This window comes from Pseudomonas cavernicola, assembly GCF_003596405.1.
Taxonomy (GTDB): Bacteria; Pseudomonadota; Gammaproteobacteria; order Pseudomonadales; family Pseudomonadaceae; genus Aquipseudomonas; species Aquipseudomonas cavernicola.
The window spans coordinates 171,685-227,609 of record NZ_QYUR01000008.1 but is presented as its reverse complement, the minus strand read 5'-3'; the positions used below and the strand labels follow the sequence as shown (position 1 = coordinate 227,609).

Annotated in this window: 53 protein-coding genes and 6 pseudogenes (2 of these 59 only partly in view); 32 read left to right on the top strand and 27 right to left on the bottom strand. The window is 60.0% G+C overall.

Going from position 1 to position 55,925, the window contains the following annotated elements:
- The 3 genes from clpX to tig all read right to left on the bottom strand — a co-directional run.
- Positions 1 to 986, bottom strand: the 5' portion of a protein-coding gene (gene clpX, locus D3879_RS23000) for an ATP-dependent Clp protease ATP-binding subunit ClpX (RefSeq protein ID WP_119956546.1). It extends 295 nt beyond the left edge of the window; the window shows 986 of its 1,281 coding nt (coding positions 1-986); its start codon is at positions 984 to 986; its stop codon lies off the left edge, out of view.
- Positions 987 to 1,093: 107 nt separating this feature from the next.
- Complete coding sequence (gene clpP, locus D3879_RS22995; protein WP_119956545.1) at positions 1,094 to 1,735, bottom strand: ATP-dependent Clp endopeptidase proteolytic subunit ClpP; 642 nt, start codon at positions 1,733 to 1,735, stop codon at positions 1,094 to 1,096.
- A gap of 91 nt (positions 1,736 to 1,826) precedes the next feature.
- A complete protein-coding gene (tig, locus tag D3879_RS22990) occupies positions 1,827 to 3,137 on the bottom strand; it encodes a trigger factor (protein WP_119956544.1) in 1,311 nt (436 codons plus the stop codon).
- Positions 3,138 to 4,434: 1,297 nt separating this feature from the next.
- On the opposite strand from tig, the gene D3879_RS22985 reads away from it, so the two are divergent.
- The 4 genes from D3879_RS22985 (at position 4,435) to D3879_RS22970 (ending at position 7,733) form a co-directional block, all read left to right on the top strand.
- On the top strand, positions 4,435 to 4,632 hold the full coding sequence (locus D3879_RS22985) for a hypothetical protein (protein ID WP_119956543.1): 198 nt from the start codon (positions 4,435 to 4,437) through the stop codon (positions 4,630 to 4,632).
- A 44-nt stretch (positions 4,633 to 4,676) separates the two neighbouring features.
- Positions 4,677 to 5,102 (top strand): YybH family protein, encoded by a 426-nt coding sequence (locus tag D3879_RS22980; RefSeq protein WP_158592114.1) that lies wholly within the window; start codon positions 4,677 to 4,679, stop codon positions 5,100 to 5,102.
- Positions 5,103 to 5,522: 420 nt separating this feature from the next.
- A complete protein-coding gene (locus D3879_RS22975; protein ID WP_119956541.1) occupies positions 5,523 to 7,082 on the top strand; it encodes an MFS transporter in 1,560 nt (519 codons plus the stop codon).
- 36 nt (positions 7,083 to 7,118) lie between these two features.
- Positions 7,119 to 7,733 (top strand): Crp/Fnr family transcriptional regulator, encoded by a 615-nt coding sequence (locus D3879_RS22970; RefSeq protein WP_119956540.1) that lies wholly within the window; start codon positions 7,119 to 7,121, stop codon positions 7,731 to 7,733.
- Here the strand turns inward: D3879_RS22970 and D3879_RS22965 are convergent.
- A complete protein-coding gene (locus D3879_RS22965) occupies positions 7,706 to 9,424 on the bottom strand; it encodes an AMP-binding protein (RefSeq protein ID WP_119956539.1) in 1,719 nt (572 codons plus the stop codon). The genes D3879_RS22970 and D3879_RS22965 overlap by 28 nt on opposite strands.
- Positions 9,425 to 9,580: 156 nt before the next feature.
- On the bottom strand, positions 9,581 to 11,179 hold the full coding sequence (locus tag D3879_RS22960) for a winged helix-turn-helix domain-containing tetratricopeptide repeat protein (RefSeq protein WP_119956538.1): 1,599 nt from the start codon (positions 11,177 to 11,179) through the stop codon (positions 9,581 to 9,583).
- A 259-nt stretch (positions 11,180 to 11,438) separates the two neighbouring features.
- Between D3879_RS22960 and D3879_RS22955 the strand changes: the two genes are divergently transcribed.
- From D3879_RS22955 to D3879_RS22935, 5 genes are all read left to right on the top strand, one after another.
- On the top strand, positions 11,439 to 12,200 hold the full coding sequence (locus D3879_RS22955) for an SDR family oxidoreductase (protein WP_119956537.1): 762 nt from the start codon (positions 11,439 to 11,441) through the stop codon (positions 12,198 to 12,200).
- A 37-nt stretch (positions 12,201 to 12,237) separates the two neighbouring features.
- Positions 12,238 to 12,651 carry a cupin domain-containing protein gene (locus D3879_RS22950; protein ID WP_119956536.1) on the top strand — a complete coding sequence of 138 codons (414 nt, stop codon included), beginning with the start codon at positions 12,238 to 12,240 and terminating at the stop codon, positions 12,649 to 12,651.
- 89 nt (positions 12,652 to 12,740) lie between these two features.
- Positions 12,741 to 13,838, top strand: coding sequence for an HlyD family secretion protein (locus D3879_RS22945; RefSeq protein WP_119956535.1), 1,098 nt, complete (start codon positions 12,741 to 12,743; stop codon positions 13,836 to 13,838).
- Positions 13,835 to 15,430 carry a DHA2 family efflux MFS transporter permease subunit gene (locus D3879_RS22940; RefSeq protein WP_119956534.1) on the top strand — a complete coding sequence of 532 codons (1,596 nt, stop codon included), beginning with the start codon at positions 13,835 to 13,837 and terminating at the stop codon, positions 15,428 to 15,430. Before D3879_RS22945 ends, D3879_RS22940 begins: the two co-directional genes overlap by 4 nt.
- A gap of 375 nt (positions 15,431 to 15,805) precedes the next feature.
- Positions 15,806 to 16,096, top strand: a complete 291-nt coding sequence (locus tag D3879_RS22935; protein ID WP_119956533.1) for a helix-turn-helix domain-containing protein — start codon at positions 15,806 to 15,808, stop codon at positions 16,094 to 16,096.
- Between the two features lie 29 nt (positions 16,097 to 16,125).
- Here D3879_RS22935 and D3879_RS22930 read toward each other — a convergent pair whose 3' ends face one another.
- Entirely contained in the window at positions 16,126 to 16,986 is an 861-nt protein-coding gene (locus D3879_RS22930) for an AraC family transcriptional regulator (RefSeq protein WP_119956532.1), read from the bottom strand.
- 151 nt (positions 16,987 to 17,137) lie between these two features.
- Between D3879_RS22930 and D3879_RS22925 the strand changes: the two genes are divergently transcribed.
- Both D3879_RS22925 and D3879_RS22920 read left to right on the top strand, forming a co-directional pair.
- Positions 17,138 to 17,860 (top strand): cysteine hydrolase family protein, encoded by a 723-nt coding sequence (locus D3879_RS22925; RefSeq protein ID WP_119956531.1) that lies wholly within the window; start codon positions 17,138 to 17,140, stop codon positions 17,858 to 17,860.
- A gap of 46 nt (positions 17,861 to 17,906) precedes the next feature.
- On the top strand, positions 17,907 to 18,143 hold the full coding sequence (locus D3879_RS22920; RefSeq protein WP_119956530.1) for a DUF2798 domain-containing protein: 237 nt from the start codon (positions 17,907 to 17,909) through the stop codon (positions 18,141 to 18,143).
- 72 nt (positions 18,144 to 18,215) lie between these two features.
- Here D3879_RS22920 and D3879_RS26615 read toward each other — a convergent pair whose 3' ends face one another.
- Positions 18,216 to 18,368 (bottom strand): hypothetical protein, encoded by a 153-nt coding sequence (locus tag D3879_RS26615; protein WP_158592113.1) that lies wholly within the window; start codon positions 18,366 to 18,368, stop codon positions 18,216 to 18,218.
- Between the two features lie 59 nt (positions 18,369 to 18,427).
- Between D3879_RS26615 and D3879_RS22915 the strand changes: the two genes are divergently transcribed.
- Together D3879_RS22915 and D3879_RS22910 are read left to right on the top strand one after the other, a co-directional pair.
- Positions 18,428 to 18,853, top strand: coding sequence for an organic hydroperoxide resistance protein (locus tag D3879_RS22915; RefSeq protein WP_119956529.1), 426 nt, complete (start codon positions 18,428 to 18,430; stop codon positions 18,851 to 18,853).
- A gap of 32 nt (positions 18,854 to 18,885) precedes the next feature.
- Positions 18,886 to 19,902, top strand: coding sequence for an alpha/beta hydrolase (locus tag D3879_RS22910; RefSeq protein ID WP_119956528.1), 1,017 nt, complete (start codon positions 18,886 to 18,888; stop codon positions 19,900 to 19,902).
- 126 nt (positions 19,903 to 20,028) lie between these two features.
- Here the strand turns inward: D3879_RS22910 and D3879_RS22905 are convergent.
- Positions 20,029 to 20,915 (bottom strand): annotated as a pseudogene (locus D3879_RS22905) (glutamine synthetase family protein); the annotation flags it as partial.
- A gap of 500 nt (positions 20,916 to 21,415) precedes the next feature.
- On the opposite strand from D3879_RS22905, the gene D3879_RS22900 reads away from it, so the two are divergent.
- Positions 21,416 to 22,309: a LysR family transcriptional regulator gene (locus tag D3879_RS22900; protein WP_119956527.1), complete on the top strand. Its 894-nt coding sequence runs from the start codon at positions 21,416 to 21,418 to the stop codon at positions 22,307 to 22,309.
- On the opposite strand, the gene D3879_RS22895 is transcribed toward D3879_RS22900, so the two are convergent.
- The 5 genes from D3879_RS22895 to D3879_RS27280 all read right to left on the bottom strand — a co-directional run bounded on the left by D3879_RS22895 (position 22,297) and on the right by D3879_RS27280 (position 27,181).
- On the bottom strand, positions 22,297 to 23,469 hold the full coding sequence (locus D3879_RS22895; RefSeq protein ID WP_119956526.1) for a (R)-mandelonitrile lyase: 1,173 nt from the start codon (positions 23,467 to 23,469) through the stop codon (positions 22,297 to 22,299). The genes D3879_RS22900 and D3879_RS22895 overlap by 13 nt on opposite strands.
- A gap of 19 nt (positions 23,470 to 23,488) precedes the next feature.
- Positions 23,489 to 24,544 carry an alpha/beta hydrolase gene (locus tag D3879_RS22890; protein ID WP_119956525.1) on the bottom strand — a complete coding sequence of 352 codons (1,056 nt, stop codon included), beginning with the start codon at positions 24,542 to 24,544 and terminating at the stop codon, positions 23,489 to 23,491.
- A 60-nt stretch (positions 24,545 to 24,604) separates the two neighbouring features.
- Complete coding sequence (locus D3879_RS22885; RefSeq protein ID WP_119956524.1) at positions 24,605 to 25,699, bottom strand: alpha/beta hydrolase; 1,095 nt, start codon at positions 25,697 to 25,699, stop codon at positions 24,605 to 24,607.
- Positions 25,700 to 25,998: 299 nt separating this feature from the next.
- Positions 25,999 to 26,805: a lytic transglycosylase domain-containing protein gene (locus tag D3879_RS22880; protein WP_119956523.1), complete on the bottom strand. Its 807-nt coding sequence runs from the start codon at positions 26,803 to 26,805 to the stop codon at positions 25,999 to 26,001.
- A gap of 298 nt (positions 26,806 to 27,103) precedes the next feature.
- On the bottom strand, positions 27,104 to 27,181 hold the full coding sequence (locus D3879_RS27280) for a cupin domain-containing protein (protein WP_238474330.1): 78 nt from the start codon (positions 27,179 to 27,181) through the stop codon (positions 27,104 to 27,106).
- Positions 27,182 to 27,201: 20 nt separating this feature from the next.
- On the opposite strand from D3879_RS27280, the pseudogene D3879_RS27275 reads away from it, so the two are divergent.
- A pseudogene (locus D3879_RS27275) lies at positions 27,202 to 27,294 on the top strand (LysR family transcriptional regulator); the annotation flags it as partial.
- Positions 27,295 to 27,408: 114 nt separating this feature from the next.
- Here D3879_RS27275 and D3879_RS22865 read toward each other — a convergent pair.
- Positions 27,409 to 28,098, bottom strand: coding sequence for a GNAT family N-acetyltransferase (locus tag D3879_RS22865; RefSeq protein WP_119956522.1), 690 nt, complete (start codon positions 28,096 to 28,098; stop codon positions 27,409 to 27,411).
- A 221-nt stretch (positions 28,099 to 28,319) separates the two neighbouring features.
- Between D3879_RS22865 and D3879_RS22860 the strand changes: the two genes are divergently transcribed.
- Together D3879_RS22860 and D3879_RS22855 are read left to right on the top strand one after the other, a co-directional pair.
- The gene (locus tag D3879_RS22860; RefSeq protein WP_147411218.1) at positions 28,320 to 28,553 is read left to right on the top strand and encodes a hypothetical protein; all 234 of its coding nucleotides are present in this window, start codon (positions 28,320 to 28,322) and stop codon (positions 28,551 to 28,553) included.
- Positions 28,553 to 30,103, top strand: coding sequence for a hypothetical protein (locus D3879_RS22855; protein WP_119956520.1), 1,551 nt, complete (start codon positions 28,553 to 28,555; stop codon positions 30,101 to 30,103). Before D3879_RS22860 ends, D3879_RS22855 begins: the two co-directional genes overlap by 1 nt.
- Before the next feature lie 130 nt (positions 30,104 to 30,233).
- Here the strand turns inward: D3879_RS22855 and D3879_RS22850 are convergent, their stop codons facing one another.
- Positions 30,234 to 30,854 (bottom strand): tyrosine-type recombinase/integrase, encoded by a 621-nt coding sequence (locus D3879_RS22850; RefSeq protein WP_119956519.1) that lies wholly within the window; start codon positions 30,852 to 30,854, stop codon positions 30,234 to 30,236.
- 708 nt (positions 30,855 to 31,562) lie between these two features.
- On the opposite strand from D3879_RS22850, the gene D3879_RS22845 reads away from it, so the two are divergent.
- A complete protein-coding gene (locus tag D3879_RS22845) occupies positions 31,563 to 32,207 on the top strand; it encodes a hypothetical protein (RefSeq protein WP_147411216.1) in 645 nt (214 codons plus the stop codon).
- Positions 32,208 to 32,364: 157 nt separating this feature from the next.
- Here D3879_RS22845 and D3879_RS27270 read toward each other — a convergent pair.
- From D3879_RS27270 to D3879_RS22825, 5 genes and pseudogenes are all read right to left on the bottom strand, one after another.
- Positions 32,365 to 32,484 (bottom strand): annotated as a pseudogene (locus tag D3879_RS27270) (hypothetical protein); the annotation flags it as partial.
- 93 nt (positions 32,485 to 32,577) lie between these two features.
- Positions 32,578 to 33,057 carry a VOC family protein gene (locus D3879_RS22840; RefSeq protein ID WP_119956517.1) on the bottom strand — a complete coding sequence of 160 codons (480 nt, stop codon included), beginning with the start codon at positions 33,055 to 33,057 and terminating at the stop codon, positions 32,578 to 32,580.
- A gap of 192 nt (positions 33,058 to 33,249) precedes the next feature.
- On the bottom strand, positions 33,250 to 33,900 hold the full coding sequence (locus tag D3879_RS22835) for a YybH family protein (protein ID WP_119956516.1): 651 nt from the start codon (positions 33,898 to 33,900) through the stop codon (positions 33,250 to 33,252).
- Positions 33,901 to 33,945: 45 nt separating this feature from the next.
- On the bottom strand, positions 33,946 to 34,140 hold the full coding sequence (locus D3879_RS22830; protein WP_119956515.1) for a hypothetical protein: 195 nt from the start codon (positions 34,138 to 34,140) through the stop codon (positions 33,946 to 33,948).
- A 34-nt stretch (positions 34,141 to 34,174) separates the two neighbouring features.
- A pseudogene (locus D3879_RS22825) lies at positions 34,175 to 34,610 on the bottom strand (DnaT-like ssDNA-binding protein).
- 125 nt (positions 34,611 to 34,735) lie between these two features.
- Between D3879_RS22825 and D3879_RS22820 the strand changes: the two are divergent.
- Both D3879_RS22820 and D3879_RS22815 read left to right on the top strand, forming a co-directional pair.
- Entirely contained in the window at positions 34,736 to 35,041 is a 306-nt protein-coding gene (locus D3879_RS22820; RefSeq protein WP_119956514.1) for a hypothetical protein, read from the top strand.
- Between the two features lie 97 nt (positions 35,042 to 35,138).
- On the top strand, positions 35,139 to 35,354 hold the full coding sequence (locus D3879_RS22815; RefSeq protein WP_119957069.1) for a hypothetical protein: 216 nt from the start codon (positions 35,139 to 35,141) through the stop codon (positions 35,352 to 35,354).
- 347 nt (positions 35,355 to 35,701) lie between these two features.
- Here the strand turns inward: D3879_RS22815 and D3879_RS22810 are convergent, their stop codons facing one another.
- Together D3879_RS22810 and D3879_RS22805 are read right to left on the bottom strand one after the other, a co-directional pair.
- Positions 35,702 to 36,505 (bottom strand): inositol monophosphatase family protein, encoded by an 804-nt coding sequence (locus D3879_RS22810; RefSeq protein ID WP_119956513.1) that lies wholly within the window; start codon positions 36,503 to 36,505, stop codon positions 35,702 to 35,704.
- Positions 36,502 to 37,224, bottom strand: coding sequence for a GntR family transcriptional regulator (locus tag D3879_RS22805; RefSeq protein WP_119956512.1), 723 nt, complete (start codon positions 37,222 to 37,224; stop codon positions 36,502 to 36,504). The genes D3879_RS22810 and D3879_RS22805 overlap by 4 nt, the downstream gene beginning before the upstream one ends.
- A gap of 147 nt (positions 37,225 to 37,371) precedes the next feature.
- Here D3879_RS22805 and D3879_RS22800 point away from each other — a divergent pair, with 147 nt between their 5' ends.
- The 5 genes from D3879_RS22800 to D3879_RS22780 all read left to right on the top strand — a co-directional run bounded on the left by D3879_RS22800 (position 37,372) and on the right by D3879_RS22780 (position 42,806).
- Entirely contained in the window at positions 37,372 to 38,919 is a 1,548-nt protein-coding gene (locus tag D3879_RS22800) for an ABC transporter substrate-binding protein (protein WP_119956511.1), read from the top strand.
- Between the two features lie 63 nt (positions 38,920 to 38,982).
- Positions 38,983 to 39,978, top strand: a complete 996-nt coding sequence (locus D3879_RS22795; RefSeq protein WP_119956510.1) for an ABC transporter ATP-binding protein — start codon at positions 38,983 to 38,985, stop codon at positions 39,976 to 39,978.
- Positions 39,975 to 40,982: an ABC transporter ATP-binding protein gene (locus tag D3879_RS22790; protein WP_218567860.1), complete on the top strand. Its 1,008-nt coding sequence runs from the start codon at positions 39,975 to 39,977 to the stop codon at positions 40,980 to 40,982. Before D3879_RS22795 ends, D3879_RS22790 begins: the two co-directional genes overlap by 4 nt.
- Positions 40,982 to 41,914, top strand: a complete 933-nt coding sequence (locus D3879_RS22785) for an ABC transporter permease (protein WP_119956509.1) — start codon at positions 40,982 to 40,984, stop codon at positions 41,912 to 41,914. Before D3879_RS22790 ends, D3879_RS22785 begins: the two co-directional genes overlap by 1 nt.
- Positions 41,915 to 41,981: 67 nt before the next feature.
- A complete protein-coding gene (locus tag D3879_RS22780) occupies positions 41,982 to 42,806 on the top strand; it encodes an ABC transporter permease (RefSeq protein ID WP_218567859.1) in 825 nt (274 codons plus the stop codon).
- 119 nt (positions 42,807 to 42,925) lie between these two features.
- Here the strand turns inward: D3879_RS22780 and D3879_RS22775 are convergent.
- Positions 42,926 to 43,539: pseudogene (locus D3879_RS22775) on the bottom strand (IS630 family transposase); the annotation flags it as partial.
- Positions 43,540 to 43,765: 226 nt separating this feature from the next.
- Between D3879_RS22775 and pdxR the strand changes: the two are divergent.
- From pdxR to D3879_RS22760, 3 genes and pseudogenes are all read left to right on the top strand, one after another.
- A complete protein-coding gene (pdxR, locus tag D3879_RS22770) occupies positions 43,766 to 45,262 on the top strand; it encodes a MocR-like pyridoxine biosynthesis transcription factor PdxR (protein ID WP_119956508.1) in 1,497 nt (498 codons plus the stop codon).
- A gap of 117 nt (positions 45,263 to 45,379) precedes the next feature.
- Positions 45,380 to 46,453: a sugar phosphate isomerase/epimerase family protein gene (locus tag D3879_RS22765; protein ID WP_119956507.1), complete on the top strand. Its 1,074-nt coding sequence runs from the start codon at positions 45,380 to 45,382 to the stop codon at positions 46,451 to 46,453.
- Positions 46,454 to 46,505: 52 nt separating this feature from the next.
- Positions 46,506 to 47,711, top strand: a pseudogene (locus D3879_RS22760) (MFS transporter).
- On the opposite strand, the gene tnpB reads toward D3879_RS22760, so the two are convergent.
- Positions 47,592 to 48,002, bottom strand: a complete 411-nt coding sequence (gene tnpB / locus D3879_RS27265) for an IS66 family insertion sequence element accessory protein TnpB (protein ID WP_238474308.1) — start codon at positions 48,000 to 48,002, stop codon at positions 47,592 to 47,594. The pseudogene D3879_RS22760 and the gene tnpB sit on opposite strands and share 120 nt — an antisense overlap.
- Before the next feature lie 469 nt (positions 48,003 to 48,471).
- Between tnpB and dsr1 the strand changes: the two genes are divergently transcribed.
- From dsr1 to D3879_RS22740, 4 genes are all read left to right on the top strand, one after another.
- Positions 48,472 to 52,296 carry an anti-phage defense-associated sirtuin Dsr1 gene (gene dsr1, locus D3879_RS22750; RefSeq protein WP_119956506.1) on the top strand — a complete coding sequence of 1,275 codons (3,825 nt, stop codon included), beginning with the start codon at positions 48,472 to 48,474 and terminating at the stop codon, positions 52,294 to 52,296.
- A gap of 314 nt (positions 52,297 to 52,610) precedes the next feature.
- Positions 52,611 to 52,865, top strand: a complete 255-nt coding sequence (locus tag D3879_RS22745) for a topoisomerase DNA-binding C4 zinc finger domain-containing protein (protein ID WP_238474329.1) — start codon at positions 52,611 to 52,613, stop codon at positions 52,863 to 52,865.
- A gap of 124 nt (positions 52,866 to 52,989) precedes the next feature.
- A complete protein-coding gene (locus D3879_RS26610; protein ID WP_158592112.1) occupies positions 52,990 to 53,145 on the top strand; it encodes a hypothetical protein in 156 nt (51 codons plus the stop codon).
- An 87-nt stretch (positions 53,146 to 53,232) separates the two neighbouring features.
- Positions 53,233 to 53,448, top strand: coding sequence for a hypothetical protein (locus tag D3879_RS22740; protein ID WP_119956505.1), 216 nt, complete (start codon positions 53,233 to 53,235; stop codon positions 53,446 to 53,448).
- 136 nt (positions 53,449 to 53,584) lie between these two features.
- Here the strand turns inward: D3879_RS22740 and D3879_RS27255 are convergent, their stop codons facing one another.
- The 3 genes in view from D3879_RS27255 to D3879_RS22720 are tightly spaced (each overlapping or abutting the next) and all read right to left on the bottom strand, a layout consistent with a single transcriptional unit that may run on beyond the window.
- Positions 53,585 to 54,181, bottom strand: coding sequence for a hypothetical protein (locus D3879_RS27255; protein WP_238474307.1), 597 nt, complete (start codon positions 54,179 to 54,181; stop codon positions 53,585 to 53,587).
- Positions 54,178 to 54,540, bottom strand: coding sequence for a hypothetical protein (locus D3879_RS27250; RefSeq protein ID WP_238474306.1), 363 nt, complete (start codon positions 54,538 to 54,540; stop codon positions 54,178 to 54,180). Before D3879_RS27250 ends, D3879_RS27255 begins: the two co-directional genes overlap by 4 nt.
- Positions 54,537 to 55,925 carry the 3' portion of a YfjI family protein gene (locus tag D3879_RS22720; protein ID WP_119957064.1) on the bottom strand. The gene runs 372 nt beyond the window's last position, so 1,389 of the gene's 1,761 nt are visible here — the last part of the coding sequence; its start codon lies off the right edge, out of view — the gene reads right to left on this strand; it ends in the stop codon at positions 54,537 to 54,539. Before D3879_RS22720 ends, D3879_RS27250 begins: the two co-directional genes overlap by 4 nt.

Here is a 55,925-nt window from a genome sequence, read left to right as displayed (position 1 = left end):
GGCTCGGTAAGGATCTGCATCAATGCAGCCTCATCCAGCTCGTCAAGAGTCGCGATGACCGGCAAGCGACCAACGAACTCCGGAATCAGACCAAACTTCACCAGGTCATCAGGCTCGACCTGACGCAAGGATTCGCCCACCTTTTTACCCAGATCAATGCTCCGGACTTCAGCATTGAAGCCGATGCCACCCTTGGTTGAACGGCCCTGGATGACTTTTTCCAGCCCTGAGAACGCACCACCGCAGATAAACAGGATATTGCGCGTATCAACCTGCAGGAACTCCTGCTGCGGATGCTTGCGTCCACCTTGCGGTGGAACCGAGGCCACAGTGCCCTCGATCAACTTCAACAAGGCTTGCTGCACACCCTCGCCCGAGACGTCGCGGGTAATTGAGGGGTTATCCGATTTACGCGAAATCTTGTCGATCTCGTCGATGTAGACAATACCCATTTGGGCCTTCTCAACATCGTAATCGCACTTCTGCAACAGCTTCTGAATGATATTCTCGACATCCTCACCGACATAACCAGCTTCAGTCAGCGTGGTGGCGTCAGCAATCGTGAACGGCACATTCAACAAGCGCGCCAAAGTCTCGGCCAGCAGGGTTTTACCCGAGCCAGTCGGGCCAATCAGCAGAATATTGCTCTTACCAAGCTCGACATCGTCTTTCTTGTCGCGCTGATTGAGACGCTTGTAGTGGTTGTAGACCGCTACCGCCAAAACCTTTTTCGCCCGCTCCTGACCGATCACGTACTGATCGAGGATGGTGCTGATTTCTTTAGGCGCAGGAAGTTTATGCGCACTGCTCTCGGCCTGGGCTTCTTGCACCTCCTCGCGGATGATGTCGTTGCACAGGTCGACGCACTCGTCGCAGATGAAGACCGAGGGGCCGGCAATTAATTTGCGCACTTCGTGCTGGCTCTTGCCGCAGAAGGAGCAATAAAGCAACTTGCCGTTGTCCTCGCCGTTGCGGGTGTCAGTCATTCGATCAATCCAATCCGGTAGGCTTGAAACACAAGATGAGGGCAAATGCGGGCATTTTCAAGCCCACAACGCGGCCGCGCATCGCAGGCCGCAACATGACTGATTATTTAGCCAGCCAACTGACGCTTGGTAAGCACCTGGTCGATAAGGCGGTATTTGACCGCATCATCGCCACTCATGAAGTTGTCACGATCAGTGTCGCGGGCAATAACGTCAATCGGTTGACCAGTGTGATCCGCCAAAATCTTGTTCAGGCGATCACGAATGGTCAAAATCTCGCGGGCGTGAATCTCGATATCCGAAGCCTGCCCCTGGAAACCACCCAGCGGCTGGTGAATCATCATCCGCGAATGAGGCAGGCAATAGCGCTTACCCGCCGCGCCACCCGCCAGCAACAATGCACCCATGCTGCAGGCTTGGCCGATGCAGATGGTGGAGACATCCGGCTTGATGAATTGCATGGTGTCGTAGATCGACATGCCCGCAGTCACCGAACCACCCGGCGAGTTGATATAGAGATGAATGTCCTTGTCCGGGTTTTCCGCTTCGAGGAACAAGAGCTGCGCAGCCACCAGATTGGCCATGTAGTCTTCTACCGGGCCTATCAGGAAAATCACTCGCTCCTTCAACAGACGCGAATAGATGTCATAGGCACGTTCGCCACGGGCGGTCTGCTCGATCACCATGGGCACCAGGCCGCCTGCGGCTTGGATGTCAGGCATTTGCTGCATAAAAGGATTACGGGACATGTATTCCGATCGCTCCCTAGCTAGTCATGTCTCAAATACACATAAGCCAGCACGAAGGCTGGCTTATGGTTGCTCGAACTAAAGGTAGGGGTCAGGCTGCTTGCGGGGCTTCCGCCGGCTTGACCGCTTCTTCGTAAGAGACCTGCTTATCGGTCACATTGGCCTTCTGCAGAACAGTATCTACAACTTGCTCTTCCAGTACAACCGAACGCACCTCGTTCAGCTGCTGGTCGTTCTTGTAGTACCAGGACACGACTTGCTCAGGCTCTTGGTAAGCGGAAGCCATCTCTTGAATCAGCTCACGCACGCGGGCTTCGTCAGGCTTCAGCTCGAACTGCTTGACCACTTCCGCAACGATCAAACCCAGCACCACACGGCGCTTGGCTTGCTCTTCGAACAGCTCGGCCGGCAGTTGATCCGGCTTGATGTTGCCGCCGAACTGCTGAACAGCCTGCACACGCAGACGGTCAACTTCATTGCTCAGCAGAGCCTTCGGCACTTCGATCGGGTTGCCGGCCAGCAAGCCTTCCATCACCTGGTTCTTCACCTTGGATTTGATGGCCTGACGCAGCTCGCGCTCCATGTTCTTGCGAACTTCGGTGCGGAAGCCTTCCAGACCGCCTTCTTTAATGCCGAACAAGGTGAAGAAGTCGTCATTCAGCTCCGGCAGCTTAGGCTCGGAGATGCTGTTGACGGTGACCGTGAATTCAGCCTCTTTACCAGCCAGGTCCAGATTCTGATAATCGGCCGGGAACGTCAGGTTGAGCACGCGCTCTTCACCGGCTTTGGCGCCGACCAGACCGGTTTCGAAACCCGGGATCATGCGATTGGAGCCCAGCACCAGCTGAGTACCCTTGGCAGAACCGCCGGCGAATGCTTCGCCGTCGACCTTGCCAACGAAATCGATATTCAGCTGATCGCCGTCCTGGGCATCACGCTCGGCTTTCTCGAAGCGAGTGTTTTGCTTGCGCAGGATTTCCAGCATGTTGTCGAGGTCCGCATCAGCCACATCAGCCTGCAGACGCTCGATAGCAATGCCTTCAAAGCCAGCCACCTGAAACTCCGGGAACACTTCGAAAGTAGCGACGTATTCCAGATCCTTGCCTTTCTCGAACACCTTCGGCTCTACAGCAGGGGCGCCAGCCGGGTTCAGCTTCTGCTCGACAATGGCTTCGTAGAAAGAGGCCTGGATCACGTTGCCCAGCGCTTCCTGACGAGCGTCAGCTTCATAACGTTGACGAATCACGCTCATCGGCACTTTGCCCGGACGGAAGCCTGGAATCTTGGCCTTAAGGGCGGTCTGTTGCAGACGCTTGTTGACTTCGGCCTCGATGCGCTCAGCCGGAACGCCAATGGTCATGCGACGCTCAAGAGCGGAAGTGTTTTCAACAGAAACTTGCATGGATATTCCTCGTTGCACAGACGTTAGCCGGCCGTTTCCGGCCCCAGAATCAAGGGCATGCATTCTAGTGGGTCAAACTGAAGAAGTCACCACACTGAGAAGCGGGCAGGAAAGCGGGAGGAGACGGAGAGACTCGAAGTACTTCTCTATCACAGGGGTTTCAGTAACATTCAATCATTAGGCATACACACAGGCATACACGGCGCTGGCTGCTGGGCTGATTTTCAACGGGTGTGAACCCCAACCAAGGCCGTTATTTAGGAAATTAAAATGTCTCCCAACCGTTTGAGCGCGCCCTGCCCGACTGATTTCTGCCTCAAAAAACAGCGATTTCCGTGTTAATCGGCTTGTTAACCCGCCTCCCCTACCTTCGTTTTGGCTAACTGTAACTTTATATGATCACGGTTTCCGTGCGTATTCCAACGCAGCCCGCAACATACTCAGCGGGTCATAACGTCGAATAATGCTCTGGATTTCTCGCAGACCTTCGTTGAACTGGTCCCCTCTGATCGGCGGCTTCGCCATGGGAGTGGCATCCTTACTTCTAGGCAATGAATGATTCTCGCATAAGAAGCGCGTGCACCAGCACAGATCCCCCCACCGTTAGAAGATGTCCGTTTCGGGTTCGCTTATCGCTGGCAGTTTTTGGGTCGACTCCGGCCTGTCACGACCGGCAGCAGTCGACCCAAAGCCGACACTCAGGGTGGATACAAACCAGAAGGCAGGGTGGGTGAAACCCACGCGGTAATGCCACAGAACAATCAGTGCGGGTTTCACCCGCCCTACCTGGCTGTCTCGATGCCGAGCCTTGGTACGGCGGCGTTCACGTCCCGACCAAGAGCGGCGAACACTTCTACGACATCCGCGGTGACGTGCAGCCTGCAGGGCATATTCGCATGAATCCTCTGTGCTTCAACCGCGCCTATTCTTAGGAGGGCATCACCCAGAAACAGAGGTGGCGATGCTAGAGGCGACCAATGGCTGAGTCGAAGAAGAGTGCCAAGCGCGCCGACCGGCCGATCTACATGACGGTCCGGAAGCTGGTGGATCCGGCAACCGCTGAGAAGGTTGGCGCCCGGGTGCCGGCAAGCGGGATTGACTGCTACCTGATGCGCGAGCTCGGTCTGCGTGCCGGCGACGACGTGCGTGCGGTGCTGACGCTACCGCGCAATGCCAAGTTCCACCGGCTTGTTCACGCCCTCGGAAGCTGGTCGCCGAGCAGATCGAGGACTTCCAGGGACTATCTGCCCACGACGCTATCAAGCGCCTGCAGCGAGAGAGCGGGATCTGCTGCGAGGTGCAGTCCATCGATCTACCGGGCTTCGGGAAGCTGGATGTCAGCGTGGCCCAGAGCATCGCCTTCGACGAGATGGACGAGGGTGCATTCCGCGAGCTGTACCAGGGTATCTGCCGACACATCTGCGCTCGCTATTGGCCGACGCTGACGCCTGAGCAGGTGGCGGACATGGCTGAACTCATGACGGCGGCCGAGTGATGGGACGATTGCATCGACAGCCAACCTTACAGGAGCAGCCGAATATGACACCGAACCAAATTTTCCCCATCGACTGGACTGCCGTGGCGGACGCTTTCTGTAAAGCCTGGTCCAGCAACCGGGGTTCGCCCGATTACGACTACCTGGCGAATCTTTACGCACCAGACAACGATGTGATCATCTACGACACACTCCCACCCCTAAACGGCTTTCTAGGCTTCACACAACTTCGAAGTGAGATCTATCCGGGGCTTGAGCAAATTGCGGTCGAACGGACGGGTGACGTCGTGGCGAGAGAGATGGCTGCTGGACATATTGTGGTCACCTGCTATCCATTTCGCTTGCAATACGTATTTGCAGATGGCCGCAAGATGTCGATCGATGCAAGGATCAGTGAAGTGTGGGAAAGACGAAGCGACGGATACCGCATCGTTCATGAACATCCCTCTACCGTCTATGCCATGGGCTGAAACATATCGCGAGAAAAGGCCAGCGTCATTGCAGATGACACCCGATCTGAATCGCTCCTAGTTTCGTCGACACTTCCTACTGGCAGCTTATGGCCGAACTCAGCCAGTTGTAGGATGTCGTAATTGACTCAAATGGATACATTCCTCTCCATCTTGGAGACTCGCCACGAACCGTTCACTGCTCCGTCGTAATACGAGGGGCGCCTAACCCTTACATCGAGCGGACCTCCTCCGGCCTGCAGCCTCCGTCGGCCGGTCATGTCAACGTTGGGCTCGCTTCGCGATTATGTATGAAATGGGTTGCCGACTGGTTGGACCGTTCGTGACCTGCTGGATTCATCGCCGAGGAGAGATTGCGATGTCGATTTCGGTATGGCCCGTTCGACTAGATAGTGAGCCATCACTAGAGAACGAAGCATCATGAGTACTCCAAGTCCAGGGGTTCCCAAAGCGACCCGCCGTGAGTGGGTTGGGCTTGCGGTGCTGGCACTGCCCTGCCTGCTTTACTCCATGGACCTCACGGTGCTGAATCTCGCAGTGCCAAAGCTCAGCGCGGCCCTGCGGCCCACCAACACCGAGCTGCTGTGGATCGTCGACATCTACGGGTTCGTACTGGCCGGCGCCCTGATACCCATGGGCGTACTCGGTGATCGGATCGGTCGACGACGCCTGCTGCTGATTGGCGCGGCCGCGTTCGGTTGCGCGTCCATCCTGGCCGCGTTCGCCCCGCGTGTTGAGGCCCTCATCGCAGCTCGCGCGCTTCTCGGCCTGGCTGCGGCCACGCTCGCCCCCTCGACCCTGTCTCTGCTTCGCTCCATGTTTCTTGATCCGAAGCAACGCACGTTCGCGGTCGGGGTTTGGATTGCCAGCTTCTCGGCCGGGGGCGCGATCGGGCCGCTGATCGGCGGAGTGCTGCTCCAGTTCTTTTGGTGGGGCTCCGTGTTTCTGATCAACCTGCCCGTAATGGTACTGCTGCTCGCTGTGGGTCCAAGGCTGCTCCCCGAATTCCGGGATCCGCGGGCGGGCCGGCCGGACATCTTGAGCGCCGCACTGTGTATCGCCACGGTTCTGGCTGTCATTTACGGGGTCAAACGCATCGCTGGGCACGACGCAGACTGGGTGGCCGCGGCGACCATCATCTCGGGAATGGTGATCGGCGCCGCCTTCCTGCACCGACAGCGGAACCTTGCCGAGCCATTCATTGACCTCGGTTTGTTCCGGAGAATGGCGTTCAGCGCAGCCCTTGCGGTCAACATTTTTGGCTTCTTTGTCGCGTTTGGCACTTTTCTGCTAATCGCGCAATACCTTCAACTCGTGATTGGGCTCTCACCGCTCGTAGCGGGCTTGTGGTCGGCTCCTTCGGGTCTTGCGTTTGTTGTGGGCGCAATGCTCACGCCACGGATCGTAAACCACCTGAAACCGCCTCATGTGATCGCGATCGGATTCGTGATCGCTGCGCTTGGATTTGGCCTGCTGACGCAAACGGGAACGACGCACGATCTCGCCCTCGTGGCAACAGCGTACGCCGTGTTCTCACTGGGGCTTGCCCCAGTATTTACGCTCGCATCCGATCTGATCGTGAGCACCGCTCCACCTGAGCGAGCAGGGGCCGCGGCCGGGATTTCGGAGATGAGCACCGAACTCGGAGGTGCCCTCGGTATTGCGCTGCTGGGCAGCGTTGTGAACATTATCTATCGGGGAACTGTAGCCGGCGCGCTGGGCGGCGACCTGCCACCGGATGCGCTCGAAGCCGCCCGCGACACCCTGGGAGGCGCGCTCTACGTGGCGGGGGCTTTGCCCGATGAACTCGGTGCGAGTTTGGTCACCGTCTCGCGCAGCGCTTTCGTTGAAGCCTTTCAGATGACAGCCCTGGCTTCCGCTGCGATTGCGCTGATCGCAGCAGCCGGGACTGCCCTAGTACTGGGACGACCTCATCAGAACCCTGGGAACCCATCCACATCAAACGCGGCTGAGCTATAAGAGAGCCTCTTCCAGCAACGCCACGAAGGTAAAAGCATGCAGCTCCAGAACGCTCGTCTGGCTCTTCAGCAGCAACTCGGTTTGCAAGGTATCTCCGACGAGGGGCTGCTCAGTTATCTGGCGAAGCTGGCGAGATTCCATGAGATGGAAAAGGACGAGGTTATCATCAAGGCCGGGCACATCCCCACCCACTTTTACGTCATCCTTTCAGGAATGGCGCGGTACTACTACCTGTCGCCCAATGGGAAGGAGTGGAATAAGGCCTTCTTCCACGAAGGGCAGTGGGTAGGATCGCTCAGCTCATTTCTCCGGCGACAGCCATGCTCCTACACCATTTCTGCGTTGGAGCGGTGTTGCCTGGCAGCGTTGCCGGTGAGCATTTTCGAGGAAGGGTTCGAAGTGAATGCGCAGCTGCAGATGCTGCTTAATCGCTACATCCAGGAGATCATGCTTCGCAACGAGGAACGCGAGGCCCTGCTTCTGACGTGCGACAGCGAGGCCCGCTATTTGTGGCTATTGGAGCATCAGGAGTGGCTGGTCAGGCGTGTGCCGCAATACCACTTGGCCAGCTACCTGGGAATGGAGCCGGCGTCCCTTTCCAGGATCAAAGGCACCTTGACAAATCATCGGAACACTAGCTTCTCCAACTGAAGGTTCAGCCGCTTGAGCTGATTGCGACACCACTCAGCTTCGCTCAACGGAATGTCCCAGAGATCGACGACCAACCGACCGCTATCGGTGTGCCTGCTCTTGATGCCGATCGGCCCTATACGCCGAGTAAACAACTCCTCCAGTAGAAGGTCGGTGATGTCTTCACGCAGCTTCGGCTTGTACACCTTGCCAACGGCAGTGACTGGTAGTGCCTCAAGGATGATGACCTTCTTGGGGCAGGCTGGACGCTCCGCGATATGCGTCATGACGTAGGCCAGCAACTCTTCGCTGCTGATCTCCGCCCCGGCACGTAGCTGCACATAGGCAACGGGCAGTTCGCCCGCATACTCGTCTGGCATTCCCACCGCAGCGGCCATTCCTACAGCAGGGTGTTGCTCCAAGCATCCCTCAATCAGGGCTGGGTCGATGTTATGCCCGCTGCGAATGATGAGGTCTTTAGCCCGTCCCGTGATGAAGAGGTTGCCGGACTCGTCCACATACCCGAGATCGCCGGTCTTAAGCCACCCGTCTTGAGTAACGGGCGAGTCAAGGCCGAGGTAGCCTGGAAAAACCATGGGGCTGCGTATGCAGATCTCGCCCGAGTCGATGCGTACCTCTACGGGCGGTGCGATATGGCCGACGCTGCCCCACACCACTGTCTTCGCCAGATTCGGCAACCCGATTACGCCGCTGCACTCGGTCATGCCATAAGCCTGATAAAGCTGCCGCTCAGCTTTTTCCAGAGCCAGCTCGTGAAGTTTCATGGGTACCGGCGCGCCCCCAGAGAGGAGGAAACGTAAAGAGCTGATGTCCGCGCCCTCCAGAGGTACGTCGAGCATTGATGCCATCGAGGTTGGAATCCCGCTACTGATCGTCACGCCCAGATCCTGGATCAGGCGCCAATGCCGGCGAATCACTTCGGGGTTCCGGAACCCTGCCACGGTAGGCAGAACGAGCTGTCCGCCCGCGCCAAGGATCGCCAGGCTATTCACGATGGCCCCTGCCACATGAAAGATGGGCAGACCGTTGATGGCAATGTCCTTCGCCGATAACTGCAGGCTTTTCATCACGGCAAGGGCGGCAGCAGTCTGGTTGGCGTGTGTGTGACAAGCCAGCTTGGGCGTGCCCGTGGTACCACCCGTGTGGTAGTAGGCGGCGATGTCGCTCGGAGCGGGCGCTTCGTCTCCCGCCAGGTGAACGTTTTGGTAGAGATGCACCTCGGAGTCGTAGTGCATCTCTCCTGCTGGGCTGAAAACGGAGATGCACAGCGGGTTGTTTGGAAGCCGGCTGGAGACCCTAATTGCTTTTTCCCACAGCTCGTTTCCATACATAGGCCCGAGGGCGAATACGAGATCCGTCTGAGCCTTCGACATCAACTGGAAGAGGGCTTCATCGTTCAGGAGCGGATTCAGGGGATTGGCGATACCTGCAGTCTCAGCTGCCCAGAGCAGGACTTGGGCTTGAGGGATGTTTGGCAGCAATAGCGAAACTACAGGGCGAGACTTACCTGAAAGCTTCCTCATCATGTCAACGGACTTGTGTAGCTTGCTCAGCAGCTGCTCATAGGTCTGGCTGTACGAAAGCTCGACTTCGTCGAGGTCTACCACGAACCGGATAGCAGTCACTTGCGGAGCTGGCCGTGCTGCGGCGAGAAGGAGATCGTAAACAGTCTGAGGGCGGTTGTTGTTCATTGTTATGCGCTTCGTTGGGGCAGAAAGCGCAGATGATGCTTCGACTCCAGTGAGCGCTCATTAACATTTATCAACGGCGTTGCCGACTCCAGGCATGTCTGCTTCTGGCTGGTTTTCCCCCTGTCAACGCTTCGTCGAGGCCCCATCGTGGCGCGGTCACTCGGGCAACCCCGCCAGCCGCAGTCCATCCGCGAGCCGCGCGAGATCCTCAGGCCGTTGGATTGGCAGCCAGTCCTTCAGGTTGGAGATGCGCAAAGATGGATCCAGATCGTATAGGTGCTGCATCGACTGCCTCGCTTTGTCCATTCGTCCGGTGAGCGCATGACTGGCCGCCACCAGCGCAACCGGAGGCAGAAAACTGGGCAGGTTCCCCAACGCCTTTTCCGCCCAGTCCGCAGCGCAATCAAAGCGCCCGGCGAAGAAGTGCGCGAGCGCCATCCCCACCTGCATCCTGAACATTTCCGGATCCAGCGGACTCAAGCGCATGGCATGGGTCAAGTTTTCGATCGCGGCGTCTGTTTCACCGCGCAGGGCGCGCAGGATGCCGCCCAGGTACCAGGCCGGGGCGAGGTTAGGGTTAAGCAGGCGTGCCCTGTCGAGCAGCGCTATGCCGCCATCGATATCGCCAGCAAGATGGCCCAATGCATGTCCACCGCGGGTCAGCGCCACCGCATCATCGCGGCCGAGCGCCACCGCCAGACGCGCAAGCCGAGCGCCTTCGGCGATCTCTCGCGTTCGGTCGCTCATCCAACCATTCAACTTGCGCCAGAAGTGGCACCAGGCGGCCATGCCATAGGCCGAAGCAAACTCCGGATCGAGCTCGATGGCCTTGTAGAACAACGACAGCGCCTCGTCGATGGCTTCGTGAGTGCCGTTGTGTAGTTTCGCCGTGCCGCGCAGGTAGTAGTCGTAGGCGTCGAGGCTTTCCGTAGGTTTGCGCTTGGCGCGCTCGATTTCCGCCCGTTCGAGCTGCGGGGCGATGGCGCCGACGACGCTTTCGGCGATCTGATCCTGCAGCTCGAAGATGTCGTCGAGCATTCCTTCGAAGCGCTCCGCCCAGATGTGCGTGCCGGTCGTCGCGTCGATGAGCTGCCCGGTGATGCGGACCTTGTTGCCGGACTTGCGCACGCTACCTTCCAGCACGTAGCGCACGCCGAGCTCCTGGCCGACTTCCTTAACGTCCACCGCCCGGCCCTTGTAGGTGAAGCTGGAATTGCGGGCGATGACGAACAGCCAGCGGATACGCGACAGGGCGGCGATGATGTCCTCCACCACGCCGTCGGCGAAATATTCCTGCTCCGGATCGCCGCTCAGGTTCTGGAAGGGCAAGACAGTAATGGAGGGCTTGTCCGGAACGACGAGCGCGGATGGAGGCGTTTGCTTCGGCTCAACGGGCGTGCGTTCGCCGATGCCTGGCCAGTCGGGCTGTTGCGCTTCACCGATCTCGACGGCCTTGATCTCGCCGACGAAGCGGTAACCCTTGCGAGCGACCGTCCGAACAAGGCGCTGCTCCTCGCCGGTGTCGCCGATGGCCTTGCGCACCGCATTGATGTGGCTGGTGATGGTCGATTCCGAGACGATCCGGCCGCTCCACACCGCCTTGAGCAAATCGTCCTTGCTGACGACGTGATCGCGGTTGGTGACCAGCTGCAGCAACAGATCGAAGACCTGCGGCCCGACGTTCACGACTTGCCCGCGCAAGGTCAGTTCCCGGCGCTCCTGGTCGAGCACGTAGTCTTCAAACACGAATTGCAAGGTCAGTATCCCCTGGCCGAGCGCCCTAGGCTCCGTGTCTGAGGCGACTGGCGATCAGTATCTGATAGCGATGATACGGCAGCGCGTAACGGGCTGCACCGTCCGCGGCAAGGGATGCCAGTCGAACAACGTCCTTGGACGAAAAACCAAGCTTGCCCGAAGGAAAACCCAAGGCCGGCACAAGGACTTCCCTCACGCGCGCAGGCACTCTCGATCTACATCGACGGCAATGGTTGCCGTCGACAAGCGGAGAGAACCCATGAAGATCGTCGTCATCGGAGGCACCGGCCTCATCGGATCGAAACTTGTGAAGAACCTGCGCGAGCGCGGCCACGACGCGTTCGCAGCCGCCCCCAGCACAGGCGTGAACAGCATCACCCGCGAGGGCCTGGCCCAAGCGATGGATGGTGCTCATGTTGTCGTCGACGTGGCGAACGCGCCGTCGTGGGAAGACCAGGCCGTCCTCGAGTTCTTCGAAACCTCGAGTCGTAACCTGCTGGCGGCCGAAGCCGCCGCTGGCGTTCGCCATCACGTTGCCCTGTCGATCGTCGGCAGCGAACGGCTGCCCGACAACGGCTATTTCCGGGCGAAGGTCGCGCAGGAAAACCTCATCAAGGCGTCCGGCATGCCTTACACCATCCTGCGTGCCACGCAGTTCTTCGAGTTTGTCGGCGGCATTGCCCAGTCGGCCACAGTCGGCGAGGAGATTCACCTATCGCCGGCGCTGATCCAGCCGATAGCGTCCGACGATGTGGCGGCGGCGCTCACCGATGTCACGCTGGCAGCGCCGGTCAATGGCACGGTCGAAGTCGCCGGCCCCGAGGCCATGCCGCTGGATGAACTGGTCAGGCGCTTCCTGCGGGCAACCCGCGACACGCGCAAGGTCGTGCCGGACGTGCACGCGCGCTACTTCGGCGACGTTCTCGACGATCAATCGCTGACCCCCGGCAAGAATTCGCGCCTGGGCGCGATCCACTTCGAGGACTGGCTCGCCCAGTCGACGGCCCAGGCGGGGCGCTGAGGCGCTTCACCACACCAACACTCAAAGGAGCACTGCAATGTTTACTCGAATTCTTTTGGCCGCTGCCTTCGCAGCGCTGTCGATCGCCACAGCTTCGGCCGGCGACCCGATTCCAGGCAAGGTGAAGGTCGTATTCGATCACCCCCTGCCGAACGTGCCCGGCAAGAGCATGAAAGGCGTGCTGGTCGAGTACGCGCCGGGCGCCTCGTCGCCGTCCCACACGCATCCGAAGTCGGCCTTCATCTATGCAACGGTCCTTGAGGGCGCGGTGCGCAGCAGCGTCAACGGCTCGCCAGAAAAGGTCTACAAGGCCGGCGAAAACTTCTTCGAAGAGCCTGGCTCCTTTCACGCGGTAAGTGCGAACGCCAGTGACACGGAGCCTGCACGCCTGCTGGCCGTGTTCGTCCTTGACAGCAAGGAAAAGGAACTCGTCACGCCCGCCAATAAATAACCGATCAACGCGCTGATCGACGCTCGACAGCCCCAGGATGCTTCCGCCTGGGGCTGTCGGGGTCATTGGCCTTTCACAGGACATGAGAAATGAACTCGCTCGAGGACAAGGCCGTCATTGCCACCGACGCAAGCGCCGAGACCGGTGTCGTAGTGGCGCGGCCGAACAAGAGAAAGATGATCGGCTTGCTGCTGTGCGCAGGTGCCGTGGCGGTCGTGGCTGCCGGATGGGCCATGGCGCTTTCGAGCGGCACGACCTCGACCGACAATGCTTATGTCCGCGGCGACGTCACCTCGCTCGCCGCCAAGGTGGCCGGCTATGTCACTGCGGTAGAGGTCGAGGACAACCAAACCGTCCGGGCGGGTGACGTACTGTTCCGGATCGACGATCGGGACTATCGCGCACGGCTTGCGCAAGCCGAGGCCAATATCAAGGCTGCCCAGGCTCGCCTGACCCATGTCGATGCCGAGACCCAGCTTCAGCGTGCCCTGATTCGACAGGCCCAGGCCCAGAGACGTTCGGCCGCGGCCGAGATGAATCTGGCGACCAAGACCCACGATCGCAGCCGCAAACTTATTGTCAGCAACGCGGTCAGCCAAGCCCTGGTCGATGAAACCGGCACGGCACGATCGAGAGCCGAGGCGACGGTATCGGCAGCATCGGCAACGGTGGAGGCGCAACAGCAACACATCGCCGTCCTTGTGGCCGAGCGAGAAGCTGCCGTGGCTGCGGTGACGCAGGCGCAGGCCGCGCGTGATCTTGCCCGGATCGATCTCGACAGCACCGTGGTACGCGCGCCTGTTGATGGCGTTATCGGTAACCGCCAGGTCCGCATCGGCCGCTTCGTTACGCCGGGCGTTTCCTTGCTCGATATCGTGCCGGTCAATGATGTGTGGGTCGTGGCGAATTTCAAGGAAACCCAGCTCGAACATATCCGCCCCGGTCAGCGCGTGCGCATCACGGTCGACGGCTACCCCAACGGGGCACTTGAAGGCGTGGTCGACAGCTTTGCACCGGGTAGCGGGTCGGCGTTCAGCTTGCTCCCCACAGACAACGCGACCGGGAACTTTGTGCGTGTCGTGCAGCGCGTTCCGGTAAAGATCCGGCTTGCCCACAACCCGTTGCCGGGCCGCATCGTGCCTGGCCTGTCCGCGCGTGTCGAGATTGCAGAAGGGAGCGGCTCATGACAACGGCTGCCACCGCCACGCCGAGCAACGCCAGCGTTACGACCAGTGTCCTGCTCATTGCGGGCATCGTGCTTGCCACGCTGACGGAAGCGATCGCCAGCACCGTTCTGTCGCTCGGACGCGGCGACATCATCGGCGACACCTATGCAACGCCTGATGAGTTTGCCTGGTTGGATATCGGCTACACCGCGCTCAAGCTGATCGGGTTCATGACCGCCCCTTGGCTGATGAACCGTTTCTATCCGCGGAATGTGATCATCGGCTCAACCCTGGTCATGGGCCTGGCGTGCGGCATTGCCGCCATCACCGCTCGGTTGGACCTGCTGGTTGCGCTTCGAATTATTCAGGGCTTCGCCGGCGGCACCCTGCTGGTCGGGGGCCAGGCGATCATATTTCGCGCCTATCCGCGATCCCATCAGCCAATCCTTCAAGCCCTGTTTGCCATGGGCTCCGTCGTCGCGCCCGCGACGATCGCTCCGGCCCTTCAAGGGTGGTTGATCGATAGCCAATCCTGGACATGGATCTTCTTCAGCGTTGTTCCGCTTGCCTTGGCGGCTACCGGACTTCTGCTGATCGCAGACGGCCCAATGCCCGCTAAGATCCGGCACCGCCCGTTTGATTGGATCGGCTTCGCGCTGATCTGTGCCACCCTTTTTTGTTTCACCTACGTCTTCAGCCAGGGCAGCCGATGGGACTGGTTCGAGGAGCCTCGCATCCTGTGGCTGACCGTGATCGGCGCAGCCGCTCTGCTGGCATTTCTCGGCCAACAAGTGTTGGCCAAAGGCCAAGGTCTGCTCGACTTCACCCTGTTCAAATCGGGCGATTTTACCTTCGCCTTTATCGTCAGTTTCGTCGCCGGCGCCGCATTGTTCGGGAGCGCGTTCCTGATTCCGGCGTTCGCCCTGTCCGTCCTCGCGTTTACACCCACCGATGCCGGCCAGCTCCTGTTGCCGAGTGGCGCGTTTTTTATCGGCGCGCTCCTCATTGCTGCCTATCTCATGCAGGTCCGTCGCATTCCGCCGGTCGCCACAGTGCCCTTTGGCATCCTGATGATCATGGCTGCGATGTGGATGCTGTCCGGTTCGACCAGCGAAAGCGGCACGGGCGACATGACGGCAGCGATCCTGTTGCGCGGCCTGGGCCTTGGCTTTCTGTTCCTGTCGATCACGCTGATCGCCTTCAGCAACCTCAACAGCCGAAACCTCGCCTCCGGAATCGGCCTCTTCAATACGGGGCGCCAGCTGGGTGGTCTCATGGGGGTCGCAGCACTCCAGACTCTGATCGACCATGATCTCGCCGCCAATGTTGTGGTCCTCGGCACTAGCGTCACCGGAGGGCGCGGCGCGGTCATCGAACGGCTGACGAGCACGACAGCCCTGCTGACGGTGAAAGGAATGGACCCAGTGGCCGCCAGCCAAGCAGCGACTAGCCTTCTAGACCGGGTAGTGACAGGTCAGTCCACCGTGATTGCCTTCGACACAGCGTTCATCGCAGTTGCCCTGCTTTTTGTAATCGCGGCCCCCGTGCTGGTCGGCATCAAGATCGGACTCTCGCGGTACGCGAAAGTGCGGGCTGCGCGAACGGTAGCGTGAGACAACCTACGCCAACCAGCGCTATATCGGATTCTCCCTCTAGTGCTCCCACCGGCCTCTGTCCCATGAGGTTATCGCCATGTCCATCAATGCCGTGAGTACCCTGGAGATCAGCATCCGGCCGGGAACGGAGGCAATGTCTGGCGCAGTTCGCCACGCGCCTTCGGGAACTACCGGGTTGGCAGGCCTATGGGGTCACTCGGAGCATGTGCCAGCCGCGGCTATGGGTGTTCAGCGGCTACTGGAGCAGCCTGGAAGAGATGGTCCGCCACTTTTCAACGGTGGAACTGGACGAGCTGGTGCGTTCCCTGGGGGCCGGCGTCGCGAGTATTCGCTTCGGTAGCTTCGCAGGGAAAAGCTGAGGGGACTCCAGTCATGAACTTCGATGAGCGGCTGTTCCGCACCATTGACCTGAATACGCTCGTGACCTTCATGGTCGTCTATCGAGAATTGGGCGTATCTCGCGCGGCGCGCAAGCTGAATGTAACCCAGCCGGCGGTGAGTAACGTGTTGAGCAAACTGCGCAGACGATTTGGCGATCCACTTTTTTGTACCCGGTGGCGGAAAGATTCACCCTACACTCGTGGCCACTCAGATCGTGGAATGCCTGGAACCAGCGTTGTTAATGGTGCAGGGAGTGATCGCTTCGCGGACGATGCAGGATGAAAGATCGGGTTAGGTCGTGCCTCAGGCGCTCAGCGGCACACCCTGGCGGTGATGACGGGTGGCTCGTTGCGGGAAGCTCGCTTGATCCACTCGGCGGGCGGACAACCCACCACATTGGCGAAAACCCTGGAGAAAGACGCCTGGGAGCTGTATCCGACCGATGAAGCGATCACCTTGATCTGCACGCCGTCACGCAAAAGGTCCTGGGCGACCTTCATCCGCCAGTGGGTGACGTAACCCATCGGGGAGCTGCCCATGATTTCGGTGAAGTAAGCCGAAAACCTGGACCTGGACATGTTCGCCAGGCGCGCCAGCCCATCGACAGTCCAGGGCGCCTCTGGCGCTTCATGGATTCGGCTGAGCACCGTCGCCAGACGTCCATCCTGCAGCGCGAACAGCAAACCGCTGGAGATCCTCCCGTCACCCACCGCACGCCTGACCAGCAGCACGAATAGGTACTCGAACAGCAGGTTCAAGGCCTTCGAGCGACCCGCGGCCTGCCCATGAAACTCGGACACCAGCGACCCGATCGCCGGCGCCAGGTGTTCCAGCGTGTCCAGCGGGAACACCAGCGTTTCCTGCAGCCCTAGGTGGAACGGCCCTGGGGAGTTCCGGCCGAACTGAAACGAGGCGCAGATCAGTTCCGCCGGCTGCTCCGAGCTGGACCGCAACTGGTAACGGCAACTGCTCGGACAGAACAGCAGCGCCGGCTCGTTGATCGAGATATTCGGCACTCCGGGCTGAACCATATCGATGCCACCCCGCTGAATGACATGGATGAACGCCATGCCTGGCGGTTTATCCAGCACCAGTGTCCCGTCTACCGGGCCAGAGAAGAACAATCTGCCTTGCAGGTTGGTTCGGTCGAAGAATTCTGAAAGGACATCCATAAAAGGGACAATCCGCAAAAGATTCAGTACGTCCTGGCAAAAGCCCGGCTCGACGTTGAAATAGGATTCAACGGTCGCCGATGGTAACCGCGAGCCTTCCAACCCGCCACGGCGAGAGCGAATTGTCCTATTGCCGACCGGAGTCCCCGTCATGAGCCACGAGCCACGTCCCATCGCCCCTCAATACACCGACCCCGCAGAGCCCGCCCTGCCCGATCCAGGCATGCAGCTCGACCTGGCCAAGGCCGCGCTGGTGGTCATCGATCCGCAAATCGACTTCCTCAGCCCTGAAGGTGTGAGCTGGAGTGTATTCGGCAAGAGCATCATCGAACACGATACGGTCAAGCACATCGGCCAGCTCTTCGCCGCTGCCAAGGATGCGGGAATCACCGTTGCCGTGTCCCCTCATTACTACTACCCCTGTGACCACGAGTGGAAATTCGGCGGCCCGCTGGAAATGGTCATGCACAGCATCTGCATGTTCGATCGCAAGGGCCCGCTGACCCTCGAAGGGTTCGAGAACTCAGGCGCCGATTTCATGCCCGAGTACAAGCCATACATCCTCGACGGCAAGACCATCATCGCCTCGCCGCATAAAGTCTACGGCCCGGAAACCAACGATCTGGCGCTGCAACTGCGCAAGCACGGTGTATCGCAGATCATCCTCGCCGGTATGGCGGCGAACCTGTGCGTGGAATCACACCTGCGCGAGTTTCTGGAACAGGGCTTCGAAGTAGCCGTGGTGCGTGACGCGACCGCGGGACCGACTGCGCCCGAAGGCGATGGATATCTGGCGGCGCTGATCAACTACCGCTTCATCGCCAACGCGCTGTGGACCACGGCGGAAACCCTCGAGCGCCTCAAAGGCAACTAAAAGTCGATGCAGCAGGGCGCAACCCCATTCGAGAGAGCCAGCGAACATGCGCAAGATCTCTTACCGCTATCGCCAGCACACAGCGGCTGTCATCCAATCGGCAATTACCTGCGCCGTAGCCACGGCCATTGCCAGCCCGATGCACCTGCCGATCGCCCCGCTGCTGTCGTACTGGGTCGATAGCTGGTTGCTGTCCTGGCTCACCATGGTACCCGTCGTACTTCTGGCCACGCCCTGGATCAGGCGTATGACATCCATTTTCGTGCAGGACGATCTGCCATGAAACGACCTGCACGCTTCCCTACTCTGCAGCCGAATACCCCTCGGTTGACTGATCCGCTCGGCGTTCCGCACTTCAGCTCAGCGTGTAGCCGTTGTCCACCACCAGATCCTGGCCGCAGTCACCGCCCTTTTCCTCTCCCAGGCCGCCTTGGGGGAAAGCGAGGCCAAGCGGGCCGATACCAGTAAGCGCGTCGAAGCCCTCTACCTGGCCTGGCTGATCAACCATGACGGCTGATTCGCAAACCCAATCACACACTTCACCCACCCCTAAAATGGAGCTTCACCATGAGCATCGAAAACATCCTCTACCGCGCCTCTGCCGAAGCCACCGGCGGCCGTGACGGCCGCGCCGTCTCCTCCGACGGCGTGCTCGACGTCAGCCTCAGCACCCCGCGCGAACTCGGCGGTGCCGGCGGTTCGGGCACCAACCCCGAGCAGCTGTTCGCCGCCGGCTACTCGGCCTGCTTCCTCGGCGCCCTGAAGTTCGTCGCCGCCCGCGACAAGCACAAGCTGTCGGCGGACACTTGGATCGAAGGCATCGTCGGTATCGGCGCCATTCCCAACGGGTTCGGCATCGAGGTGGAGCTGAAGATCAGCATCCCGGACATGGACTGCGAGGAAGCGCGCGCCCTGGTGGAGAAGGCGCACATCGTCTGCCCATACTCCAACGCCACGCGCGGCAACATCGACGTCACCCTGACCCTGGCCTGATCGCCGGCCTCAGCCTTCACAAGGAGAACCCCATGAATATCGTCAAAGCCTTGTTCGCCGGCGTTCTGGCCCTCGCCGTCAGCAGCGCCTTCGCCGCCGGCAGCCCCGGCGTCGAACGCAACACCCAGACCTTCCTCGAAACCCTGGCCGCCGGCGGCGGCCAGCCGCTAGAAACCCTCGCACCGAAGGACGCCCGCGCCGTACTGGTGAGCGCCCAGGCCTCGGTCGAGGTGGATCGCTCCGGGATCGACGTCGAGGACAGGAGCATACGCGTCGACGGTCAGGAGATCCGCCTGAAGGTGGTGCGCCCGGCCGCTGCCAAGGGCCGACTGCCGGTGTTCATGTACTTCCACGGCGGCGGCTGGGTGCTCGGCGACTACCCGACCCACGCGCGACTGATCCGCGACCTGGTGGTCGGCTCCGGCGCGACGGCGGTCTACGTCGACTACACGCCGTCGCCCGAGGCGCACTACCCGACCGCGATCAACCAGGCCTACGCCGCCACCCGCTGGGTGGCCGAGCACGGCGATGAGATAGGCGTCGACGGCAAGCGTCTGGCGGTGGCCGGCAACAGCGCGGGCGGCAACATGGCCGCAGTGGTCAGCCTGATGGCCAAGGACAAGGGAAGCCCGGCGCTGAAGTTCCAGTTGCTGCTCTGGCCGGTGACCGACGCCAGCTTCGAGAACGGCTCCTACCAGCAGTTCGCTGACGGTCACTTCCTGACCCGCAACATGATGAAGTGGTTCTGGGACAGCTACGCCAGCGACACCGCCGAGCGCGCCCAGGTCTATGCCTCGCCGCTGCGCGCCAGCGCCGAGCAGCTCAAGGGACTGCCGCCGGCCTTAGTACAGACTGCCGAGTTCGACGTGCTGCGTGACGAAGGCGAAGCCTACGCGCGCAAGCTGGACGCCGCCGGGGTGGACGTCACCGCCACTCGCTACAACGGCATGATCCACGACTTCGGTCTGCTCAACGTGGTCAGCGGCCTCCCGGCGACCCGTTCGGCCTTGGAACAGGCGGCCGGAGCGCTGAAGAATCATCTGAACTGACACGTCGCGCGTAGCCTCGACGCAGCCGGGTGGGTCCCTTCCCGCCTGGCTGTTCCGTTGATCGGTGACTGAAAATCAGGGATTGGCTAAAGAATAAAGTCTGTCGCACGCTCAGACGCTCGCCTACCGCTGAAGGCCGCCAATGTGGTGCATGAAGAGTGTGCTCATCGAACCGTCCTCGTTGGAGAAGACGGAGCGGCCGGTCTCCAGGTCCACAACGCTCTGGTGCAGGTGCATTGCCCGCCAGGCTCACCGGTCATGGGTTTGGCCATGAAGGTGGCGGTGACGTTGTGCCGAAGTGCCGCCTCACGCATCGTGCGTTTGAAGATGAAAATCTGGTCAGCGAGGTGGAGCGGGTTACCGTGACGGAAGTTGATCTCCATCTGGGCGGTGCCTTCCTCGTGAATCAGGGTGTCCAGATCCAGTCCCTGTGCCTCACACCAGGCGTACATGTCCTCGAACAGCGGGTCGAACTCGTTGGCCGCCTCGATGGAGTACGACTGGCGGCCAACCTCCTGCCTGCCGGAACGACGGACAGGAGGTTGCAGTGGATAGTCCGGGTCATCGCTGCGCTTGGTCAGGTAGAACTCCATCTCCGGCGCGATGATCGGCGACCATCCCTTCGCCTGATAGAGATCCAGCACCCTCTTCAGGACATTGCGTGGCGACAGGTCGACCGGATGGCCCTGCTTGTCGAAGGCGTCGTGGATAACTTGGGCGGTAGGCTCATTTGCCCATGGGACGATGAACACGACGCTGTCATCAGGCACGCAGTAGAAGTCGATATCTGCGGTGTCTAGCAGGTCGTAATAGATGTCATCGTCGACGTAGTCCCCAGTAATGGTCTGCAGCAGCACGCTCTCTGGGAGACGCATGCCCTTCTCGCTGAGGAACTTGTCGGTGGGGGCTATTTTGCCTCTGGCGATACCACTCATATCGGGTATCAGGCATTCAACCTCGGTGATCTTTGCTTCTTTCAGCCAGCGGCTGAGCTTCTCCAAATCGCGGTTCATAACCTATCTACGGGTAGCTGAGACCCGAGAATCCTGCGCCACCACCCTCGACGTTTTCTATCCAGATTGCGTTATGGGTATTGCACCAGTTGAGGGCGGAAAGTCGGAGAAAGCTTCCTCAAAAGACCTCTATCGCCGGCAAAGACTGGATACGGTTGGACTGTAAAGTGGTCATCAGATGTCCGCTATTGGCCGAGGCTGTGTAAAAACAATTTCGAGCAGGTGCTGTGATCAGAATCGGAGCAAAAATCGCGCTCCTACGCAAATTTAAGGTCTGCTGGATAACCAAACGCTGGCAGATTTTACGTAGCAACGCGGACTTCAAAACGGTGTCCGCGTTTTTACACAGCCTGGACCGTTAGCTGCCGGTCGTGAAGGACCGCTTTCGGCCAAAAGCGGACGATCATGGTCGGTATATTTTATTCTTCGCTCCCTAAGGGGCCGGACGATCAATCGCACAGATGGCATAATCGCAAACTGTTTATAACACGGGCGTATAAATGACCGTCGAAAGCTATGACCAACTCGCGATATTCTCGGCCGTGGCCCAAGAGCGCAGTTTCACCCGCGCTGCCGCCAGGCTCGGCATGTCTCAACCGGCCTTGAGCCGGGCGATGCGTCAGTTGGAGGAGCGACTGGGGGTCAGGTTGCTTGCTCGCACCACTCGAAGCGTCTCCCCCACCGAAGCCGGCGAGCATTTGCTGCGGGTGATCGCCCCCCGGTTCGAAGAAATCGACAGTGAGCTGGCGTTGCTCAGCGAGTTCCGCGACAAACCGGCCGGCAAATTGCGCATCACCGCAGGTGAGCACTCGGCGATCACACTGTTGCATCCGGTGCTAGCGAAGCTGCTGCCCGATAATCCCGATCTCAATATCGAAATCATCGTCGACTATGGCCTTACCGACATCGTGGCGGAGGGTTTCGACGCTGGCGTACGGCTGGGTCAACAAGTGGCCAAGGACATGATCGCGATGCGCATCGGCCCTGACATGCGGATGGCGGTGGTTGGCTCCCCGGCGTATTTCACCCGATATCCCAAGCCGGTCATCCCGAGTGACCTCATGGTGCACAACTGCATCACCCTGCGCATGCCGACATACGGCGGCCTGTTCCTCTGGGAGTTCGAAAAAGACGGGCAAGAACTGAAAGTACGGGTTGAAGGCCAACTGGTATTCAACAACATCGCCATGCGCCTGGAGGCGGCTCTTCAGGGACTGGGACTGGCCTATATGCCGGAGGACCTGGTGCTGGAGCATATAGCGCAAGGTCGGTTAGTTCGCGTGCTCAAAGACTGGTGCGAACCATTCTCTGGCTACCATCTGTATTATCCGAGCCGGCGCCAGAGTTCACCGGCCTTCACCTTGCTGCGCGAAGCCCTGCGCTATTTGGGTTGATTAGCCTGGACGCTATCCAGCGCTTCACCGGCACGCTTGGCCGCGGCGGCATCACCTTGGTCAGCCAGCAGTTGAACCAGCTGACGTAACTGCGCAGCAGTCAGGCCGACCCGCAGGCTGGCAGCCATGTGCGAGCGCAGTTGCGGCTCGACACCGGGAGTGACGGCTAAAGCAGCGACGGTGGCCAGCTCACGACTTTGCCAGTCCAGGTTGTCGCGCTCGAAGATGTCGCCAAACAGATGCGCCTGCAAGTACTGGTTGATGACGGGAACGAAGTCGAACAACGGGCCCTGGACAGGCGCACCGGCGATTCGCGTCTGATTGGCTTTGCCCGCCGCCAGGAGTTCATCGCCGACGGGAATGACCCGACCTGGCTCGCGCCCCGGATCGTCCTGAACACCGCGTTGCTTGCGTGCATCGACCACGTTCATCAGCTCGCCGAGTGCATTGAGACTGCGTGGAAAACCGCTGTAGGCGTAGAGTTGCACAAGAATTTCCTTCGCCTCGCTGACCGTCAGGCCCGCATCCAGCCCCTGATTCAACGCGGTATTGAGCCAGGACATGTTGCTCGTGGCCATGGCGGCGGCCATCAACGGGATGGCCTGTTGCTTGGCGGACAGCGTCTCGGACACCGGTTGGGCCGTAGACTCGTCTTTCGGTGTCACCGAAACTTGGGCGTTGTATTGCTCGTCGGTCACTTTCTCCAGCCATTGCACACTCTTGCCATCCACCGAGCCAGTCACGGCCAGGTGCGTCATGGCGCTCGTCGGAGCGGCGCCATGCCAGTGCTTGACGCCCGGAGGGCAGACGATCACGTCGCCCGGGCGGATTTCCTGCATCGGCTTGCCCCATTCCTGGACCAGTCCCACGCCGGAAGTCACCACCAATCGCTGTCCTGCGGGGTGGGTATGCCAGGCCGAGCGCGCGCCCGGTTCGAAGCTGACATAAGCACCGGAAGCATTGATCTCGTCCGTGGCGGGAAACAAGGGATCGACGCGTACCCGCCCGGTGAAATAGTCCGTAGGACCCGTAACCGAAGCCTGACTGCCCGCCCGGCTGATCTGCTGCGCGGTCCGGGACTCACTGGCATTGTCTGCACCGGCGGCGTCGGCAAAAGGGGCCGCGGCGCACACCGCGATGCCTATCAAGGTGTTCTTCATGAGGACGTATCCCTTCAAGTCAGAGCGTTCTGGCGTAAAACGCGGTCAACTGGCCCATTGCGACGTCCACATACGCAGGCACCCAGTAGGTGTCGATATGGGTCGCGCCATCGATGGTGAACAGTTTTTTGTCCTGGGTACCGGTGGCCTTGGCAAAGGCTTGTTGCGACATGTACAGGCTGTCGGCCTTGCTGCCCGCGATCATCAGCAACGGCTTGTCGATCAGCTCGATCTGATCCGTAGCATCGAAGCTCATCAGGTCCATCAGGCTGCTCTGGGTGTAACGGAAAGTCGAGTTGGGGTGAGCGTGGGTCTTGCCGTAGTACTCGAAGCCCTGTCGATACAGATCAAACGGCAGCTTGGCGATCTGTTCATCAGTCAGCTTGGCATCACCGACGTAGAGAACTTCCCCACCCGCCGCTTCCTGGGCGCGGGCCGCCGACGCTTGCTGCAAGCGTTCCTGAATCGTCGACAGCTGCGAATCCTGGTAGCCATTACGGCGAACCAGCCCGGAGTTGAACATGCTCAAGGTCGCAATCGACTGGAAGCGCTTGTCGGTTTGCGCCGCCGCCAATGAATAACCGCCACCGCCGCAGATACCGAGCAAGCCCAGACGCTTGCTGTCGACGCCGGGATAGCTGGCAATGAAGTCAGCCATGCCATGGATGTCTTCGATGCGATGCGCCGGTTTGTCCACATTGCGCGGCTCACCACCACTGGCGCCTTGATACGCCGCATCCGCCGTGATCGTGATGTAGCCCTGATCCGCCAGACGCTGGGCATACAGGCCCGCGACCTGCTCCTTCACCCCACCATTGGGGTGCGCCACGACGACGACCGGGTATTTTTTTGCCCCATCATAGTTCGCCGGGGTGTAAACGTTGGCCGCAATGTCCAGGCCATTGAGTTTGTAGGTGACCGGATGGATGTTGACCTTACCCGGTTCGTTCTTGGTCAGCGCGCTACCGTAGGTCAACGTGAATGGATTCTGCTTGTAGTCCGCAGCCTCGGTTTCGACGCCCGACATTCCGATCATGGCAGCCATCAACGTGGCCTTCAGCGTGGTTCGCATCATAGGAATACTCCTGACATTTCAAGTTTGTGAGAGGGGTGGCCGATATCGCCACGCTCTTGGTCAATCCAGATTTTTTTCAGCGAGAAACTTCGAAACCAGATCAGCGATCTCGACGTTGTTCATGTCCGAAAAAGGAAAGTGGCTATTGCCCTTGATACCGATCTCCGGCAGGTGAACGAGCCTGACGTCACCGCCATGGCGATTCACCGTATCGCGCCACAGGCGCGCCATCTCGAGCCGCGCGCGCCAACTGTCCTGGGCAGGTAACCGAACCGGTTGGTCAGGGATGTTGTCGCCGTAGAAAATAACGATGGGGATTTTGGTCAGTGTTTTGAACTGTTCCGCCGATACGGCCTGACCCGAGAGTGTGTCGAACGCGCTGGCAATCGGTGCGGGCACCTCCCCCTCTGGAAACACGAAACTGCTGCCCGGTTCGAACGCCACGATGGCCCGCACATTTGGGCTTTTGATCGCCGTCAGCCAACCGGGGCCTCCGCCCTGAGAATGTGTGAACAAGATGGCCGGCCCGGTCTTTTCCAACAGAGCGGAAACGCCATTGGATACGACGTCAATGTCGTAAGGCCCGGTATTGGGCGTCATCGACCGAAAGAACTGCTCCAGTGCTGCCTGCCCACTAGGAAACTGGCTGCCTTCGAAGCCTTCGGGCCACAGGCCGATGCGGAATTGGTTGAACCACAGCTGCTCGTCCGGCACCGGTTTGATCGTCGTTTCAACCAGGCTGCGTCCCGCATCGCCACGGCGCGGCTGGTCGATCAGGTACGTGGAGAATCCTCGCCGCAGGAAAATGTTCTGGAATCCTTCACGGCCGTCGGCCGTTGTCTCCCAGGACTTCGCGGACTGCCCCGCGCCATGCAGCATGAGAATCGGCAGCGGACGAGCGTCGAGAGGTACCTGATAGAACGCATACACATGGTCGCCGTGATAGGTCTGGCCATCGGGCGTCATCGGTTTGTAGGGGTTGAAGGTTCCCGGCTGGGTGATTAATCCACCGCCGGCAGTGAGGCTGCCCTGATCCTTGATGATCAGCGGGGCGTGATCGTCAGCGCTGACACACGCACTGGCGCCTAGCGCGAAACAAAGACTGCCGGCCTTTGCCGCGGCGGGTACGCATTGACGGATGAAGCTCTGGATCATGGCTTGCTCTCGGTTTGATATCGCCGAGAAGCAAATTACCTTTCAACGATTAATCGATAAAGCGCGCCAATCACATAGCACTAATACCAGTTTCACATAAGTTCGATTGGTAAAACGAAAAGTTCACCACATGCTGAAATGGCAGCTTTGGGTCGTGGAAGTTCGGTTGAGCCATTCCCCGCCTGGCGTATTGATCGAGCGCGGAACCTGATTGCTTTCGTAGGGCGGATAACGCGCCAGCGTTATCCGCCGTGGAGGGGCCGGCGTATTACCTATTCCGGGTTATGCGCCCTACGGTACTAGCGATGGTTGCGATAGCGTTCGGCCAAGGACTGCACGAGGGTGACGTAGGATTGCGTCTCGGCGTAGGGAGGCACCCCGTTGTACTCGACCACGGACGCTTCGCCGGCGTTGTAACCTGCCAACGCCAGCACCTGGTTGCCGTTGAAGCGCTTGAGCAGCCAGGCCAGGTAGCGCACGCCGCCACGAATGTTCTGTCGTGCGTCGAACGGATCGTCCACGGCGAAGCGCTCGGCGGTGGCGGGCATCAACTGCATCAGCCCCTGGGCGCCGGCTTCGGAAATGGCGTTGGGGCGAAACGCCGATTCGGCATGTATCACTGCGCGGACCAGCGCCCTGTCGACACCATAATGACCCGAAGCGGCTTCGATCTCCCGCCGATAGGTATGGGTGTCCAGGCGCAGTGAGGCGACCTTGAAATCCTTCGGCGCCATGCACAGATAGCAGTCCTTGATGTAATAGAGCTCAAGGACATCGACCCGTGCGGAGATCCCGACGGGGCGCCGGCTCACATATTGACGAATACCCTTGTGGATGAAGGTGTACACCCGAATCCGCACCGCGCCTGAGTTGTCGTCCCGCACAAGCCGTGGCAGGGCCATTGCCTTGGCGCCGACACCGGCGCCCGCCATGCCATTCAGGCGAGTGCAGCGGGCGCTGGCGATGGCTTGGCTGGTGTAGCTGATGGCTCCGTCCCTGGCTTGGCACTTGAACATGGCGCTGGCGCACAGTGGAGCGACCAGCAAGGCCAGCTCGATGCAGCCAAGAAGGCTCTTGCGAGCCCATCGCCATGCTCTGGAACTCATCACATCGCTCCGCGCCGCAGGCGCCGATCAGGCCTGGGGCGCCTGGCCCGGGCGCTGCCTTTGGAGGGCCTATTCTGGGTGACCCGCCTTTTGTTCTGATAGTTATACCCCTTGTAACCGGCCTTGGAACTTGCGTTGACGTAAGGACTGCCGGCGTTCCCAGGCGAGGCGCAGGCCTGATTGCTCGCACGACGCGTCGTCCCGGCTTGCCAGGGCCAGGCGCAAGTCCGATCCGCGGGTGACGGACCCGGAGCCGGGGCGGAACAGACCCAGGTAGGCGACGGCAAAGTTGTCATCGTTATCCGCCCGGCCCGAAGGTCTTCGCCACGCCGTCCGCATCGGTCAGGCGCACGGTGCCTTCGAGGATGTGGCACATCTCGTCGTAGTCGCACTCGCATCTCGGTCTACGCACTGACCGAAACACGGCTGCTTCCTGCGAAGACCCAGCGGTTCATCGAGTTCATACGCGACCATCTCAACAGTGCTTAATGCCTGACGACTGGATAGGGGGCATCCCGACGCAAACGAATGTCTCCTTCTGGGCCGAAGGCGGACGTTTAAAGCAGGAAAAATAAATCTGTCCCCTTTGGCCGCCTTTGGCCGTCAGTGAATCGTAGGGAAACGCTCTTTCACCAATACCTGAGCCTGATGGGCCATCTGGTCGAGCAGGCGGTCGCGTTTGTTCTCGGCCTCGCTCATGGCCTTCTTGCCGTGTTGTTGCACCAGGTAGGCGTGGATCTGCTGCACTTCCTTGGATTGGTATATCGGGGCCAGATCCTGCACCGCCACCATGCCGTCCGAGCGGTGATCGCGGGTGTTCAGCAGCACGTGCGGCCCCTGCGCTGCCAGTACCTGAAACCCCATCGACTCGAAGGTCGGCACCTTGCTCGCCACGCAGGCCAGCTCGGCGTGGGGCCGACGCTTGACCATCTGCTGCAACAAAGCCCGGGCAATACCGCGTCGGCGGTGGCTGGCCTTGACGGCCATGTACGCCAGAGTGCAGGCCTCGGCATCATCCTGGCTCGGCAGGTACAGGGCAAAACCCAGCACCTGGGAGGGATCTTCATCATCCAGGGCCAGGATCAACCGCGCGGTGCTATCCAGAGAGCTGTTCATGGCCTGCAGATACAGGTGCACTTCGTAGCCAATCACGTACTGATACAACTGATAGAGCGGATTGCTAGGCGTCAGCGACACCGGGCTGATGTCGCTGAAGTAGTCCACCACCATTTGTAGAACCTGACTCTTCAGGGATTCGGGCGGCGATGTGTCCAGGTATACAAGGGTGAACATTTGAAGCTGGCTCCGGGCGTGCCCGATCCGGGAAATCGGCGCTGGCGCCATTGTAACGCCCGCGAGCATCGAGCGTTCTCGCCGCACTCGCATGATCGACGAGATTGCGCCAACGGAAAACTTTGAATTCATTTTCTCGATAGCAGGCGGACGATGATGGAAAGTCGTGGTTCGAAGCCTCTGAAGGTCAGGGGCTTCGCTACCTATCAAAGGACATCGCTGTGAAAAATGAAGAGAAGAAACCGTGTTCGCTTGTCATGCAAAGAAACAACAAGCGCCTCACTGGCACGGCCGCACAGTTGGTTCATATCAGCGAGTGTGGCGGTTGGGACGCATTTCTAGAAAAAATCGCCGATCAGGTGCTCTGTAGTTTTGCGCAGACCTACAACGATGCGGCTCGCCGCCCCCATCTGCGGGTGATTGGCGGTACTGAAAAGAAATTCGGAGGCAATTAATGGCCGAGCAACAGCGAGTTTATATACTTGAAAGTATTGGCAAGCAGCTGGGGGTCAACCTGTTTTCCTACGACTTCGTTCGAGACGCGAGTTACGTAGAGGATCGCTGCGGACGCATCATCGGAGGGGGAAACACGGACGGTCAGAGCTTGCTTCGGTGTGTGCTGCATGCGGGCCTGACTAATGAGGAAAGGGAGAGAATTTTTCCGGAGGAGTTCGATCTTGGCAACGCCCGATCGATTCCGGATGAGGCATGCACGTACGAGGCGCTCGGCAAGGAGCTTGAGCAGCAACGCACACCACAGCAGACACGTGATAACCCTTTAGAGAAAGCAGCTGTCGTGCGTCTGCTTAGAGAAACAGCAGCACTCCTGGGACATAAGACTCCACAAGAACAGCAGGTCGGCGCTGGCCAGCTTTTCAAGGTGGTCAAGCTGCTGCATGGTTTCAAGCAGCGGCCTGGTCTCTTGCAACTTATGTCGATCCTGCGCCCGCCAGCCGAAGCTACTGCGTCCATGGAGTTGACCAACCCATATCCAACGGGGGCGGATTCAGAACTGCGTTGGCACATGATTGACCTGCACGACTACTTGTCCGCAGAGATATCAGTTGAGCGGCTGATGGAGATTGATAGCACTTTTGGCAACGTTCGCGCAGTGTTGGATGACGCCCTAAACGACATTGCGCATGAACTGGGAAGCGCTGGACGCCCCTCCAATGAAGAGGTCGTGTTGAGATACCAGGTGGCCATGGAGCAGTGGGCTTCGCGCCGAAGCCCACCCTCGCGTAAATTGTTGCGGGCCGATGAGCAGCTTTATTTGACCATGCATGCTCTGGACTTCCTGCACTTTGCCAAAGTGGAGGACAAGCTGCGACGAGAGAGGCTCCTACAGCGCTCAGTCACTCCGATCTCTGCATCAGCCGCTCTTAAACATTCCCGCATCCGCCTGAGCGATCTGTGTGAAAGTGATATACCCGACTCAGTACGGCAGCTACATCCGCTCATGAGCGAGGCTATAGGAGAAGACGTCTCGAACAGGCAGTTTCGGGACATTTTGGAGAGCGCGCACTCCGTGCTGAATCACTGGGTTAGCCTCCAAGAGGTGCCCGCTCGTGAAGACGTAGACGCTCTAACCGCGCTAGCGGCAGTTATCGTGGCACGTGCGATGCGAAAGGAGCCAGCTTCCTACAAACCAGGCCTACATGGCTCCGCGTGGGGACAAAGTCTCAGCGTCAAATCAGCCTTCAAAATCGACCGCCCTGTGTCTTCTACACACGAAGAGTTTGAGCGCATCGGCTTCTATGCAGTTGAATGGATGCGATTTGCTCTGAGCGGGCAGACGGCCGTTTTCGAGGCGCATCTGGCGTTTCGAAAGCGATTGATAGATATCGCTGTCACGCTGCTAAACACACATGACACAGAAGTGATGGCAACCTTCCTCTCGAATCTTGAAGGTTATGCGGAGTACGGAGTCAAGGGAGTCCCAGGTTTGGCAGCGCAGAAGAAATCGACCATGCAGAATGGCTGCGATAGCCACGCAGATCTTTGAGGCGGCGTGGATAGCTCGACGCCACATGGCCCCTTATTTTTCCGTAACCCTCTTGTCGGTAGCTGCCGCTCCCCAGCGGCAGCTACTGGCCGGATAGCGACGGTCCAACTTCGACCGTCGCTGTGGATGGTCAGACCTCCGTCTGCTCCGCCATTTCCAGGGCATCATCGACTTCAATTCCCAGGTATCTGACGGTGCTTTCAAGCTTCGTGTGACCAAGCAGGAGCTGGACCGCCCTTAGGTTCTTCGTTCTGCGATAGATCAGCGATGCCTTGGTTCGCCGCAGCGTGTGGGTGCCGTACATGGTCGGGTCAAGGCCAATGGCTGTCACCCAGGCTTTGACTATTCGAGCGTATTGCCGGGTGGAGAGATGATCTGAGCCGTGCAATCGGCTCGGAAACAGGCAGTCCTCGCTGCGGAGCTGGGCCTGATGCATCCAAGCCTCCAGCACTGTTCGGGTTTGCTCAGTGATCTCAAATTGTACTGGGCGTTGAGTCTTCTGCTGCATCACGATGGCTCGTGACGACACATGCTCCCCATGGGCTACGTCCCGTACACGCAGCTTGGTTAAGTCGCAGGCTCGCAGCTTGCTGTCGATAGCCAAGTTGAAGAGAGCGAGATCCCGGGTCTTCTCCGCGAGCTGGAGTCTTACCCGAATGGCCCAAATATCACTGAGTCGGAGCGGGGCTTTCTGCCCGACAAGCTTTCCCTTGTTCCAAGGTTGATTGCTGCAGGTAGCAGTGGTGTTCATGGCTTGTCCTCCACGTTTAGGGAGGACAAAGGTGGATCAGCCACGGTACGCGATCGCTAACCGGCCAAGAGCGGACAGTTAGAACGGGGAAGAACTTTCTCTTTTTCCTGCGAGGCCCGCCTAAGGCGACCGGTGCACCTTAGGTGAATGAAAAGCGAAGGCCAGATGGGCAGGCGGAGCTGCCGACATCTGGGAAGCGGGCGCATATCAGTCCACGCAGCAGCCAACTGACCTTGGCTTTCTCGCCGGTACGCAACTGCCACCAGCTCTCCAAAAGCTCGGTCCAGGGGCTCATGAGCTGCGCTTGAACGACCGCGCATTACCCTCTCATCCAGGTCGCCTACGAAACAGGATTCACCGATCTGTCTAAGCGTCCAGCCAAGTCACCTTCCGAACTCCAGCATTAAGGGCGATGGTGTCCGCGTATTTTTAAGCGGACGCGATCATCCTTAACGTCAGGATTTCCATGCGCCAACGAAGCTCTTACCCAAACCGTTCAAGGTCCAGGTTGTTCAGGAGGAGCGCTCTCGGGCGCCCTTCCCGGCTGGCGGTGAAACGAATACCGGAGGTGGTTCGGCTATGCTCAGGTGAACTGGATCTGCTTCGATCGCATTGCGCAGATCAGTTGTGGGTTGCCCGTGATGTCCCTGGAACGGGCCGCGTGGCAACCTTCCAGCCACTCCAGATGCCTGACAGATGGTGGTCTTCTTGCGCAGCCTGCAATCGCTCGAGGCATTCCTCTGGAAGGTCGCGACCTGGCCCATTTCCTTTCCGCGAACGCTCTGGCGAGTGCTATGCAACCCCATCGCCGTTTCGCTCTATACCCGACGACAGCTCGAGCAGCAGCCTGACCGGCGCTTCAGCGGCATGCTCAGCCCACCGCTGATGCTGGTCCTTTCCATCGTCCTTGCCCATCTCGTCGGCTTCGCCATACCGGATCGACCTTCGCCATTGGTTTCCGGCGAGTTGCTGACGCTGCTGGTGCGCAGCTTCAGCTACGGCCTGTACGCGCTGATGCCGGCCATGGCCATGCTGCGGGTGCGGCGAGTCCGCGTGAGCCGCACCACCCTGCGCGAGCCCTTCTACATCCAGTGCTACCTGGCCTCCCCTCTTTCCATCGTGCTGATCGCGGCCAACCTGCTGGCAGGCATCCAGGTAGCGCTGGCGATGTTTCTCACCACTCTCGCCTGCATCTGGTACTTGTTCTCGCAGATCGCCCTGCTGCGCCGGCTCCTCGACTTGCCCCTGCTGCCGGCCACCTTCATCGCCATTTCCAGGTTCGTCGTCGCCACCCTCATCGTCCTGGCCCTGATGGATCTGCTGCGGTCCACATCTGCTACGCATATCGGTTAACCAACGCAACTCCATGTCTGGGTGCATACCGATCTGTCTCACTTCAATAAGCAGTTTCTGCACGCCCATGGCGTGTTGCCGTCAAAGTGGCGAGCGCAGCGGCAAGCGCAAGAAAGCGCATGACCAACCGCCACATCGCCACACCAACGAGACGCTTCTAGCTGAGCGATGCCGCTTGCTGAAGGCTTAGCGAACGGGTTTCAGGTGCCAGCATCCAGGACATCAGCAGACCGAACAGCGTGATGATCGCCGCTGCGTACATCGTCTGGGAGACACCACCCATAGCGGACGTCAACGGCACCCCCGATGATGCAGCGGCATTGCCATCCAACGGGGCGTCACGCTGACGGCGCTCGGCCCTAAGCGCTGGTTAACCCTTCAGCGCAGCTTCGATCGCGGCGATATCAATCTTTTGCATGCCCATCATCGCTTCGAACGCGCGCTTGGCCGCTGTTTGATCAGGATTGGTAATGGCGGCCGTCAATACGCGTGGTGTGATCTGCCACGACAGGCCCCATTTGTCCTTGCACCATCCGCACGCGCTTTCCTGGCCACCATGACCGATGATTGCGTTCCACAAGCGATCGGTCTCGGCCTGGTCATCGGTCGCAACCTGGAACGAGAATGCCTCGTTATGTTTGAACGCCGCCCCTCCGTTCAGACCAAGGCAAGGGATGCCCATCACCGTGAACTCGACTGTCAAGACATCGCCCTGCTTGCCAGCAGGATAGTCGCCAGGCGCGCGATGGACAGCGCCCACCACACTGTCCGGGAAAGTCTCGGCATAGAACGTCGCAGCATCCAACGCAGTGCCGTCATACCATAGGCATATCGTGTTTTTGCTGATCATCTTGGTTCTCCACGATTGGTACTGATCATGGATTCTAGCCGCGCAGCCAGCCTGTCGCTTCCCGACCCGAAGCTGCCGGTGCTAACCGGCAGAAACCGGCCAGAAGCGGCCAGTCGGAAGTGTCGACGAAACTAGGAGCGATTCAGATCGGGCGTCATCTGCAATGACGCTGGCCTTTTCTCGCGATATGTTTCAGCCCATGGCATAGACGGTAGAGGGATGTTCATGAACGATGCGGTATCCGTCGCTTCGTCTTTCCCACACTTCACTGATCCTTGCATCGATCGACATCTTGCGGCCATCTGCAAATACGTATTGCAGGCGAAATGGATAGCAGGTGACCACAATATGTCCGGCAGCCATCTCTCGCGCCACGACGTCACCGGTCCGTTCGACCGCAATTTGCTCAAGCCCCGGATAGATCTCACTTCGAAGTTGGGTGAAGCCTAGAAAGCCGTTTAGGGGTGGGAGTGTGTCGTAGATGATCACATCGTTATCTGGTGCGTAAAGATTCGCCAGGTAGTCGTAATCGGGCGAACCCCGGTTGCTGGACCAGGCTTTACAGAAAGCGTCCGCCACGGCAGTCCAGTCAATGGGGAAAATTTGGTTCGGTGTCATATTCGGCTGCTCCTGCACCTGAATCAGCGACGACGCTTCGAACTCCCGACCGGTGTACTCAATCAAGATGCCTTGAGCGGTCTGCTCGATGGTTGAGCCAGGGTTAGTCGTGCCGGTTTCGGGGTCGTACCCCCCCCGCTGCTCATTGCGCAGGGTCACAAGCTGGTCGAACTCAGCGATCAGCTCCAGGGCCATGGCGGCCCTCTCGTCGTAGAAGGCGCTCATGTTGGCTCCAGACATGAAGAGCCCAGCGCGATGGCTGGGCTCTGGTTATTTTCTGTTTGCCATCATCTTGTCGGCGAGAACTTTGGCCCTTTCAATTAACAGGTTCTGCCTGTCTTCATGAGTGGCTTCTCCTACAACCGGTGCCGTTAGATTGCTTTCCGCAATCAACGCAGCACAAAAATACTGATCCCAAACGGTTCTTTCCTCAGCCGCTGGTTTGTTCAGTCGGTCGGCGATCATATGCGGCTCCTTTTGATGAGGTAGCACCGCTATTTTACGCCCTAATCGCAAACAACCCGCGCCGCAACAGATAATTCGCAAACTGCGTAGCGCTCAACCGCACCATCAACCTTGTCGCGAATCACTGCGCCTTTGCGTTTCTCGATGAGGTCGATGTCGTCGGTGTAGATCTCGGCGGCTAAAGCCATCTGCCCGTACTGGATGCGAGCAGGGATGTAATTGGACGGCTTGATTTCGCCGTCGATCTCGACCTCACGGCGAGGCCAGGACAGCGCCTGCTCGCCACTGGTCTTGCAGCCTTTCCACTGCATGCCATCCATTGCCAAGGCGGACCGGCGCAGCAGCGCTTCCTGCGTAACCGCGTCAGTCGGAATGGTCATGCCGTACTTGATGGCATAGCTGACCAGTTCCGCGGCGGTGGCGTAGCTCTCTGCGTCTACCTTGCCGGTGCCGTCCTCGATGATGAGAATACGTTACTCCTGGGCTTCCAGCAGCTTGAGCAGGTCGGCTTAGGTGTGCGTGACATGCCGCCGTGATACGGGGATATGCTGAGGTTCGATCAGATCGAGAAGGCCGAAGCCTGCAAGGTGAGTCCATGGCGCTTTATGTGGTTACAGCCGTTCGCGTCAACGATGACGACGAAATTGAGCTCTTCATGTGGGCAAAGTTTGACCCCAACCTCAGCAGAGGACGATTACTTGAAGAGCCACACATCGCTTCGATGGAAGACATCATCGGGGCTATTCGCGGTGGCGACGTTGTCGAGATGACATTCGAAACAGGTATGGGGACTGTGTCAGGCGAAAAGCTACTGGAAGTTCGCTTGCCCAGTGGTGACGTGACCGAAACCGAAGATCGTGCCGTTCCAGGCAGAATGATCAGCGATCTGCCGAGGTTCTAAGTGTAGTCAGGCGCCGCGCATCAGAATCAAAGCGGCTGAAGTTAAAAGGAAACATGGATGTCATAGGGTGCTCACCTGATCCATGAGGACCTCTCAAGTGAGCCGACCAGCACGAAACTTGCGCAAAACCCTGGACTCCGTAGCAGCCAACAACGAGGCCGCAGCAATTGAGGTCATGCGGGCTATTGATCAGCTAGGTGATGAACTGCTTCGTCAGCGGCTACTGAACGTCGTGCACCGCCTGAACCAGGATTCCGGCGAGTTACGGCTGACCCGTGATGAGGTGCAGGGCGTCTCGTTTAAGCTAGCTTGATGCGGTTATTCGTCTTCGGGTGGCGCGACGAACTCGGCGAGCAGGCGGGACGGCTTAAGGGGACTACGGCTTAAGGGGACTGATTTATTTTCATACGCTCACCGACTAGAAAATAAATCTGTCCCCTTTTTCCTATATCTCCCCAACGCAAATCCCAAAAAGGGAGGCCTCCTGGCCTCCCTTTTACGGTTCTGACGATGCGTCAGTCGAACACCTCCGGGGCCATGTCGGTGATTCCGCAGCCGTGGCCTTTCGAGCTGGCGGCTTATCTCCACGGCCTCTACCAGTTGTCTGACTGCTTCCTGCGAAGACGGTAGCCCCGGTCCCCTGTCCGTAATGACCTAAGGCTACGAACGTCCTGTTTCATTCAGAGTCGCCAGCGCCTTGGCATGCAACTCGGTATTGGCGGATGCCAACACACAGACTCGCCCCTCCAGGCACAACGGATTACCTTGCCAGTCGGTGACTATGCCGCCCGCCCCTTCAATCACCGGGATCTGCGCAGCGATGTCGTAGGGATAGACGTTGGCCTCCACCAACAAGTCGATCTGACCAAGCGCCAGTAGACCTGCCGCGTAGCAGTCGTGCGAATAGCGGGTCAGGCTGACTGCCTGCTGCAAGCGTTTGAAGTGGCCGAGTTGGCCCTGTTGGAAGCAGGCCAGGTCAGACGTATAGAGCACTGCTTCGGCCAGCTCGGTGCAACGGGAGGTACGGATTGGCTGGTCGTTCAACTCGCTTGTCCGAGAAGGACTCGCCAACCAGCGCTCGCCGGTAATCGGCTGATCAATCAGGCCCAATACCGGATCACCCCGGTAGCTGAGGGCTATCTGTGTGCCGAAGCAAAGCGAACCAGACAGGAACGATTTGGTCCCGTCGATCGGGTCGAGATGCCAGCACCAGTCTGCTTCTGGATTGCGGTGGGCAAACTCCTCGCCCTTGATGCCATGCTCCGAAAAGGCCTCTTCTATTCGCTGGCGCATCATTCGTTCGACTTCGCGGTCGGCGATGGTCACCGGGCTGTCATCGCCCTTCGCATCTACCACCGGCCGGGTGCGGAAATAGCGTTTGATGATGGTCCTTGCCTCATCTGCCATCTGTTGGGCAAGTGGCAGAGCTGCTGCGGGTAGACCCGGGCGGGAAATCGAATTCATCTGACTTGCTCCGGTGAAAAGTGCAGCTCCAGTGCTTCAAAGCGCCAGAACTCCCGGTCGAGTTGAATCACCTGGCCCTGCTCATCTGTCTTGATACGTCTGATGTAGAGCCCCGGCGCTCCGCTGGTGCAGCCAAGCAACTGTTGTGGCTGCCCTTCCAACCGCACGGGGCGGATTTTCAGATCTGCCAGTTTCGGCTTGATGTTGAACTCCTGCTCCCAGACCTCGGTGAAGGAACGCCCAGCCAGCTTCACGGGGTAGTTTGGCGCCCGTTGGCAGTTGATCAGCACGTCATGGACGAATATCCGGTGACCGTTGAAGGCGCCCCAGCCATAGACGCGCAATAGCGGTTCCCCCGGCTGAATACCGAAATCGGCGGCCAGATCGGCGTCGGCTTCGATCCCCTCCTGCGAGAGGTCCTGCCAGCTCGCTTCACCCTGCTCGGATGCGGCACGTTGGAAGCTGACATAACTCAGCGGGTTATAGATGAAACGAGGCTGCGCCACGAACCAGCCCTTTCGATCCAGGCGGAAAATCGCCCCCTCATTCTCCAGCGCCAGCAATGCCTGGCGCAGCGACATCCGCTTCACGCCCAGGGAGTCGCATAGCTCGCGCTCCGGCGGAAGCTTCTCGCCTGCCTGCCAGCGCTGCTGAGCCAGCGCCTCCTTCAACGCCTGCCGGGCAAGGCAGGCGGAAGTCATGGTGGACTCTGTTTCCATGCTTCTGAATTCCTCAAGTCTTAACGAAAGCGTAACAAAGTTGGTTTAAACCAATAAGCGCGTTCTGGTTTAAACCAATCTAACGGAACAGCTGATAAATGACAGTGACCGTTTGATGACACCGATAACAGCTTGAGGAACCGAAAGATGAATCGCTTCTCACACGCGCTCTGCACACTGCTGGGCAGCGCCTTGCTCAGTGCGAGCGCTGGCTCGGCAATCGCCGCCAGCCAGATGGACCTGACCGTGGCGGTCACCAAGAACCCGTCCCGCCTGGACCCGATGGCTGAGAACAGCAACGTAAATGCCCGGGTGATGAAGAACGTGCTGGAGACCCTGATCTACACGGACAGCGTGGCGGGAGGTGCGTTGAAGCCCGGGCTTGCAGAGAGCTGGAGGCGGCTTGACGACCGGACGCTGGAACTGAGCCTGCGTCAGGGGGTGCAGTGCCATAACGGCGAGGCCTTCGATGCCGAGGACGTCGCTTTCAGCCTGGGACCACAGCGTTTTCTGGGGGAGCAGGCGCCTGGCTGGGGCATCGCGCGGGAATACCTTGGAGGCCTGGAAAAAGTTGAAGTGCGTGACAGACATATGGTCAGGATCCGCTTCACGCAGCCGGATCCATTGCTGGAGTTACGCTTCGCCAACTGGATGAGCGAAATGGTCTGCAAGGACGCCTTCCAGGCTGCAGGTAGCTGGGAGAACTGGCTCAAGCAACCGGTCGGAACCGGACCTTACCGCCTGGTCGAGGTCAAGCATGGCGACTACATCAAGCTGCAGGCGTTCGACCAATACTGGGGGGAGCGTGCGCCAGCGAGCAGCGTGACCTTCAAGGAGGTGCCTGAGACCGCGGCCCGTATCGCCGGCCTGAAAACCGGCGAGTACCAGATTGCCACCGAATTGACTCCGGACCAGTTCGAGCTGCTCAAGTCTGATCCCTCTACCCGGATCGCTGGCGGCCCGATCCGCAATATCCGCGTCATCGTTTTCGATGAGAACCACCCGCAGCTGAAAAATCCGAAGATGCGCCAGGCGCTCAGCCTCGCCATCGATCGCCAGCTGATCGTGGACACCCTTTATGCGGGCCACACGTCTGTGCCCAATGGACTGCAGATGGAGGTTTTCGGTGACCTCTTTATCGGTGACTTCAAAGGCAATCCATACGACCCCGAGAAAGCACGACAACTGCTGAAGGAGGCTGGCTACAAGGGTGAGCCGATCTCCTATCGCTACCTTCAGGACTACTACGCCGGAGAGGTCAACACTGCGCAGATTCTGGTCGAGATGTGGCGCCAGGTAGGTCTCAACGTCACGCTGGAGCCGAAGGAGAACTGGGCCCAAATCGAGGACGACCCGAAAGGCCGAGGGATTTTCAACTGGTCCAACAGCGCCGAATACCCTGATCCCCTGGGCCAGATCTACCGACTGTATGGACCCGAGGGCTGGTTCCAGCGCAATCACACCTTCCAGAGTGACGCCTTCAATCAGTGGGGTGAACAGCTCAAGGGCACTGACAAGGCGAAGCGGATCGAGGCCATGCGCCAACTGCTGGATATCTACGAGCGCCAGGATCCACCAGGCACCTACCTGCATACCTTGCCGATGTACTACGGCGTGCGTAGCGAACTGGAATGGACAGCCACCGACAATCCCTTCATGGACCTGAGCAGCCGAGTGCTGCGGATCAAGCACTGATCGAGGTCTCTCCATCTGTACAGGGCGGGTCACCCCGCCCTTCCTGTCTAGCCAGGAGTTTCAATGCAACCTCTGTTGGATATCCGCGACTTGCATGTTGCCTTTTCCGCCGGGCGATCCAGCGTCCCGGTGGTACGCGGCGTCGATCTGCAGGTGGGCCGAGGTGAGATTGTCGGGCTCGTCGGCGAGAGCGGCAGCGGCAAGAGTGTTACCTGCATGGCCGCGATGGGGCTGCTGGACGGCAACGCCCGGCTGCGCGGCGAAATGCGCTGGGATGGCCAGCCAATCCCCAGTCAGGATGACCGCGCCATGAGCCGGCTGCGTGGCAGCCAGTTGGCGATGATTTTCCAGGATCCGATGAGCGCGCTGAACCCGGTGCAGACTGTCGGCAGGCAGCTTTATGAGGCCATCCGGCTGAACGATCCCGATCGAAGCGGCCGCCATGCCCTGAAACAACGTGCCCTCGAATTGCTTGGCTTTGTCGGTGTGCCGGCCCCCGAGCAGCGTCTGGATGCTTATCCGCACCAGCTTTCTGGTGGACTGAACCAGCGGGTGGTTATCGCCATGATGCTGGCCGGTAATCCACGTCTGCTTATTGCCGATGAACCCACCACCGCGTTGGACGTCACCGTGCAGGCGCAGATCATCGACCTCTTGCGCCAGCTGCGCGACCAGCGTGACATGTCGATCATCCTGGTGACTCACGACCTTGGCGTGGTCGTTCAAGCCTGTGACCGGGTCGTGGTCATGTACTGCGGCCAGATCGTCGAAAGCGGTCCGGTCGACGCTGTATTCCGCTCGCCGCTCCATCCCTACACGCAGGGGCTCCTGGCTTCGCTGCCACGGATCGACAGCGACGAGGATTCGCTTACGCCGATTCCCGGCTTGCTGCCTCCCCCCCAGGAACTGGGTGTGGGCTGTGCCTTCGCACCGCGTTGCCCGAGCGCATCGGGTATCTGCTTGAACAGCATGCCAGCCAGCCAGCACAGCGAAGCAGGCCGGATGTTCGCTTGCTTCTCTCCATTCTCCATGCAATCGACACGAGTGCAGCAACGATGACTCTCGGAACCATGGATCAGCCCTTGCTACAGGTCTCTGATCTACGTTGTGCCTTCCCCAGCAGCAAGCGCCGGGACCTGTTCGCTCCACGTCAGTGGATCCATGCAGTCAACGGCGTCAGCTTCGATATCCGTCCGGGCGAAGCGTTCGGCCTGGTTGGCGAAAGCGGCTGCGGCAAATCGACTACCGCCAAGCTCATCCTGAACATGGCCCGCGCCAGCGCCGGATCAGTGCTCTATCGCGGCCATGAATTGATCGGCCGTTCGGATGCCGAGTGGGTTCCACTGCGCCAACGCCTGCAGTACGTGTTCCAGGATCCACTGGGCGCACTGGACCCGCGCATGACCGTGCTTGATCAGGTGATCGAGCCGCTGGTCATCCATCGCCTGCATGGTCGGGAGAGGAGACGCGAGCTGGCGCAGGAGCTTCTGCGAAGCGTTGGGTTGCTGACCGGGCAGATGACCAAGTACCCGCATGAGCTGAGCGGCGGACAGCGTCAACGGGTGGTCCTGGCCAGGGCGCTGGTCCTTGAGCCGGAGCTGCTGATCTGCGACGAGCCGATCTCTGCACTGGACGTGTCGATTCAGGCCCAGATCGTCAATCTGCTGCAGCAACTGCGCCGTGAGAGGGGCCTGACGCTCCTCTTCATCAGCCATGACCTATCGGTCGTGCGGCACCTGTGCGATCGGGTAGCCGTGATGTACCTGGGCCGAATCGTCGAAGTGGGCCGGGCCAACGAACTGTTTCGCGCACCCCGCCATCCCTACACGCGCGCGTTGGTTTCGGCGATTCCCACCCTGCAGCCCGGTACGCCTCAGCAGCGGGTCCGGCTCAAGGGTGAACCCCCCAGCCCGGCCAACCTCCCGACCGGCTGCCCTTTCCACCCAAGGTGCAGCATGGCCACTGACCGTTGCCGCCAGCAGCAACCCGAGCTCGAAGGCGATAGCCGGAACCGTGCGGTCGCGTGTTTCCATGTCGAGCCTCCCATCATGGAGGTGGCTTGATGAGCCCGCTCTACCTCCTGCAGAAACTCGCCCGAGCCGTGCTGACCATACTGCTGATCGTCAGCACCGTATTCATCGTGCTTCGATTGTCTGGCGACCCGGCGATCTATGTCCTGGGCCTGGATGCCGACCCCCGGGCGCTGGATGCCTTCCGCCAGCAATGGGGACTGGACCAGCCGTTGTGGCAGCAATATGTGCAGTTTCTGGGTAATTGCCTGCAAGGGGACCTTGGTTACTCCTACTTCGAGGAGCGTGACGCAATGGCCGCGGTGCTGGAGCGCCTGCCGCGGACTCTGCTGCTGATGGGGGTTACCGGCCTGTGCACCTTGCTGATCGGCATTCCGGCCGGGATCTACGCCGCGCTGCATCGCAATAGCTGGATCGATCGATTGACCATGCTCGCGTCGGTGGCCGGCTTCAGTGTGCCGAACTTCGTCTTTGGCATTCTCCTGATCCTGCTGTTCTCGGTCACCTGGCAGTTATTGCCGACTGGCGGCAGCGGCAGCTGGCAGCACCTGGTGATGCCGGTGTTGACCATGACCCTGGCGGAAGCCGCAGTGTTCGCGCGCTTTACCCGCTCGGCGATGCTGGAGGCCCTGAACCAGCCTTACATGCGCACCGCTCGCGCCAAGGGATTGCGCTGGCACCAGGCTGTGCTCTACCACGCACTACCCAATGCGGCGATACCACTGATCACGGTAATCGGTTTCTTTATTGGCACCTTGGTCGCAGGCGGTGTTGTGACCGAGAGCGTATTCGCGTGGCCCGGGCTGGGCAGGTTGCTGGTCAGTTCGGTTGCCAATCGCGACCTGGCGGTCGTGCAAATCATCGTGATGCTGATCGCTTGCTCGATGGTGTTGACCAACCTGCTGGTCGATCTTCTGTACGGCTGGCTCGATCCACGAGTGGCCAGCTTGAGAAATGGGGGCTGAAATGACGACGATGAGCGACGCGAAAGAGAGTGGCCGCCACGATGCTGTTAACGAGGAGGGGCGGTCCTTGCGCCTGCCCTTGTTGATCTGGCTGTCGATCGGTTGGCTGACGCTGTTGGTTCTGGTCGCCTTGAGTGGCGACCTGTGGTTGCCCTATGACTATCAACACATCGACCTGCGAGCACGGCTGCAGCCACCTGTTTGGCTGGCGGACGGTCATTGGGGGCATTTCTTCGGCACCGATCACCTGGGGCGGGATGTACTGAGCCGGTTGGTCACTTCGGTGCAGGTCAGCCTCCTGGTGGCTTTGGTCGGTACCCTGATCAGCGCGCTGCTGGGCACCTCGATCGGCCTGCTGGCGACCCACTTCCGGGGGTGGGTGGACGACCTGGTGATGATCGCCATCGATTATCAGGCGTCTATCCCGTTCATGATCCTGGCACTGGCCGTTGTGGCGTTCTTCAGCAACAGCCTGCTGCTGTTCATCCTGCTGATGGGGCTCTACGGCTGGGAACGTTACGCCCGCATCGCCCGCGGCCTGGCGCTTTCGTCAGTGCAGCACGGTTATGCCGTGGCAGTGCGCACGCTCGGTGCCTCGCCATGGCGGGTCTACGGCCGTCATATCCTGCCGAATATCGCCAATGCGCTGATCGTCAACATGACGCTGAACTTCCCGCAAACCATCATGCTGGAGACATCGCTCAGCTTCCTCGGACTTGGAATCCAGCCACCGATGAGCAGCCTCGGCAATATGGTTGGGGGCGGTCGCGACTACCTGATGACGGCCTGGTGGCTGGCGACCCTGCCGGCGCTGGTGATCTTCTTCACCACCCTGGCGTTTGCCCTGCTGGGGGATTGGGTGCGCGATAGGCTGGACCCCACCAGCCGTTGACTCCGAGCTGCCTGGAAAAAGCTGGGTCACGTTTTTGGCAAAGTGGGTCACGCGTGTGTCGAGGCTGGAAAACGGTGACACCCGGTGAATGGATTCGTGGGTTTGGTCGCACGCCTAGTTCAACAATCTATTTTGATTGCTCCCAGCTTTGCCTTGTGCACCGAGCTGATAATCGACTCAGCTGTCTTGTTCCACTTGAATGGTTTGGCCGAGTGCTCGTTGTGGACCTCGATAAATTGGCGAATAGCCGCTTTCAGATCGGCCACGCTGGTAAAGGCGCCGCGATACAGTGCCCGTCTTTCCAATTGCGCGAACCAGCCTTCTACGGCGTTTAGCCAGGAGGCACTGGTAGGCGTGAAGTGCAGCTTGAAGCGCGGGTGCTTCTCCAGCCACTGCTTGATAGCCGGGGTCTTATTAGTCGAGCTGTTGTCCAGGATCACATGCAGATCCATCTCAGCGGGTGTGGCACGGTCGATCTGTTGCAGGAAGGCCAAAAACTCTCGAGTCCGGTGTCTCTGGTTGAAACGTCCGATGACCTTGCCCGTCAGAATGTCGAACGCGGCATACAGGCTCGTGGTGCCATGGCGCTTGTAATCGTTTGTGCGACGCTCGATCTGCCCCGGTCGCAGCGGCAGCATCGGCTGAGTACGATCGTCTGGATCTGGGTTTTCTCGTCAACCGACAGCACAAGAGCGTTATCTGGGGGGCTCAGGTAAAGCCTGCGCACCTCGATTCCGTTCCGCGTGCAGTTGATCCGCCCGGAATACCGGCCCTCCTCCGCGCTGGTGGATACCGCCGCGCAGGTCTTCCAGGAGCAGGCCCAGGACATCCTCCGGAAGCTGGGAGCCCGGCTTGGTCGGACAGGCTGAAACACGCCCCTTTCCGCGGCCCGGTTGGCGCACAATAGGCGCGCCGGGCCAACGCCCGGAGAGGGTTCGACATGACGAGGCAGGCACAGAATGAAGTCTCCCGGTGGCATGCTGCTGACAGGTATCGAGCTGGACCGCGCCAGCGCCGTTCCCCTTTACCGCCAGCTCTATCTGCAGGTGCGCAAGCAGATCCTCGCCGGGCGCCTGCCCGGCGGTACGCGCCTGCCCTCCACCCGCACGCTGTGCAAGGAGCTGGAGCTGTCGCGGATCACCATCCTCAATGCCTTCGACCAGCTGACCGCCGAAGGCTTCCTGGCGCCACGCACCGGCGCCGGCACCTATGTCGGGGACGAATGGGAACGCCGCGACGCCGCCGCCGACGGCCCGCGCAAACCACCGCGCCTGTCGAGCCTGGGCCAGTCCGTGCACTCGCTGCGCAGCGAGCATTTCAGCGGCGTGTCCTACGCCACCTGGGCCCCCGAGTGCCCGACCTCCTTCCTGCCCAGCCACCCGGCCTACGATGCCTTCCCGCTGCCGGTCTGGAAGCGCCTGATGAACCGCCACCTGCGCCAGCCCACCAAGGCGCTGCTCGGCTACGGCGAACTGAAAGGCCTGCAGCGCCTGCGCGAGGCGATCGTCGAATATGTCTTCGACGCCCGGGGCATCGAGTGCAGCCTGGACCAGGTGGTGATCGTCTCCGGCGCCCAGCAAGCCTTCAACCTGCTCGGCATGCTGCTGCTCGACCCACAGGACGGCGTGTGGATGGAAGACCCCGGCCACATCGCTGCACGCATCGCCTTCCAGGCCCAGGGCTGTCGCCTGGTGCCCCTGCGCATCGACGACCAGGGCCTGGACGTGCAGCAGGGCCTGCGTGAATGCCCCGATGCCCGCCTGGCCTTCACCACGCCCTCGCGCCAGCATCCGCTGGGGACCACCATGAGCTATGCCCGCCGACAGGAACTGATCGAGTGGGCCGGCCGTGGCCACGGCTGGATAGTCGAGGACGACTGCGACAGCGAGTTCCGCTACGTCGGCCGTCCCTTGCCGGCACTCTTCGCCATGGACCCGTGGCAGAAGGTCATCTACGTCGGCACCTTCAGCAAGGTGCTCTACCCGTCCCTGCGGCTGGGTTATGTGATCCTCCCCGAGGCGCTGGTCGAGCCCTTCTGCGCCATCCGCGCGGTGATGGACCGCAGCCCCTCCACCCTGCACCAGGCGACCACCGCCGATTTCATGGTCGAGGGCCACTTCCTCGGCCACATCCGCCGCATGCGCGCGCTCTACCAGGCCCGTCAGGCTCGCCTGCTGGAACAGTTGCAACTGCGCCTGGGCGGCTTCATGCGGGTCGCCCCCGTGGAGGCAGGCCTGCACCTGATCGGCTGGCTGGATGACGCCGTGGATGAAAATGCCATCGCCCGCGGCCTGGCCCAGCACGAGATTTACACCTATGCCCTGGGCGACTACTGCCTCAAGCGCTACCTGCCGCCGGGGCTGCTGATCGGCTTTGCCGGCACCCCCGAGGAGCAGGCCGGCGAGAAGGTCGAGGCCCTGGCGCGGGCCTTGGAAAAGCTGGGGCATCGCCTGTAGCGGGCTGCGACCAAAGTGGTCATAACAATTAAAAAATAATGGCTATATCGATAGCGCCATTCCGGAGAGATAAAGGCACCGCCGGACAAACCGGCACCTTTACCAGGAATGACAAGAATGAACGCTATCCAAGCCCGCTTTGCGACCCTGCTGCGCCATAACGCCAGCAGCGAAGCCCCGCCCCCGCTGCTGACGCCCGCCCTGGCCGGGCGGCTCCTCGAACGCCTCGACGGCATCCGCCTGTTCGCCCATGGCTACCCGCTGCTGACCAACCTCACCCATGGCCGCCTCAAGCCTGAGGACCTGCTGGACTTCGCCTACCGCCACGAGCTGCATGGCCTCTCCCTGCACCTGCTGGACGGTGAAGAGAATAGCCTGTCGCAGATGGACCCCGCCCAGCTCCAGGCTTTCGCCGACAAGGCCCGTGCCCTGGGACTGGACGTTCACCTGGAGATCAGCAGCACGCGCCGCGAGGACGTCGACCAGGTGGTGGCCATCGCCCGCGCCATAGGTACCCGCAACATCCGCGTCTACTCGCGTTACGAGGGTCACCTGTCGCGAGTCATGGCGCTGATCGAGGCGGACCTCCGCTACCTCGTTCAATTGGCCGACCAGTTCGACCTGCACATCGACTTCGAGCAGCACGAAGAGCTCAAGAGCGGCGAGATCGCACAGCTACTGCGCCAGGTCGGCAACCCGCGCCTGAACGCGCTGTTCGACTTCGGCAACATGATCAATGCCTGCGAGCAGCCGCTGCCCGCATTGCAGGCACTGGCCCCGTACATCCGCCAGGTGCACCTCAAGGGCGTGCGCATCGTCCCCGAGCAGAACGGCTTCGGCCACTACGGCGTGCTGCACGGCAGCCCGGAGGATGACCTGCCCAGCGCACGGATGCTGTTCGAGTTGCTGATGCTCGGCGAGCGCTCGCCCCAGGTGATCGCCTTCATCCTGGAGCAGGAAAACCACTACATCGCCCCGTCGTTCCGCCAGTCGGACGAAGCCGAAGACCCCTTCATCCCCTACCGGGAAATGAGCGAAACCGCCCTGCCGCCCGGCTACACGGCCGACCGCATGATGGCCGACGAGCAGCGCTGGGCGAACAACCAGATCCGCCACGTTCGCGGGCTGCTGAGGGAGCTGCGCGTACTGGCCGAACTCACCCTGGCCGAGGCCGGCCAACCCCGCGCCTGACCCGCCCTCGGCGGCAGGCGACATTTCAACCTGGATACTGTGGAGAACAACAATGACAGCACAGGCTAAGGCCAAGTGGCTCCGCTTCCTGGTCCTCGTCCTCGGCGGCGGGACCATCTACAAGCTGGCGAACCTGAAGGACGCCTTCTACATACCCATGCAGGAATACATGGGCCTGACCCACACCGAGATCGGTACCCTGCTCAGCGCCAACGCGATCATCGCCACCGCCCTGTTCGTAGTCGGCGGTTTCCTGGCGGACCGCTTCGACACGCGCAAGCTGATTCCCCTGGGCCTGATCGGCACCGGCGCCCTGGGCCTGTACCTGGCCACCTTCCCGGGTTACAGCCAGTTGCTGATCGTGTTCAGCCTGTTCGCCATCTGCGCGGACTGCATCTACTGGCCTGCACTGCTCAAGGCCATCCGCAACCTCGGCGACGATACCGAGCAGGGGCGGATGTTCGGTTTCCTCGAGGGCGGTCGTGGCGTCGTCGATACCCTGGTGGCCTTCTCCGCCCTGGGTGTGTTCGTCGCCATGGGCTCCGGCGAAGACGGCCTGAAGTCGGCCATCCTGTTCTACTCAGTGATCGATATCGGAGCCGCCTGCTTAAACCTCTTCCTGCTCAAGAAAGCAGGAAAAGGCGCCGCCAGCACTGAAACATCGGTCTGGCCGGCCTGCTGGAAGCCGTGCGCGTACCGGCATCTGGGCGTGGGTCAGCCTCAATGTGTCATGGTCTACATCGCGTCTCTACGCGGCCTACCTACTTCAATCCTACCCTGAAGGACATGGACCACCTGCCGGTGGCACTGGTAGGGCGCCTACGGATCATCAACCAGTATCCTCAAGGCCTGGGCGCCGGCCGGGCGGCTTCAGGCGGACAAGCTGGTCAAGAGCCCGAAGCCGCTACCTGAAGTGGGTTCCCTGTTGGCGCTGCTGCGCTGATGGCGTGATCCTGACGATTCCCAAGGGCGGCTTCATCTTCGGGGCCATGGCGCACCCTGTCGTTCGCGCTGATCGTTTCACCAGCGCGGGTTGTTCTGGGCGCCGATGAGCGAAGTGGGCATTCCCATCGCGCATCAACCGGCTCGGCTTCCGGCATCGGCTCCCTGATCGGCTATGCCGCCGGGCATGTTCGGCCTACTCATCTACGCCGCCATCCTCGACCACTTTCCGGGAGCAGGCTACACCTATGTGTTCAGCCTGATGGGTTGGCAGGTGATCGGCTTCCTGGTCCAGCCTGCTCACCGGGCGGTTTGACAGAAGCGCGTGGAGAGCCGCCGGCGAGGCGCGCGGGCACAGGCGTGATGCCTTCCGAAGAGGCGGTCTGAAACGAAGAAGCCAGCGTGACGGCTGGCTTTTTTTGGGGCGGTAAGGTGTAGGGGCATGCACCAGCACTTTCATACGATTGGCGCGGCGGTTGGCAAACAGGTATGCACAGTGCGGCTTCGCCGCACCGAACACAGCCACCACGCGGGCCAATGCGGTGTCGGTGCCGGCGCGCATGTCCATGGGCTCGGTGGCGAGCCAGATGGCGTCGATGCGGATCATTGCACGAGCCCACGTACGAATCGTGCGCAGCCTTCAGGATCGGAAGCTGGCATTGGTTCATCTGCAGTCGATGAACCGTAGCCCACAACGTAAGGCAGGTGCTTATGACCGGCAGGAAATGGGCCGGTTTCTGCCGGTCTTCACCGGCAGCAATGGGTCGAGGCTGTGTAAAAACGTAAATTCTGGACGTTTTAGGGGGTGCTTGACCCCTTACCCAATAGGCGATCGTGGCGTATACGCGATTACAGGAGGTCGACTTTTGATCGAGTCAGTATCAGTGCACGTTTTTACACAGCCTGGGTCGTTAGCTGCCGGTCGTGAAGGTCTGCTTGCGACCCAAAGCTGTCGTTGATGCTTGGTTGCACTCATGATGCGTTACGCCGGATAGGCAGATATCTGAATGCATGCTACATAACCCATCGCCAAGGTGGAGCCGTGCCATCAAACGAACTTAAGGGGGAGCAAGGGAATGCAATTTGTTGCTAATGGACCAGACATTCCCGATGAGCTATTGCAGGCGCACGAGGAAGGTCGCGTTGTGTTTTTCTGCGGCGCCGGAATTTCCTATCCAGCAGGATTGCCAGGCTTCAAGGGGTTGGTGGAACAGATATATCGGTTGACTGGCACGACGCTCTCAGCAATCGAGCAGGAGGCATTCAGTAGGGGCCAGTTCGATGCCACGCTCGACTTGCTGGAGCGGCGCTTGCCAGGGCAGCGCCTCGCCGTTCGGCAAGCCTTGGCGCAAGTTCTGAAGCCCAAGTTGCGTCGCCAAGGTGCAACAGAAACCCATGCTGCCTTGTTGAGATTGGCCCGTAGCCGCGAAGGGGCGTTGCGCCTAGTGACCACCAACTTCGACCGCGTGTTCGACACGGCAGCCAAACGCACGGGGCAAGCGTTCCAGGCATATTCAGCGCCGATGCTGCCCATTCCGAAGAACAGTCGCTGGAACGGGCTGGTCTACTTGCATGGCCTACTGCCCCAAAAAGCGGATGACACTGCATTGAACCGGCTGGTGATGACCAGCGGTGATTTCGGCTTGGCATATCTCACGGAGCGCTGGGCCGCTCGCTTTGTGAGCGAACTCTTCCGCAACTATGTGGTGTGTTTCGTCGGGTACAGCATCAATGATCCGGTGCTGCGCTACATGATGGATGCGCTGGCTGCTGACCGAATGCTGGGCGAAATTACGCCGCAGGCCTGGGCATTGGGCGATTGTGAGCCAGGGCAAGAACAAGGCAAGACCATCGAGTGGGAAGCTAAGGGCGTTAACCCCATCCTGTACGATGTTCCCGCCGCCAGTTATGACCATTCGGCGCTGCACAAGACCTTGCACGTTTGGGCGGAAACCTACCGTGACGGCGTGATGGGCAAGGAGCGCATCGTCGTCAGTCATGCCCTAGCGCGGCCATCGGCCAGTACGCGACAAGATGACTTTGTTGGCCGGATGCTGTGGGCTCTGTCTGACAAATCCGGGCTGCCTGCCCGGCAGTTCGCGGAGTTCAACCCCACTCCATCGCTGGATTGGCTGCTAGAAGCGTTCTCACAGGAGCGCTATCAACACGGTGATCTTACCCGCTTTGGTGTGCCACCGAGCGACGAGGTTGATACCAAGCTGCGCTTCAGCTTAGTTCGCCGTCCGGCAGCGTATTCCCTCGCGCCACCGATGATGCTGGTATCCGGTGGCATTTCGGCTTCCCAGTGGGATGCCGTCATGTTTCAACTCGTCCGCTGGTTGGTAAGACATTTGAATGATCCGCAGTTGATCATTTGGATCGTACAACAAGGTGGTCAACTGCATGACCGCTGGTCCTGGCTGATCGAGGACCGGTTGAATGAGTTTGCTCGCCTCGAGCGCGAGGGCAAAGCATCCGAGCTGGATGAAGTTCGCAGCCACGCACCCAACGCCATACCTGGACCGCTTATGCGAACCTTGTGGCACCTGCTCCTGAGCGGGCGGGTAAAGTCGCCGTGGCGCGAACTAGATCTATACCGCTGGAAAGATCGCTTGAAGCGGGACGGGCTGACAGTCACGTTGCGACTCGAACTCCGTGAGGTGCTTGCGCCCAAGGTTAGATTGAAGAAGCCATTCCGCTGGGGCGAAGAATCCCAAATCACCGATGAGCCCACTCGCATACGGCAGTTGGTGGACTGGGACTTGGTGCTGGCCGTCGATCACGTTCACTCGATGCTTCGAGATCTTGCAGACGACGGCTGGATATCAGCCTTACCGTCATTGTTGGAGGACTTCCAGCAACTACTGCGCGATGCGCTAGACCTGCTGTGCGAGCTAGGCGAAGCCGACGATCGCAGCGACCGATCTCATTGGGATCTGCCATCTATCACCCCGCACTGGCAAAACCGTGGCTACCGCGATTGGGTTTCGCTGATCGAGCTTCTGCGCGATGCGTGGTTGGCGGTTCGCGGCGTTAATGCTGCCCGCGCTATGCGAATCGCACAAGCGTGGTTCGAACTCCCTTACCCAACGTTCAAACGACTGGCCTTCTTCGCCGCCAGCCAGGACGACTGCATCGCTCCCGAGCAGTGGGTGGACTGGCTGCTGGGCGATGGAGCTTGGTGGCTGTGGGCGTCGGATACGAAGCGAGAGGTACTCCGGCTCCTGGTACTGCAAGGTCGCCGATTGGCGCAGCCTGTCCAGGGTCCGCTGGAGACAGCTATCTTGGGTGGTCCGCTGCGCGAGATGTACCGAGATGATCTTGAACCGGATCGTTGGCAAGACTTGGTCGAGCAATCTGTGTGGCTGCATCTCTCCAAACTGAACGCCTCAGGGCTCGCGCTGAGCACTGCCGCCACGGCGCGCTTGGAAGACCTGTCACGTGCTCATCCGCAGTGGCAATTGGCGGCCAACGAGCGTGACGAGTTCTCGCATTGGATGAGTGGCACCGGCGACCCGGACTATGAGGACAATCGAGAAGTCGATATTGCGCCACACAAACGGCGCGAACTCGTTCAGTGGCTCAAGCAGCCACTACCCGACCGGCACCCCTTCTTCGAGGATACTTGGCGCGAGGTCTGTCGAAAGCATCTATTGAACAGCCTGTTTGCGTTGAGCGACTTGGCGCAAGAGGATGTATGGCCTGCAGGACGATGGCGGGAGGCGCTGCAAGTCTGGAGCGAAAAGGGCCGGGTGTTGCGGTCTTGGCGATACGCCGCACTGCTGATACAGAAAATGCCGGACGCTGTACTACTGGAAGTTGCGCATGGCGTGACGCACTGGCTGGAGGCAGTTTCCAAGTCGATCAACCGACATGAGGACATCCTGCTGGACCTGTGTCGTCGTGTGTTGAGTCTGCCGCTTGATGCTGTCTCCGGCATGACGCGAAATGGCGAACCGCTCAACGAACCTGTCACCGAGGCGATTAATCACCCGATAGGGCACGTCACGCAGGCTCTACTGAACCTTTGGTTAGAGCGTGAGCCGAGCGACAACGATCAGCTTCCAGCAGAAATCGAACCTTTCTTCACTGAGCTCTGCAATGTTCATGTAGATCGGTTCCGCCACGGCAGGGTACTGCTAGGTTCTAGATTGATCGCGCTCTTCCGTGTGGATCGCCCATGGACCGAGCGGCACCTTCTGCCACTGTTCAATTGGACGGTCAATCTAGAGGCTAAGGCCGTATGGGAGGGCTTCTTGTGGTCGCCTCGTCTGTACCGGCCATTGCTTATCGAATTCAAATCACAGTTCCTTGAAACCGCGCGTCACTACGCCGATTTGGGTGAGCATGCCCAGCAGTTCGCAGCTTTTCTGACCTACGCAGCGTTAGGGCCGACCGATGGCTACACGATGGAAGAGTTCCGAGACGCTATTGGAGCGCTGCCCCAAGAGGGGCTTCAGGAGTCTGCACAAGCACTCTCGCAGGCCCTTGAAGGGGCCGCTGATCAGCGAGAGGAGTACTGGAGGAACCGCATCCAGCCATTCTGGCAGCACGTCTGGCCAAAATCTCGCGACCTTGCCACTCCGAGCATTGCTGAATCTCTCGTTCGATTGAGCATTGCTGCGGGCTCTGAGTTTCCCGCTGCCTTGACGGCAGTCCAGGACTGGTTGCGTCCGATCGAACATCCGCACTACGTCGTGCACCGACTGCATGAGTCCGGGCTAAGCGGCCGGTCTCCAGCAGAAGCTTTGCGACTGCTGAATATCATCATCGATGACCAGCCGTGGGCACCTCGTGAGTTGGGGCAATGCTTGGATGCAATTGTGCAGGCAACTCCAGGGCTGACCCAGGACGCCCGGTATCAGCGGCTCCTTGAATATTCCCGGCGGCGAGGGGTGTGAGTCTTGGTGTGCTCTCTGCACTAGCCTGAAAGGTGGGGCGAATGGCTGTCCCGGTATATCTCATGCTCAGGACAACAAAGGGGGGATTTATCTCCCGCCTTCTCTAGAAGTCCGCTCCTGGCCGTTCTCTGCCGGTCGTCCCTTCGGCGTGCATTGGTCAAGCCGGATGCAAACGGTGGTCAGCACCAATGCAATTGGCTAGTCAGTGACATGCGGGAACAAGAATCTGGAGCGGGCGAAGCGACCCATACTACCTTTCAGAGGAGCGTCGGTTGTTCTACGTGGCTCTCACTCGGGCGCGCCGAACAGTGACTATGTTCACCGTGCAAGGACAAACGTCCGAGTTCCTGGATGAATTAGTGGAAGATGGATTTGTGGTCATCACCGACATCGAAGGTAAACCCATCCAAGAACAACGCTGCTCGGTGTGCAAACGGGGGGTGCTGGTGGAACGCAAAAGCCAATACGGCACCTTCCTCGGTTGCACTAACTACCCCTACTGCAAACACAAGGGCAATTTAGGCGGAAGAGCCACTGCCTATCGCCGTCAATGCCAGGCCTCACGCTGAACGTGCCTAGGATTTGAGTCGTCTCCACGCTCCCCGTCCCTCGTTTGGCTAGGTTCGCCGCTCGATCCAGATGCCGCCGCTGGATATCTGAGGCGCAGGCAGAAACACAAGGGAGGAACAGCGCATGGCAACGGAACGAAAACTCTCGGAGTACCAAATAGCCCGCGACCTGGCGTATGCGCTTTCCCAGCGTTTGCTGGGTGCCTGTATCCGCGACCTTCAGCGGATGCAGGATGAATACCTGCTGTTAGGCGAGACTAGTGGGCTGCGTAGTGCCTAGGACGAAATCTGTGTCCAGCTGCAACAAGAGCTTTCCTTCTCCTGGCACGCTTACCTAGACACGATTGATACCTGCATCGAAAGCCGCGTGAGCGACTTGCAGCCATATGAGCTGGATGCTCTATGGCTGCTGACTCGGGAGTGGGATGACTGGGACTGCGAGCTGGAAGAGGGGCGCGTCACATACCCTGTATCCCGTCTTGATGTGGCTGCTTACCTGCAAGAAGAGTTGTTGAACCAGGCTGTCAACTGGAGCGACGCACGCATAAGTAAATATCTGGAGCGCCGCTACGACTGGGGTTGAGCACCAGCCATGGCGGGGAACTCATTCCAGGATCTCGCGCCGAACCCTGTCCTGCTCTCGCAGCTCTTTGGTCAGGTCTCGCATAAGAGGCCTGAAGCCGCCTTTCCAGGCATTGCGGGAGGCTACGGCTTTGCCATCAGCGCTTATCGGCCCGGTGCTTTTTTCCCAGGGTCGCCATTGCTGAATCAGCATTGCCTGCCGTGCCCGTCGCTCGGGTGTCCAGCCGTTCGCCATACTCCGCCTCCAATACTTCGTTCTGCGCTTTTTTAGTTTTCCGCGTGCGCGCGGGCTTTGAGCCGTTGTTGTTGACCTGTACCTGGTTGCCGATGTTGGCTTGTCGAACAAACGCGATTTGCTTCGGCGTCTTTAGCTCTCCCAGGGTCTGCAAGGTGGCGCGACACTGGTTCTGTGCCTTGAGCGACATCCGCATGTAGCTCTCGAAAGCATCCATATGCTTGGCCCCCATGGCCCTGCTGAGCAAGTTGCTAAACAATCCGCTCAGTGCATGCGCTTGCGCCAGCAGCATGTCCTCTGCTCGACTCATATCACCTTGCTTGAGGGCTGCCGTTTGTATCTTCAGTTCGCCTGCCAGCTCCATCAGCGGCGTGCCGCCAAGATTCTGGCAACTGAGCATCGCCGCAGCGCTCTGATACTCGGGGGTCAGCGCGATCCGTGCCATGGCGGTTTCTGTTGTTTCGCCTTCAAGCATCTGCACAACAAGCTTGGCACTCATACTATTGCCTCCATTTCTGTGTCGCGATACTGCTGGTACAGCTCAGCGCCGACCACACAGTAGCGCCCCGTCGGTGCGTAGCAGGCACGGCAGGCCATCAAGTGGCCGATGTGGCGGTCACGCACCAGTAGCCAGTCAGGCGAGGCTGTGGCGGCGGTGTGGACGGTGTGTTGCAGCTCCTGTTCGGCTGGATCGTTAGCGGTGATCAGCGTCTCGATTAATTCCAGCTTGTGCGCCTTGATGTTGGCCAGCAGATCGGCAGGCGGCTGGTGGTCTGCCTCCCAGGTCAGCCGGTTGCCAACCAGTATCAGCGTCACGCCTTCGGCCTTGGCCATGCTCAACACTTCGGCGGTGCTCATATCTCACCACCGAACATTACCGGCTTGGCGACAATGGCGACAACGGCGACAACCGCCTGGTTTGCTGGTGCCTGAATGGGCGACAGGGTGGCGACACGCGGCGACAGCGATTGGGTTGCCGGGGTTTTGTCGCCGGCTGTCGCCAGAGTGTCGCCATCGCTATGGCCTTTCGGCGCGGGTGGTGTCGCCGCCGTCGCCGTTGTCGCCATGGGGTTGAGCCTGAATTGCTTACCGTCGCAGGTTAACAACTGGCCATGCTCCGTTAGCACGGCCAGCAGCGCATCACGTTGGGTGGCGCTCTTGCGGACGAAGCGCGGCCCCTCACGCTGCAAGGCCCGAGCCTCGAAGGTCTGCCAGCCATTACTATGCAGCCAATCCAACAGCCGCTGTGCCGCTACCAAATGCGGCTCAGCCTTGGCGGGGTTGGTCAGGCGCAGGGCTTCGGCCAAATACCAGCGCACTAGCACGCCGGCACGTTTAACGATGGACAGGGTAATACCGCCAGTGTTCTCGACTACCGCCAGCACGCCGGCAATACGCAGCAGGTTCTCGCCCCCTTTGGCGGCGGTTGGCTTGATCTCTTGCAGGTCGCCGCCGTTACCGAGTGCGGCCTCTATGGCGTCATGCTCGACGATCCAGGCGGCCAATGCTTCTGGCTCCAGGTGCAGAATGGGCGGCGCCAGTTCGCCGTGCTCGTCGCGTTGCGGTTCAAGGGTCAGCAGGTATGCCATGCGCTGCCAGTAGCGGCCCAGCCGGACATCCTTGGTGGGGTCGGCGTCCCGGTAAAAACGGCTACCTGCCAGCGACTGCGGCCATGCGATCAGGAACCGCGCAAGGAAGCCCTGGCCTTGCATCAACGGATTACCCAACACCGCCTGCGCAACGATGGGCTGAATCATCAGGTTTGCGCTCAAGCGGCAACCGCTGCGTGATGCGCTTTCACCTTCAGCGGCGCGGGTGCGGATGATGGGGGCGCCGTCCCAGAGCTTGGACAAGCCGGCCACGCTCTTGAGCATGTTCTCCGGCTTGCTGGCGTGACCACCGAAGAACTGACCGCCCTCATCACTGAACAACCCCTGTGATGCGTGGCCGCGCAGCAGTGATTTCTGCAGCCCCTCCAGGGTCGGTTCCTCGGCAATGATAAGGGGCGATGGCGGTTCTATGGGCTCTTGCAGTTTGCCAAGCTCGGCGGCCACGGCAGCGGGGTCGCCTTTGGCTTTGTCGAGAATGGTAACGCGCGCTCTCTGGTAGGCATCCCGCTGGTTGCGATACTCCTTGGCTTCGGCCTTGTAGCTTTCCAGCAGGTCGCGCTGGCGTGCCTGGTGGGCGCACAGGGCCAGCCTATCCGCCGCCGACTTGCGGTCGCCAGACTCGGCCACCGTCAG

Excerpts from the sequence above, each read along its gene's own strand:
- D3879_RS22765 (WP_119956507.1), top strand. The coding sequence starts at position 45,380 with ATGAACGCTATCCAAGCCCGCTTTGCGACCCTGCTGCGCCATAACGCC.
- D3879_RS22800 (WP_119956511.1), top strand. The coding sequence starts at position 37,372 with ATGAATCGCTTCTCACACGCGCTCTGCACACTGCTGGGCAGCGCCTTG.
- D3879_RS22910 (WP_119956528.1), top strand. The coding sequence starts at position 18,886 with ATGAATATCGTCAAAGCCTTGTTCGCCGGCGTTCTGGCCCTCGCCGTC.
- tig (WP_119956544.1), bottom strand. The coding sequence starts at position 3,137 with ATGCAAGTTTCTGTTGAAAACACTTCCGCTCTTGAGCGTCGCATGACC.
- D3879_RS22865 (WP_119956522.1), bottom strand. The coding sequence starts at position 28,098 with ATGTTCACCCTTGTATACCTGGACACATCGCCGCCCGAATCCCTGAAG.
- D3879_RS26610 (WP_158592112.1), top strand. The coding sequence starts at position 52,990 with ATGGCAACGGAACGAAAACTCTCGGAGTACCAAATAGCCCGCGACCTG.
- D3879_RS26615 (WP_158592113.1), bottom strand. The coding sequence starts at position 18,368 with ATGGTTGATCAGCCAGGCCAGGTAGAGGGCTTCGACGCGCTTACTGGT.
- D3879_RS22890 (WP_119956525.1), bottom strand. The coding sequence starts at position 24,544 with ATGATGCGAACCACGCTGAAGGCCACGTTGATGGCTGCCATGATCGGA.
- D3879_RS22795 (WP_119956510.1), top strand. The coding sequence starts at position 38,983 with ATGCAACCTCTGTTGGATATCCGCGACTTGCATGTTGCCTTTTCCGCC.
- D3879_RS22925 (WP_119956531.1), top strand. The coding sequence starts at position 17,138 with ATGAGCCACGAGCCACGTCCCATCGCCCCTCAATACACCGACCCCGCA.
- pdxR (WP_119956508.1), top strand. The coding sequence starts at position 43,766 with ATGAAGTCTCCCGGTGGCATGCTGCTGACAGGTATCGAGCTGGACCGC.
- D3879_RS22900 (WP_119956527.1), top strand. The coding sequence starts at position 21,416 with ATGACCGTCGAAAGCTATGACCAACTCGCGATATTCTCGGCCGTGGCC.
- D3879_RS22915 (WP_119956529.1), top strand. The coding sequence starts at position 18,428 with ATGAGCATCGAAAACATCCTCTACCGCGCCTCTGCCGAAGCCACCGGC.
- D3879_RS22855 (WP_119956520.1), top strand. The coding sequence starts at position 28,553 with ATGGCCGAGCAACAGCGAGTTTATATACTTGAAAGTATTGGCAAGCAG.
- D3879_RS22970 (WP_119956540.1), top strand. The coding sequence starts at position 7,119 with ATGCAGCTCCAGAACGCTCGTCTGGCTCTTCAGCAGCAACTCGGTTTG.
- D3879_RS22790 (WP_218567860.1), top strand. The coding sequence starts at position 39,975 with ATGACTCTCGGAACCATGGATCAGCCCTTGCTACAGGTCTCTGATCTA.
- D3879_RS22880 (WP_119956523.1), bottom strand. The coding sequence starts at position 26,805 with ATGAGTTCCAGAGCATGGCGATGGGCTCGCAAGAGCCTTCTTGGCTGC.
- tnpB (WP_238474308.1), bottom strand. The coding sequence starts at position 48,002 with ATGATCCGCATCGACGCCATCTGGCTCGCCACCGAGCCCATGGACATG.
- D3879_RS22930 (WP_119956532.1), bottom strand. The coding sequence starts at position 16,986 with ATGGATGTCCTTTCAGAATTCTTCGACCGAACCAACCTGCAAGGCAGA.
- D3879_RS22840 (WP_119956517.1), bottom strand. The coding sequence starts at position 33,057 with ATGATCAGCAAAAACACGATATGCCTATGGTATGACGGCACTGCGTTG.
- D3879_RS22820 (WP_119956514.1), top strand. The coding sequence starts at position 34,736 with ATGGCGCTTTATGTGGTTACAGCCGTTCGCGTCAACGATGACGACGAA.
- D3879_RS22945 (WP_119956535.1), top strand. The coding sequence starts at position 12,741 with ATGAACTCGCTCGAGGACAAGGCCGTCATTGCCACCGACGCAAGCGCC.
- D3879_RS22975 (WP_119956541.1), top strand. The coding sequence starts at position 5,523 with ATGAGTACTCCAAGTCCAGGGGTTCCCAAAGCGACCCGCCGTGAGTGG.
- D3879_RS22980 (WP_158592114.1), top strand. The coding sequence starts at position 4,677 with ATGACACCGAACCAAATTTTCCCCATCGACTGGACTGCCGTGGCGGAC.
- D3879_RS22955 (WP_119956537.1), top strand. The coding sequence starts at position 11,439 with ATGAAGATCGTCGTCATCGGAGGCACCGGCCTCATCGGATCGAAACTT.
- D3879_RS22940 (WP_119956534.1), top strand. The coding sequence starts at position 13,835 with ATGACAACGGCTGCCACCGCCACGCCGAGCAACGCCAGCGTTACGACC.
- D3879_RS22835 (WP_119956516.1), bottom strand. The coding sequence starts at position 33,900 with ATGAGCGCCTTCTACGACGAGAGGGCCGCCATGGCCCTGGAGCTGATC.
- D3879_RS22950 (WP_119956536.1), top strand. The coding sequence starts at position 12,238 with ATGTTTACTCGAATTCTTTTGGCCGCTGCCTTCGCAGCGCTGTCGATC.
- D3879_RS22895 (WP_119956526.1), bottom strand. The coding sequence starts at position 23,469 with ATGAAGAACACCTTGATAGGCATCGCGGTGTGCGCCGCGGCCCCTTTT.
- D3879_RS22965 (WP_119956539.1), bottom strand. The coding sequence starts at position 9,424 with ATGAACAACAACCGCCCTCAGACTGTTTACGATCTCCTTCTCGCCGCA.
- clpP (WP_119956545.1), bottom strand. The coding sequence starts at position 1,735 with ATGTCCCGTAATCCTTTTATGCAGCAAATGCCTGACATCCAAGCCGCA.
- D3879_RS22805 (WP_119956512.1), bottom strand. The coding sequence starts at position 37,224 with ATGGAAACAGAGTCCACCATGACTTCCGCCTGCCTTGCCCGGCAGGCG.
- D3879_RS22785 (WP_119956509.1), top strand. The coding sequence starts at position 40,982 with ATGAGCCCGCTCTACCTCCTGCAGAAACTCGCCCGAGCCGTGCTGACC.
- D3879_RS22830 (WP_119956515.1), bottom strand. The coding sequence starts at position 34,140 with ATGATCGCCGACCGACTGAACAAACCAGCGGCTGAGGAAAGAACCGTT.
- D3879_RS22920 (WP_119956530.1), top strand. The coding sequence starts at position 17,907 with ATGCGCAAGATCTCTTACCGCTATCGCCAGCACACAGCGGCTGTCATC.
- D3879_RS22885 (WP_119956524.1), bottom strand. The coding sequence starts at position 25,699 with ATGATCCAGAGCTTCATCCGTCAATGCGTACCCGCCGCGGCAAAGGCC.
- D3879_RS22810 (WP_119956513.1), bottom strand. The coding sequence starts at position 36,505 with ATGAATTCGATTTCCCGCCCGGGTCTACCCGCAGCAGCTCTGCCACTT.
- D3879_RS27250 (WP_238474306.1), bottom strand. The coding sequence starts at position 54,540 with ATGAGCACCGCCGAAGTGTTGAGCATGGCCAAGGCCGAAGGCGTGACG.
- D3879_RS22935 (WP_119956533.1), top strand. The coding sequence starts at position 15,806 with ATGAACTTCGATGAGCGGCTGTTCCGCACCATTGACCTGAATACGCTC.
- D3879_RS27255 (WP_238474307.1), bottom strand. The coding sequence starts at position 54,181 with ATGAGTGCCAAGCTTGTTGTGCAGATGCTTGAAGGCGAAACAACAGAA.
- D3879_RS27280 (WP_238474330.1), bottom strand. The coding sequence starts at position 27,181 with ATGTGCCACATCCTCGAAGGCACCGTGCGCCTGACCGATGCGGACGGC.
- D3879_RS22850 (WP_119956519.1), bottom strand. The coding sequence starts at position 30,854 with ATGAACACCACTGCTACCTGCAGCAATCAACCTTGGAACAAGGGAAAG.
- dsr1 (WP_119956506.1), top strand. The coding sequence starts at position 48,472 with ATGCAATTTGTTGCTAATGGACCAGACATTCCCGATGAGCTATTGCAG.
- D3879_RS22745 (WP_238474329.1), top strand. The coding sequence starts at position 52,611 with ATGTTCACCGTGCAAGGACAAACGTCCGAGTTCCTGGATGAATTAGTG.